The organism is Pseudomonas sp. FW305-20 (assembly GCF_058788075.1).
In genome coordinates, this window is the sequence record NZ_JBYTAJ010000013.1 from 1 (window position 1) to 57,671 (window position 57,671).

Genomic DNA, 57,671 nt, shown 5'->3' on the forward strand with positions numbered 1-57,671 from the left:
GACGTGCTGAGCGGCAGGGTAGGAATTGGGAGTCATGGGGGAAATCTCCTGGCAGGTGGGAGCGAGCCTGCTCGCGAAGACGGAAGTCGGCTCACCGCACATTTAAGGAATGAACCATGCTGCAACTGATCCTCGGCGGCGCCCGCTCCGGCAAAAGCCGCCTGGCTGAAAAACTCGCCTCCGACAGCGGTCTGGCAGTGACTTACATCGCCACCAGCCAACCCCTGGACGGTGAAATGAACGAGCGAGTGGCCCATCACCGCGCCCGTCGTCCAGCCGAATGGGCGTTGATCGAAGAACCTCTGCAACTCGCCCGCGTCCTGCGCGAAACCGCCAGCGCTGAACGTTGCCTGCTGGTGGATTGCCTGACGTTGTGGATGACCAACCTGCTGATGCTCGACGACGCTGAGCGTCTGTCGGCCGAACGTGAAGCGCTACTGGACTGCCTGGCATCGTTGCCGGGTGAAATCATTTTTGTCAGCAACGAGACCGGAATGGGTGTCGTGCCGCTGGGCGAATTGACTCGCCGCTATGTCGATGAAGCCGGTTGGCTGCATCAAGCCTTGGCCGAGCGCTGTCAGCGAGTCGTCCTGACCGTCGCCGGCCTGCCCCTGACTTTGAAAGGAACTGCGTTATGACTCAATCCTGGTGGCTGAACCCGTGCAAGCCGATCGATGCTCAAGCGGTCGAGCAGGCGCAGGCCCGTCAACAGCAGCTGACCAAACCGGCCGGCTCCCTCGGTCGGCTTGAGTCGGTGGCGGTGCAATTGGCCGGGCTGCAAGGGCAGGTCAAGCCGAGTCTGGATCAGTTGTGGATCGCGATTTTTGCCGGTGACCATGGCGTGGTCGCTGAAGGGGTGTCGGCATTTCCCCAGGAAGTCACCGGGCAGATGTTGCTCAACTTCGTCAGCGGCGGGGCGGCGATCAGCGTGTTGGCGCGGCAACTCGGGGCCTCCCTGGAAGTGGTCGACCTCGGCACGGTGACGCCGTCGTTGAATTCGCCGGGTGTGCGTCACGTGAACATCGGCCCCGGTACGGCGAATTTCGTCGAAGGTCCGGCAATGACGCCGGCTCAAGGCGAGCTCGCTTTGCAGGCCGGTCGCGACAGCGTGCAGCGCGCCATCGCGGCGGGTGCGCAGTTGTTTATCGGTGGCGAGATGGGCATCGGCAACACCACCGCGGCCAGCGCATTGGCCTGTGCCTTGCTCGATTGCCCGGTGGTGCATCTGGCCGGGCCGGGCACCGGTTTGAATGCGGCGGGTGTCAGCCATAAAGCGCAAGTGATCGAACGCGCTTTGGCGTTGCACAGCGCTCAACGTGGCGATGCGCTGCAAACCCTGTTCAACCTCGGCGGTTTTGAAATCGCGGCACTGGTCGGTGCGTATCTGGCGTGTGCCCAGGAAGGCGTCGCAGTGCTGGTCGACGGTTTCATTTGCAGCGTCGCGGCGTTGGTCGCGGTGCGCTTGAATCCTGAATGCCGTCAGTGGCTGTTGTTCGGTCATCGCGGTGCCGAGCCGGGTCATCGTCATGTGCTGGAAACCCTGAACGCCGAACCGCTGCTGGACCTCGGCCTGCGTCTGGGCGAGGGCAGTGGTGCGGCGTTGGCCGTGCCGTTGCTGCGTTTGGCGTGCGACCTTCACGGGCAGATGGCGACGTTCGCCGAGGCCGCCGTGGCGGACCGTCCGGCATGACCTTGCGCCTGGACCTGTTGCGCCACGGTGAAACCGAACTCGGTGGCGGTTTGCGCGGCAGCCTCGACGATGCGCTGACTGAAAAGGGCTGGGCGCAGATGCGCGCGGCGGTAATCGAGCAGGGGCCTTGGGATCGTTTGGTCAGCTCGCCACTGCAGCGGTGTGCGCGGTTCGCCGAAGAACTCGGCGCACAGTTGGGTTTGCCGGTGCAGTTGGATAAAGGCCTGCAGGAGCTGCACTTCGGCGCCTGGGAAGGGCAGAGCGCCGCCGCGCTGATGGAAACCGATGCCGAGGCGTTGGGATTGTTCTGGGCCGATCCTTACTCATTTACGCCGCCTCAGGGTGAACCGGTGGTGGATTTTTCGACGCGAGTGTTGGCAGCCGTTGAGCGCTTGCAGGCTACCTGCGCGGGCGAGCGGGTGTTGCTGATCAGTCACGGCGGGGTCATGCGCTTGTTGCTGGCTCAGGCCCGGGGATTGCCTCGTGAGCAGTTGCTCAACGTCGAAGTCGGGCATGGCGCGGTGTTTTCGCTGACGGTCGAATCCGGCCTGTTGTTAAAGGAAGCGCTCTGACCATGTTGCCGTTCTGGATCGCCCTGCAATTTTTGAGCAGTCTGCCGATTCGTCTGCCGGGCATGCCGGAACCACAGGAGTTGGGGCGGTCGTTGCTGTTTTATCCGCTGGTCGGCCTGCTGTTCGGCGCGATTTTGTGGGCGTTCAACTGGCTGCTGCTCGGCACCCCGTTGTTGCTTCACGCCGCGCTGTTGCTGACGGTTTGGGTCTTGCTCAGCGGTGCGTTGCACCTGGATGGCCTGGCCGACAGCGCCGATGCATGGCTCGGTGGGTTCGGTGATCGAGAGCGCACCTTGACGATCATGAAGGACCCGCGCAGCGGGCCGATTGCGGTGGTGACGCTGGTGCTGGTGTTGCTGCTCAAATTCGCCGCGTTGCTGGCATTGATCGAGCAGCAACACGCCGTTGTCCTGATCATTGTCCCGTTGATCGGGCGCAGCGCGATGTTGGGGTTGTTCCTGACCACGCCTTATGTGCGCGCTGGTGGCTTGGGGCAAGCGCTGGCCGATCATCTGCCGCGTTTGGCGGGTACGCAGGTGTTGGCGGTGAGTGCGTTGGCTTGCGTTTTGATTGCCGGTCTCAGCGGCGTGTTGGCAGTGGTGCTGGCGGCGTTGGTGTTTGTCTGGTTGCGGCAAGTGATGCTGCGCCGATTGGGCGGTACGACGGGCGATACCGCGGGGGCGTTGCTGGAAATCCTTGAGGTCGCGGTGCTGGTGGGGTTGGCGTTGACCTGATTGAGATGCGGTGGCTGTTTTGGCCTCATCGCGAGCAAGCTCGCTCCCACATTGGGATGCGGTCCCTGTGGGAGCGAGCTTGCTCGCGATGGCGATCTACCTTACAAAACTAATTTTGAAACTTGCTTTCATTTAACCGCGGGTATATACACGCACCATGCTCGAATCCCAATGTTTATGCATCAACCTGCGTCGCGCCGCCCGTGGCGTCAGCAGGCACTACGACGGCGCTCTCGATGGCTTCGGGATCAACGTCGCCCAGTATTCTCTGCTGTGTAATCTGCAGCGTCTGGATAAACCGAGTATTTCCACGTTGGCCGAGGCCATGGGGCTGGATCGCAGCACCTTGGGGCGCAATCTGCGGGTGCTGGAAGGCGAAGGCCTGCTGATGCTGGTCGAGGGCGAAGACATGCGTAACCGCATCGTCATGCTCACCGAGGCTGGTATTGAACGTCTGAAAGCGGCCTTGCCGGCGTGGGAAGCGGCGCAGCAGCGGTTGATCGACCGCTTGGGCGCCGAAAAACGAGAAACCTTGCTGCGACTGCTGGACGAACTGGCGTGAAGCCGGTTTTTCCGATCTTAAGCGGGTATATACCCGCTACCGGAGAACAAGAATGACATCGATGTGGCGTACGTGCGGTTGGGTTTTGTTGGGGAGTGCGCTGATTCTCGCGTTGTCCTTAGGGGTAAGACACGGCTTCGGGCTGTTTCTGGCGCCAATGAGTGCCGAATTCGGCTGGGGGCGTGAGACGTTTGCCTTCGCCATTGCCTTGCAGAACCTGATCTGGGGCCTGGCGCAGCCCTTCACCGGCGCGCTGGCCGACCGCTTCGGCGCCGCAAAAGTGGTGTTGGTCGGCGGTGTCCTGTATGCATTGGGCCTGGTGTTCATGGGCCTGTCGGATTCGGCCGTGACCTTGTCTCTGAGTGCCGGCCTGTTGATCGGCATCGGTCTGTCCGGTACCTCGTTCTCGGTGATCCTCGGCGTGGTCGGCCGCGCAGTGCCGCCAGAGAAACGCAGCATGGGCATGGGCATTGCCAGCGCTGCCGGCTCTTTCGGTCAATTCGCCATGTTGCCCGGCACACTGGGGTTGATCGGCTGGCTTGGCTGGTCCGCGGCATTGCTGGTGCTGGGTCTGCTGGTGGCGCTGATTGTGCCGCTGGTGAGCATGCTCAAGGACAAACCGCTGCCGGTGCTCGGTCATGAGCAAACACTGTCCGAAGCCTTGCACGAGGCCTGTTCCCATTCGGGATTCTGGCTGCTGGCGTTCGGCTTTTTTGTTTGCGGCTTCCAGGTGGTATTCATCGGCGTGCATTTGCCGGCGTATCTGGTGGATCAGCACCTCCCGGCGAGCGTCGGCACGACGGTGCTGGCGCTGATCGGGTTGTTCAATATTTTCGGGACCTACACGGCGGGCTGGCTCGGGGGCCGGATGTCCAAGCCACGTTTGCTGACTGGCCTGTATCTGCTGCGCGCAGTGGTGATCGGGTTGTTCCTGTGGGCGCCGGTCACGACGACCACTGCTTACCTGTTCGGCATGGCGATGGGCTTCCTGTGGTTGTCGACCGTGCCCTTGACCAACGGCACCGTCGCGACCTTGTTCGGCGTGCGAAATCTGTCCATGCTCGGTGGGATTGTTTTCCTGTTTCACCAGCTCGGATCGTTCCTCGGCGGCTGGTTGGGCGGGGTGGTGTACGACCGAACCGGGAGCTACGACTTGATCTGGCAAGTGGCGATTCTCTTGAGCCTGTTGGCCGCCGCCCTGAACTGGCCGGTGCGTGAGCAGCCGGTGGCGCGCCTGCAAACACAGATGAGTGCGATATGAACAGTCTCTGGCCGCGGATTGCTGTCCTCGCTGTCTGCGCCTTGCTGCTGGCCCTGTCGTGGTGGGGCTGGCATCAGGGCGGGCTGGCGTTGATGCAACTGGGCATGGGTGCTTGCTAGCAGGATGTGAGGGCGAGTAACTTCGGTCTTGACGATTCTCAAGGATGCACCGACATGTTGAAACGTTGGCTGGCAGTTCCCGCGTTACTGGTAGCGTTTGGTGGATTGGCCCAAGCGGCCGAATGCCCGGAGCTTTTGCAAGGTTCGTTGCCCAAGCTGCGCGCCAAGGAATCCATCGACCTGTGCCAGCGCTTCGCTGGCAAACCGCTGGTGGTGGTCAATACCGCGAGCTTCTGTGGTTTCGCCCCGCAGTTCAAAAGCCTTGAGGCGCTGAATCAGCGTTACAAGGATCAGGGGCTGGAAGTAATCGGTGTTCCGTCAAACGACTTCAAGCAAGAGTCCAAGGATGGCGAAGAGACTGCCAAGGTCTGCTACGTGAACTACGGCGTGACGTTCACCATGACGGAACCGCAGAAAGTCCGCGGCAATGACGCGACGCACTTGTTCAAGGTCATCGCCAGGCAGAGCGTCGCGCCGAAGTGGAACTTCTACAAGTACGTGGTCGATCGCCAGGGCAAGGTGATCGCCAGTTTCTCCAGCCTGACCAAGCCCGATGATCCCGAACTCATCGCGGCGGTGGAGAAGGCATTGGCCTCGCAACCCTGATCGGCGCCCATTAAAAAGCCCCGCCTCTGCACAAGAGAGCGGGGCTTTTTCAATTCAGGCGGCCAGAGATTCAGGCTCGCCGTGAATCATCAGAAGCGGTAGGTCGCGCCAACACCGAAACCGTTTGCATAGTTTTCATACTCTGCGCTGTAGTTCTGACGGCCGTTGCTGTTGTTGACCTTGACCGACTCTTCGCGCAGGTACGAATACGCTACGTCGATGGTCAGGTCGTCGGTTGGGCTCCAGCCAGCGCCCAGGCTGAAAATCTTGCGATCGCCGGTCGGGATGCGTGGGGAACGGTTTTCGTTATTGGTCGGCGACTGGTCAACCGACAGGCCGGTACGCAGCACCCACTGTTTGTTCAGCTGGTACGAAGCACCGATGGCGTGAGCCCAGGTGTCGTGCCAGTTCTGTTCTTCGGTGATGGTGCCAAAACCACGTGCGGCCAGGGCGGCAGGAACGCCTTCGTTATCGACGGAGATCTCTTTCAGGCGGCTCCAGCGAGTCCAGGTGCTGCCTGCGTAGAGGGTCCACTGGTCGTTCAACTGGTGAGTGACCGAGAAGTCCACCGACTCAGGCGTGGTGATGTCCAGCGAAGCGTCGAACTTCTGGTTCCCCAGTGGGCCGAGCACGGCATAGTTGACCTTGGTGTCACCTTCGAGCTTGTACTTCACCTTCGAGTGATAGGTCAGGCCGAGGCGAGTGCTTTCTAGGGCTTGAACCATGATGCCGATGTTGTAACCCAGCGCGGTGTCGTCACCCTCGATCTTGACGGTGCCGTCTGCGGCGCGAGGGTTCAGCGACAGGTTCGATTCCAGTGTACCGTCGATGCGGTTGATGGTCGGACCGAAACCGATCGACACCTTGTCGTTGAAGGCGTAGCTGACAGTTGGCTGGAGAGTCACGATGGTGACTTCGCTCTTGCTGCCGAAGTATTTGCCGGCGAAGCCGTTCTCGTAGTCGGTCACCAGGCCGAACGGAGCGTAGACGCCGAAACCGACTGCCCACTGGTCATCGATTGGCTTGACGTAGTAACCCATGGGCACGCCCATGAAAGGGACCATGTCACCTTTGTTGGTACCGCTATTCGGGCTGGAGCTCGCATCGCTGATATCAGCGTGCGCGTCGATGAATGCAACACCACCGGTTACTTGTTCGCGCTTGAGGCGAGACATGCCGGCAGGGTTGCCAAAAACTGTGGATGCGTCGTCGGCAGCTGAAGATCGCCCGGCAAAACCTGTCCCCATCCCGCTGATGCTTTGTTCGTTGAGGGCAAAACCACTGGCGAAGATTTGGGTGGATGCCATGGCAACGGCGAGGCTAATGGTGGTTTTGAGCATTACTTTTTTCATTATTAGAACTCCTGGTGATCACCGGGGCGAAAATTACCAACATTTTCGTCCCAGCGCCATAGGCTGTATCGCTTGATTTAGAGCGGTTTTGTAGGACAATCCGACCAAAATCGCAGCAGTTGAGCGATCTTGTGGAAACAGTCGATCAGCAGGCGACCTGATTCAGCGGTGAAACACAGGTTTGCCAAGCGCAGGTGAAGTCTCTCAGGCGTCCTTGAGGCTGGAAGGTCTGGCGCCAGATGCGCGCCATTCCCAGTAGGTCGTCTGCTTCGGGGAGGGGGGTGTTCTGTTCTTCTACCAGCAGCCAGGCGATGGCTGTGGCGTAACGCAGGTTGACGGTCAACTCGAGATGCGGGCCACTGAGGAACGCATGTTGGCTGGCCAGGCCGCGAACCAGGCTTGCGCGTTCGGGATCAAGTGCCAGGTAGTGGTCCCAAAGTGCCTGGTGGCGGGGTTCGGCGATTCGGTACAAGCCGTGTCCACGGCGGTCATGCAGGGCAGTTCCAAGGGCTGACTGGCTGGCGGCAACACCCAGCAGCAGGGATTCAGCAGTTGCGCTATGGCGCCCGAGATAAATCAAGGTCGGGCGGATCACATAACGGCACAGTTCGCTGGCAGCGATACCCATAAAACCCTCGAAACATGAAATGGTCGGCGATACCTGAAGGCCTTGGCAGCGGTGAATCGACTCAGGCTCGCCGGAAGCGGCTCAAGCCGCTTGAGTTGAAGTGTAGTGTCATATTCGCGCCGTAAAGGCCTGTTTTTAAAATATTTCCGGCCGCGAGTTATAACCGTTATATCGGTTTGTACTTAGGCGGCAGCGGCGAAAAGAGAAATATCAGGCAATAAAAAGCCCCGCTTTTTAAGCGAGGCTTTTGAGGTTTTCAGTCTTTCTGGCGTATCAGGCAACCAGTGCCTGACGGGTACGCTCGATCACGGCCTGCAGCGGCTCGGCGCTGGAGTATTGATCGGGGTACAGGCGTTCGCTGTGACGAGCGATGCCGTGTTCGTTGACCAGAGTGAAGCTGAAGCAGCCTTTGCGAGCAGCCATGATCAGGCAGTTCATTGGTGCAAAAGCGTTGGTTAGGGTGCGAATGGCATCCTGGGTGTGGATTTGAGTAGACATAGTCATTGGGTGTTCCTACAAGCGACACGGATAAGAACCGTGCAAAGTTAAAACGTTCCAGTGACGACGACCACCATTGGTCGAACGAAGAACCCGACTGGAACAAAGCAGCCAGTTTGAAGCGCTGATAAATTGGCGCGCTTGGGCTGGCAGGTAGGTACTTAGGAGGGCAGGCAACACATCAAGGGCAAAGGTTCTGGGCCCGGGGTGAAGATCCTGATCAATTTGCAGGTTGGTTCGGTCAGAGTAAGTGAGCTTCGCAACACCCTTTGCTTTCGATTCAAAGGCAGTGTTGACGCAAGGTTTACCTGGAAACCATCGAGGTGGTCGATCCCGCTTTGTCGGTAGAGGCTTCCGTTGGGAAGGCTGACCGGGGGGATTTGTTCGACCAGAATTGACTTTCAGCTTGGTACTAACGCCGCGGATACTAACGGATTGAATGACTGAAGGGAAGTGTGTTGGCAAAAAAGTTCTTTGAACGCCCCCATTCAACGTTCGGATTGGCGCTCGGACAAGGCTCATGAATCGCTGACGCGCCCTGTAATAGCACAAATTCCGACCATTGGTAGTCGCGGCTCATCGGCCCAGGACCAGTCTGGATCGTGGGTTTGCCAAGGTTTATCCCCAGCTGCAGGCAAAAAATGCGCCGAAAAAGCGCATCGATATAACTGCCTCGAAGGGACTTGTGCACATAAGTTGCGAAGAGTGTCACGCCGCTGTCATCTTCCCTTCAAACGCAGTGGGTGCCTGTAACCAAAATTTAAGTCAATGAAAAACATCGCTTTTTTTTACTGGTGAAAAAATCGTCAGTTTGACTGCGAGCCCCATTCCATAGGGCTTTGCGAGAGTTCAAGGGCGGTTGTCCACTGAGTTATCCACAGCTTCTGTGGATTGTCCCGAGCGCTTGCTCTAGGACGGGCGTGCCGGGTTTTTTTGGGCTTTACCTGTAAGAAAAAAAGAGTAGAGTGGCGCGCCTTCCGATCTGCCCCACAGTGCTTTATGAAGTTTCGCTCAGTATCAGTCTCTGCAACCTCCACACCCTCCGGCATCACCCCGCCTAAACGCTTTTCGATGCGTGTGGCCGAGTGGCTGCTGGACAGCCCGCGTCTGGGCGAAAACCCCAATGTCAAACACCTCGCCGGACGTTTGCTCAAGCAGCCAGCCCGTGAAGGGGTCGTGGCCGCGCAAAGCCGCCTCGGTCTGCTGATGTGCCGTGAATGCGGGAATGCCCGGGATCGTCGTATCGGCCAGGACCTTCTGCGTTCGGCCGCGCGGGCAGGGGATCGACGCGCCCAGCAGGAACTGGGGCTGATCGAAGACTGAGCTGTCCAAGACCTGACGCCTTGGTTAACCTTCAAGCTTTATTTCATTGGCAGGAGTGGCTATGGCTATGGACTTGACCAGCGCATTGCTCGGTCTGGCGGGCGCTGCGCTGCCGTTACTGGTACTGGCCTGGCAACTTCAGCGGCGAGCGAACGCCACGCAGTCAGAGGCTGCGCTGCTGGAAGAGCGTCTGGCCATGGCCCTACTGGCTCAGGATGGATTGAACGCCCAACTCGAAGCCTGTCGCGATGAAATCGGTGATCTGGGCCAGGCCAACGCCGCCAAACAGGCAGACCTGGCCGCCGTACGCCGTGAAGTCGAACTGCTGCAGATCGAACGTGACGACGCACGCGACGCCGCCCACGCCTGGAATCTGGAACGCGCCGGCAAAGAGGCTGAGTTGCGCCGTCTGGCCGCCCAGGCCGCTTCGCTCAACGCTGAGCTACGCGAGCAGCAGGAAAGCCATCAGCAGCGCCTCAATGACCTGCAGGGCTCACGAGACGAGCTGCGAGCGCAGTTCGCGGAGCTGGCCGGCAAGATCTTCGACGAACGCGAGCAGCGTTTTGCCGAAACCAGTCAACAACGCCTCGGTCAGTTGCTCGATCCGTTGAAGGAACGTATTCAGTCCTTCGAAAAACGCGTCGAAGAAAGTTATCAGGCAGAAGCCCGCGAACGTTTTTCCCTGGCCAAGGAACTGGAGCGGCTGCAACAACTGAACCTGCGCCTGAGCGACGAAGCCACCAACCTGACCCGCGCCTTGAAAGGGCAGAAAACCCAAGGTAACTGGGGTGAGCTGATTCTTGAGCGGGTGCTTGAACACGCGGGCCTGGAGAAGGGGCGCGAGTACCAGACCCAGGTCAACCTCAAGGGGCCGGACGGTGAGCGTTTCCAGCCGGACGTGATCATTTATCTGCCGGGCGACAAGCAGGTGGTGGTCGACTCCAAGGTCAGCCTCACGGCCTATCAGCAATACGTCGCGGCCGAAGACGATGCGATCGGCCAGATCGCCATCAAGCAGCACGTGCTGTCCTTGCGCACTCACGTCAAAGGGCTGGCCGGCAAGGATTACAAGCGTCTCGACGGTTTGCACAGCCTGGATTTCGTCCTGCTTTTCGTACCGATCGAAGCGGCGTTTTCCGCCGCGTTGCAGGCTGAACCGACACTGTTTCAGGAGGCCTTCGATCGCAACATCGTCATTGTCAGCCCGACCACTTTGCTGGCGACCCTACGGGTGATCGACAGCTTGTGGAAGCAGGAGCGCCAGAGCCAGAACGCTCGAGAAATCGCCGAGCGGGCCGGGTGGCTGTACGACAAGTTCGTGTTATTCATCCAGGATCTGGATGAAGTCGGCAATCGCTTACAGCAACTGGATAAAGCCTACAGCTCGGCGCGCAATAAGCTGACAGAAGGCCGCGGCAATCTGGTCAGTCGCGCCGAGCAACTCAAGTTGCTTGGCGCGCGGGCGAGCAAGAGCTTGCCGGCAGACTTGCTGGAGCGGGCGATGACCGACGTGGATGGGTTGGCCGAATTGCCGGAGTAGCCAAAAAGGCATCGCGAGCAGTGGCTTCACCACAAGACTCACACCTGCCGCGCTACAACGGCAAATGCCGACTCAACAACGCCCGCAACGCCGCCGGTTTCACCGGTTTAGCCAGGTAATCCAGCCCCGCCGCATGCACCTGGGCTACCGTCTCCGGTCGCCCATCGGCGCTGATCACAACCCCCGGCACAGGCTCACCCAATCGGGTGCGCAACCATGCCATCAGTTCGGTTCCGGTCTCGCCATCGTCCAGGTGGTAATCCACCAAGGCCAATTGCGGTCTCATCCCGTCGCTGAGCAGCGCCGCACATTCATCGCGGTTGCGCGCGGTCCAGACCTGACAACCCCAGCGCGTCAGCAAACTGTTCATGCCGATCAGGATGCTGTCTTCGTTGTCGATGCACAGTACCTGCGAGCCGCTCAGCAATTTGCCATTGAGCTCGGCGGTCTTGGTCGGCAGGGCGGCTTGAGCACGAGCCAACGGCACGCTGACGCTGAACACGCTGCCGCGCCCCGGCCAGGAGCGTACGCGCAAGGTATGACCGAGCACGCGGCACAACCCGTCGGCGATCGCCAGGCCCAGCCCGAGGCCTTTTTCAGCGCGCGTCTGGTGGCTGTCGAGGCGTTTGAATTCTTCGAAGATGACCTGCTGTTTATCCAGCGGAATGCCCGGGCCTCGGTCCCAGACTTCCAGGCACAGCTCGCCCTTGCGTCGGCGAACCCCCAGCAGCACTGGGCCTTTGGCGTAGCGGAAGGCATTGGTCAGGAAGTTCTGCAGGATTCGTCGCAGCAGTTTGATGTCGCTGTCGACGCGCAACTTGCTGCCCCTGACCCGGAATTTCAGCCCCTGGTCGTGGGCCAGCGCCTTGAACTCGGCACCGAGGACGTCGAACATCTCATTGAGCACGAACGGCTTCGGATCGGGGTTGATCTTGCCGTTTTCCAGGCGGGAAATGTCCAGCAAATCGCTGATCAAGTCCTCCGCCGAGCGTAGTGACGTGTCCAGATGATGGACCAGTTTTTGCGCCTCGCCGGAGAGACCGTCCTCCTGATGGGAAAGGGCGGCCGAGAACAGTCGCGCAGCGTTCAACGGTTGCATCAAGTCGTGGCTGACCGCCGCCAGGAATCGGGTTTTCGACTGGTTGGCCAACTCCGCGGTGCCTTTGGCTTCGGTCAGGGCGAGGTTGAGTTGCGACAGTTCGTGGGTCCGCTCGGTGACCCGTCGCTCCAGGCCCTCGTTGGCTTCGGTCAGCGCTTGTTCAGCCTCGCGGAACGCGGTGATGTCGGTGAAACTCATGACAAAACCGCCACCCGGCATCGGGTTGCCGATCAGCTCGATCACACGACCATTGGGGAAAAGTCTTTCAGAGGTGTGGGCGCGGCCCTGACGCATCCAGTGCAGGCGCCGGGCCACGTGCACTTCGGCTTCACCGGGACCGCATAGTCCGCGTTCGGCGTTGTAGCGAATGATGTCGGCAATCGGGCGGCCAAGCCTGATCAGTCCATCCGGGTAGTTGAACAGCTCCAGATAGCGCCGGTTCCAGGCCACCAGTTTCAGCGACTGGTCGACCACGCTGATGCCTTGGGTGATGTTCTCGATCGCGCCTTGCAGCAGCGCGCGGTTGAATTGCAGCACTTCCGAAGCTTCGTCGGCGATTCGCACGACGTCCTCGAGTTGCATTTCCCTACCTTCAATGGCGGCTTTTACCACCGCACGGGTCGAGGAAGCGCCGAGTACACCGGCCAGCAAGCGTTCAGTGTGGGCGATCCATTCCCCGTCGGCATTCTGGTTCGGGTTGAAGCCTTTGCCCTGGCGGTAGGCGAAGCGGATAAAACTCTGACGGGCGCGTTCTTCGCCGACGAAGCGTGCGGCCAGCTGCAACAAATCGTCGATCTGCACCGACAGCATCGAACGGGCGCTGGGGCGGGCGCTGATTTCCTGACCGATGAAGCGACCCGCCTGCCAATGTTCCGAAACCCTCGTTCGCGACAGCACCGACACCCAGGCGAACAGCGTGAAGTTGGCCGCCAGCGACAACACCACGCCTTGGGTCAGCGGGGTGAGCGGCAGGTTCAGCGGGTTGCTGTGCAACCAGGCCAGCCCCGGGAAGCTGCTCAAGGACAAACCAAGGCTGTGGGCCGCGATCGGCAGAATCAGGGTGTAGAACCAGAGGAATGTCCCGGCGGCGAGACCCGCGAATACACCGCGACGATTGGCCTGTTTCCAGTACAGGGCGCCGAGCATGGCCGGGGCCAGTTGGGTCACGGCGGCGAAGGCGATCTGGCCGATGGTCGCCAGACTCGCCGTCGAGCCGAGCAGGCGATAACTGACGTAGGCCAGCAGCAGAATCACCACAATGCTCACTCGGCGCACCGAGAGCATCCACTGGCGGAACACTTCGAACGGCCGCTCGGCGTTGTTGCGCCGCAGCAACCATGGCAACAGCATGTCGTTGGAGACCATGGTCGAAAGCGCCACGCTGGCGACAATCACCATGCCGGTCGCCGCCGAGGCGCCACCGATAAACGCCAGCATCGCCAGGGCAGGATGGGCTTGGGCGAGCGGCAGGCTGATGACAAACGAGTCCGGCAGCACCGAACTCGGCAGCAGCATCTGACCGGCGAGGGCGATGGGCACGACGAACAGCGCCGCAAGCGCCAGATAGGCTGGAAACACCCATTTGGCCAGGCGCAGATCCTGGGGGTCGATGTTTTCTACCACGGTCACATGGAACTGCCGGGGCAGGCAGATGATTGCCATCATCGCCACGCCGGTCTGTACCACCATCGATGGCCAGTTGATGGTTTCCTTCCAATACTCTTCGAGGCGCGGGGCGAGCATGGCCTGGTCGAACAGGTCCTCGAAACCGTCGTACAGGCCATAGGTCACGAACGCGCCGACCGCGAGAAAGGCGAACAGCTTGACCAGCGATTCGAACGCAATCGCCAGCACCATGCCGCGGTGGTGCTCCGTGGCGTCGAGGTTGCGGGTACCGAAGACGATGGTGAACAGCGCCAGTACCAGCGACACGATCAACGCCGTGTCCTGGGCGCGCGTACCCATGGCGTCGGCACCGGCGCCGATCAGCAGGTTCACCCCGAGCACGATGCCCTTGAGTTGCAGCGCGATGTAGGGCAACACGCCGACCAGGCAGATCAGCGCCACCACCACCGCCAGCGACTGGGATTTGCCATAACGCGCGGCGATGAAGTCGGCAATGGACGTGATGTTCTCCTGCTTGCTGATCATCACCATTTTTTGCAGGACCCACGGTGCGCACACCAGCAGCAGGATCGGCCCGAGGTAGATCGGCAGGAAAGACCAGAGTTGTTCGGCGGCCTGGCCCACGGCGCCAAAGAAGGTCCAGCTGGTGCAATAGACGGCCAGCGACAGGCTGTACACCCAGGCGCGCACTCGCGGCGGCAACGGTGTGCTGCGACGATCGCCGTAGAAGGCGATGGCGAACATGATGGCCATATAGGCCAGGGCGACGACGGCGATCAGCCCGCTGGACAGCGACATGGGAACTCCAGACAAAAGACACCCGGGACTCCCGCCCGGACAGACAGTCTCGCACGATGGCAGGGGTTAGTCAGTGTCGACCAAGGTCGCGGCGTGGCGGGGTGTCGCAGGCGGTGTGTCAGTGGGATCTTTGATGTTTGTGCAGGCCTCATCGCGAGCAGGCTCACTCCCACAATGGATCTATGTCGTTCACAAATTACACGTCCACTGAAGATCAACTGTAGGAGCAAGGCTTGCCCGCGATGGCGGCGTCCACTGAAGATCAACTGTGGGAGCGAGCCTGCTCGCGATGGCGGTATTACTGACTCAACGCAATCTCGATCAACCGATGCAACTCCTCAATCTCCAGCGGCGCCGCCGAGAACAGGATGCGAAACACCGTCGGCGCCGCCACCAGGTTGATCAGCCGATCGACGTTCGGCTTCGGCTGATCGGGGTAACGATCCAGGATCGTCTGCAACTGCCCGCCAATAATCGTCGCGCAAAGTGTCGGCGTGGTGCTGCATTGCACATCGCGCAACATATTGCGGCCGGGCTCGGAACTCATCTCGTCCAGATACTGCTCGGCCCAGGCGCGCACGTCGCCGCGCAGGCTGCCGGTATTGGCCGGTTCGCTCTCGGGACGCATGCGGGCGAGGGCGACATCCGCCAACAACACCGACAGATCGCCCCAGCGCCGATAGATGGTCGACGGCGTGACGCCGGCACGCGCGGCGATTTGCGGGACGGTCACGGTGGTGCGGTCCTGCTCTTCGAGGAGATCGCGCACTGCCGAGTGGACCGACTTCAGCACCCGGGCGCTTCTGCCGCCGGGGCGTAAACCTTCTTTTATAGCCATGCATCGGACCTTAACACAAAGAATTTGCTTTAAGCTCTGGCCAGTCGCACACTCCGCAAAAGCAAAAAGTTAGCTTTACGGAGCGTGCGCATGTCCAGTTCAACGTCTAATCGTTCAAGCCTGTGGTTCCTGGCGATCACCTTACTCAGTTTTCTGGCGGCGTCCACGGCGCCGACGCCGTTGTACCACCTGTACCAGGAACACCTGCAATTCTCGGCAGCGACCCTGACCCTGATTTTCGGCGTGTACGCGATCAGCTTGCTGGCGGCACTGCTCACGGTCGGTTCGCTCTCGGATTACCTGGGGCGCAAACCGGTGATCTTTACCGCTGTGATGCTGAACATGCTGGCGATGCTGCTGTTCATCAATGCAAACAGTGTCGCCTGGTTGATCAGCGCGCGAGTGCTTCAAGGCTTTGCAACGGGGATGGCCACCGCCGTATTGAGTGCGGCGCTGTTGGACACCGATCGCCAGCAGGGGCCGTTGGTCAACAGTGTCGCGCCGTTGCTGGGCATGGCGGTGGGCGCCATGGGCTGCGGCTTGTTGGCCGAGTTTGCACCGCTGCCGTTGCAGTTGACCTATTGGGTGCTGTTCGCGCTGTTTGTGATGCAGGCGCTGTACGTCTGGCGATTGCCGGAAAGCGTCAGCCGCCAACCGGGAGCCTGGGCTTCGCTGCGCCCGACACTGCATGTGCCGATCCAGGCGCGACGTGCGTTGTGGCTAGTGCTGCCGATCAATATCGCGGTGTGGGCGCTCGGTGGTTTTTACGCTTCCTTGGCGCCGTCTCTGGTGCGCACAGCGACGGGTTCGACCTCGAATCTGATTGGCGGTGCGACGGTGGCGGTGTTGACGGTGACCGGCGCTCTGATGATCTACACCCTGCGCGATCGGCCGGCCGACAAGGTTTTGCGCTTGGGCGGCAGCCTGCTGCCCGTTGGTGTCGCGCTGATCCTGATGGCGGTGCACAGCGCCAGCCTTACGCTGTTTTTCGTCGGGACGCTGGTGGCCGGATGCGGTTTCGGTGCCGGTTTCCTCGGTGCATTGCGCAGCGTCGTGCCGCTGGCCTTACCCCATGAACGGGCAGGGTTGATGTCGGCTTACTACGTGCTCAGTTATCTGGCGTTCTGCTTGCCGTCGTTGCTGGCCGGGAATTTGACCCGGACCTTCGGGCTGGTGGCCACGACCGATGGTTACGGCGCGGTGCTGATTATTCTTTCGGCCGGCGCTCTGCTCGCGTTGATGCGTCAGCAGTCGATGAAAGTCTGTGGCGTCGATGTTCGATGACCGTTAGCCTTGGCACCGCCCTGCCTTTCGACGGACCGACCCATGAAGATCATCCGCAGCAAATCCTTCACCGCTGACCGTGCCTGGGGTGCTTTGGATATCGCCAACATGAACGGCATCACCACGCGTTTGCACTGGACCGATCAGCCCTATAAATGGCACATCAATGATGGGCAGGAAGTGTTCGTGGTGCTGGATGGTGTTGTGCAGATGCGTTATCGCGAAGCAGGACAGGAGCAAGAAGTGATGTTGGGCGTAGGCGATATCTTCTATGCCGACGTCGGCACCGAACACGTTGCCCATCCGCAAGGTGTGGCAAGAATCCTGGTGATCGAGACTGAAGGCAGCGTCTGACGCTATATCTGCAAAACAGATAACAGTTAGAGATATTACCCGTTATATCGATATTCGATTCGGATCTACCATGGACTCCACCTCAACAGAGGACAGGAGTTCACCATGACATGCCCCAACATTGCCCCAGCCGGTTTCAAACCCTTCAGTCATTTGCAGCACCCGCGTGAGGTGATCCGCCAGTTCACGCCGAACTGGTTCGCCGCCACCATGGGCACTGGTGTGCTGGCGTTGGCGCTGGCGCAGCTGCCCGGCGCAAATGCCGGTTTGTACGCGATTGCCGAAGCCCTATGGCTGTTCAACATCGTGCTGTTCGTTTTGTTCACGGTCATGTATGCGGCGCGTTGGGCGCTGTTTTTCGATGAGGCGCAGCGGATTTTCGGCCACTCCACGGTCTCGATGTTTTTCGGCACCATCCCCATGGGCCTGGCGACCATCATTAATGGTTTCTTACTGTTTGGTCTGCCGCGTTGGGGTGAGGGCGTGATACATCTCGCCGAGGTGCTGTGGTGGCTGGATGTGGCGATGTCTGTGGCGTGCGGCGTGCTGATTCCCTACCTGATGTTCACCCGTCAGGAGCACAGCATTGACCAGATGACCGCCGTCTGGCTGTTGCCGGTGGTAGCGGCAGAAGTGGCGGCCGCCAGCGGTGGCCTGTTGGCGCCGCACCTGGCTGATGCCCATTCGCAACTGGTGGTGCTGGTGACCAGCTACGTGCTCTGGGCCTTTTCCCTACCGGTGGCGTTCAGCATTCTGACCATTCTATTGCTGCGGATGGCGCTGCATAAATTGCCCCACGAAAACATGGCCGCCTCCAGCTGGCTGGCGCTCGGTCCGATTGGCACCGGGGCGCTGGGCATGTTGCTGCTGGGCGCCGATGCGCCGGCGATCTTTGCGGCCAATGGTCTGCCGGGCATCGGTGAAATCGCCGAAGGGTTGGGATTGGTGGCCGGGATTACCTTGTGGGGCTTTGGCCTGTGGTGGATGCTGATCGCGGTGCTGATCACCCTGCGTTACCTGCGCGTCGGCATCCCTTTCAATCTCGGCTGGTGGGGTTTTACCTTCCCGCTGGGCGTCTATTCCCTGGCGACATTGAAACTGGCCAGTACCTTGAACCTGACGTTTTTCAGCGTTTTTGGCTGCGTGCTGGTGGTGTTGCTGGCGGTGATGTGGCTGATCGTCGCCAAACGGACAGTGCAGGGCGCCTGGCGGGGTGAGTTATTTGTCTCGCCGTGCATTGCAGGATTAAACAAATAACCTGCAAAGTTTAGGTAATGTGTGGCCTGGATCGTCGTTGGATATTCCAATAACTGCATCCACGCCACTCTCTACCCAACATCAGGGACACATGGAAGATGAGTCACCCCTCACAGTTCACCTTGCTTCGCACCCGGCGCTTCCTGCCGTTCTTCGTCACGCAGTCGCTCGGGGCGTTCAACGACAACATCTTCAAGCAGTCGCTGATTCTCGCCATTCTCTACAAGTTGACGATCGACGGTGACCGCTCGATCTGGGTCAACCTGTGTGCGCTGCTGTTCATCCTGCCGTTCTTCCTGTTCTCGGCACTGGCCGGGCAGTTCGGGGAAAAGTTCGCCAAGGACGCGCTGATTCGTCTGATCAAGCTCGGGGAAATCGCCATCATGGCGGTCGGCGCGGTCGGTTTCATGTTCGATCACCTGTGGCTGATGCTGGTGGCGCTGTTTGCCATGGGCACTCACTCAGCGCTGTTCGGGCCGGTGAAATATTCGATCCTGCCCCAAGCCTTGCGTGACGAAGAACTGGTGGGTGGCAACGGCCTGGTGGAAATGGGCACCTTCCTGGCGATCCTCGCCGGGACCATCGGCGCCGGGATCATGATGTCCTCCAGTCATTACGCGCCGATCGTCTCCACGGCGATCCTCGGTGTGGCGGTGCTCGGCTATCTGGCCAGTCGCAGCATTCCGAGGGCTGCGGCCGCCTCCCCGGAAATGCGCCTGAACTGGAACATTTTCAGCCAGTCCTGGGCCACGTTGAAGCTGGGCTTGGGGCAGACTCCGGCGGTGTCACGCTCGATTGTCGGCAACTCGTGGTTCTGGTTTGTCGGGGCGATTTATCTGACGCAGATCCCGGCCTATGCCAAGGAGTGGATGCACGGCGACGAAACCGTGGTGACGCTGATTCTTACGGTGTTCTCGGTCGGTATCGCACTCGGTTCGATGCTCTGCGAGAAATTGTCCGGGCGCAAAGTCGAAATCGGTCTGGTGCCGTTCGGCTCTTTCGGTCTGACTGTGTTTGGTTTGCTGCTGTGGTGGCATTCCGGTGGGATTCCAGACAGTGTTGCCGGCCATGGCTGGATCGAAGTCCTGGGTTTTGGCCATGCCTGGCTGGTGTTGATCGACATTCTCGGGCTTGGCGTGTTCGGCGGTTTCTACATCGTGCCGCTGTATGCGCTGATTCAGTCGCGGACTCCGGAGAACGAGCGGGCGCGGGTAATCGCCGCCAACAATATTCTCAACGCGCTGTTCATGGTGGTCTCGGCGATTGTCTCGATCGTCTTGCTGAGCATGGTCGAGCTGTCGATTCCGCAGCTGTTCCTGGTGGTGTCGCTGCTTAACATCGGCGTCAACGCCTACATCTTCAGCATCGTCCCCGAATTCAGCATGCGCTTCCTGATCTGGCTGCTCAGCCACTCCATGTACCGCGTGGAGCATCGCAATTTGCAGCTGATTCCCGATGAAGGCGCGGCATTGCTGGTGTGCAATCACGTGTCCTTCGTCGACGCCTTGCTGATTGGCGGCGCGGTGCGTCGGCCGATTCGCTTTGTGATGTATTACAAGATCTACAACCTGCCAGTGCTGAACTTCATCTTTCGCACGGCCGGGACCATTCCTATCGCGGGACGTCAGGAAGACATTCAGATCTACGAAAAAGCCTTCACGCGCATTGCTCAGTATCTGAAGGACGGCGAATTGGTGTGCATCTTCCCGGAGGGCAAATTGACCGCCGATGGCGAGATCAACGAGTTCAAGGGTGGGCTGACGCGGATTCTCGAAGAGACGCCGGTACCGGTGATTCCCCTGGCATTGCAGGGTTTGTGGGGGAGTTTTTTCAGTCGCGATCCGCAAAAGGGCATGTTTCGCCGGTTGTGGTCACGGGTGACCCTGGTGGCAGGGCCTGCGGTGTCGGTCGACGTGGCAGAGCCAGCCCGGTTGCAAGGGTTGGTGGGGGAATTGCGCGGCGCTATGCGCTGATTCCTTTCGTTGCGGGCCGCTAACCCAGCGTGCCCGCGCCGCGCATTCAACCCGCCATCGCCAAGCGGTTACGTCCTTCGCGCTTGGCCACATACAACGCACTGTCGGCCCGTCGCAACAGGCTTTCGGCGGACTCGCCGGGCAATAGCGTCGAGCAACCAAGGCTGACCGTCAGCTCGACCGCATGGCCGTCAGCCAGATATTTCTCGGCCTGCAACGCAAATCGCAGGCGCTCGCCGATCATGGCTGCCGCCTCACGGCTCGTGTTGGAAAGCAGGATCAAGAACTCTTCGCCACCAAAACGGAAGACCATGTCCACATTGCGCAACTGATTTTTGATCGAGGCTGCAACGGCCTTGAGCACGTCATCGCCAGCGCTGTGTCCGTGGTTATCGTTGATGAGTTTGAAGTGATCGATGTCCAGCATCAGCAGCGACAAGGGTTGCAGATGCCGACGCGACATCTCGGTTTCCCGTTTCAGGGTCTGATCCATGGCGATGCGGTTGCCGGTATTCGTGAGTGGATCGCGCAAGGCGCTTTGGGTGGCCGCGCGGTAGAGCAAGGCATTGCGCATCGGGTACAGCAATGCGGACAGCAGTGACTCGAGGTCGCCTTGTTCCTGCTCACTGAAACGCTGGTTGCGGCGGAAAACCAGTTCACCCAGATTCTCGCCTTCATGACTGAGGCTATAGCTGATCGAGTGATGGCCGCGCAGGCCGAACTCCAGGCGCAAGTCGCTGGACAGGTGCTCGTACGTCATGGCGTCAAGCGGTACAAGTCGCTGAATCTCACGGAAGAAGAGCCCGAGAATGCGTTGCGGCTCAAGACTGGTTTGCAGCTGCAGGCCCAGTTGCTGTCGCCTTTGTGCAAGGCTGACCGGCCTCTCGATGAGGGTAGGCTGCTGACCAAAGCCCAGGCGTTGCAATTTGGCGCTATCGAAGTCAATTGCGTTGGTCTGGGAAGGTGATTTCATATGGCGTGCGCCCCTAAGCAGTAAGGCTGTCTTACAGGCTGGGTGAGAGCGGCTTTGGGCTGCGCGTCATACTGGTCCATCAGTCCCGTAGGACATCTGGCCCAAGTTTAGTCCGCTTTGCCGACGATAAGTAATCTGTCGGCTCAGGCGTCCGCCCGCTTGCTTTCACACTGCGTGTCTAAGCAGATATAGAGCGAAAGTCGTGCCATTCAGTTCAGTCGGATAAAAAACGTTATAAATCAATGTGTTGAAACTATTGATGAGGAGGGGTGACGGGTTTTGTGACAGTTGCTTGACGTCTGATGGGAGGGTTGCGACGTGCTTTGAGTGCCACGGCGGGAAGCCGCCGCGGCACAAAAGCGACGCGCGGGCATTATTGAGCGTTGAACGCCTGGCCGTTGATGCCGGTGCTGTCCGGACCCATCAGGTAGAGGTAGACCGGCATGATCTCCTCGGGCGTCGGGTTGTTCAGCGGGTTTTCACCCGGGTAAGCCTGGGCACGCATGCTGGTGCGGGTGGCGCCCGGGTTGATGCTGTTGGAGCGCACCGGAGCCACGGTATCGACTTCGTCGGCGAGGGTTTGCATCAAGCCTTCGGTGGCAAACTTGGACACGCCGTAAGCGCCCCAATATGCACGACCCTTGCGGCCGACGCTGCTGGAGGTGAACACCACCGAGGCGTCCTGGGACAGCTTGAGCAGCGGCAGCAGGGTGCTGGTGAGCATGAACATGGCGTTGACGTTGACTTGCATGACACGCATGAAGTTTTCGCCGGACAGCTGCTCGATCGGCGTACGCGGGCCAATGATCGACGCGTTGTGCAGCAAACCGTCGAGGTGGCCGAATTCGGTCTCGATCATCGCTGCCAGCTCATCGTATTGATGGGGCAGGGCGGTTTCCAGGTTGAACGGGATAACGGCCGGCTGTGGGTGGCCGGCGGCTTCGATTTCGTCGTAGACCTGAGTCAGGTTGGCTTCGGTCTTGCCCAGCAACAGCACGGTGGCGCCGTGGGCGGCAAAGGTTTTTGCGGCGGCAGCGCCGATGCCACGGCCAGCGCCGGTGACCAGGATGACCCGGTCCTTGAGCAATTCTGGGCGGGCGGAATAATCAAACATGAAAAACCTCACAACAATTCAACAATAAGGCCGGCACTGAACCTGTGGCGAGGGAGCTTGCTCCCGTTCGGCTGCGAAGCAGTCGTAAAACCTGCAAATTCAGTGTGCCTGACAGATTGCAGTGGCAGATTAAAGGGCCGCTTCGCAGCCCAGCGGGAGCAAGCTCCCTCGCCACAAAAGCTTCTCTACTCAGCAGCTACAGAGGGCGCTATCCAAAACCTTGCGCAACTCCAGCGGATGATCGACCACCACATCCGCCCCCCAATGCCGCGGGTTATCGTCCGGATGAATGTAGCCATAGGTCACGGCGGCTGTCCTGGTGCCGGCGTCGCGACCGGATTCAATATCGCGCAAGTCATCACCCACAAACAACACGCTGGCCGGATCGAGGTCGAGCATCTTGCACGCCAGGATCAACGGTTCCGGGTCCGGTTTGCTGTTCTTCACATGGTCCGGGCAGATCAACAACGCCGAGCGCTCGGCCAGGCCAAGCTGCTGCATGATCGGCTCGGCGAAGCGCAGCGGCTTGTTGGTGACCACGCCCCAGATCAGGTTGGCCTTTTCGATGTCGGCCAGCAGTTCGCCCATGCCGTCGAAGAGTTTGCTGTGAACCGCGCAACCGGCGAGGTAACGCTCCAGGAACTCCAGGCGCAATTCCTCGAAACCCGGTGATTCCGGGTCCATGGAGAAGGTCACGGCGACCATCGCCTTGGCGCCGCCGGAGATCTCGTCGCGAATGTGTTTGTCGTTCATCGGCGGCAAGCCGCGGTCGGCACGCATCGCCTGACAGATCGCAATGAAGTCCGGCGCGGTGTCGAGCAGAGTGCCGTCCATGTCGAAAAGAACTGCTCTGATACGCATCGGCTTACTCCTCGCGCAGGGTCTGGATCATGTAGTTGACGTCCACGTCGGAGGCCAGTTTGTAGTGCTTGGTCAGCGGGTTGTACGTCAGGCCGATGATGTCCTTGACGGTCAGGCCGGCCATGCGGCTCCAGGCACCCAGCTCGGACGGGCGGATGAATTTCTTGAAATCGTGGGTGCCGCGCGGCAGCAGCTTCATGATGTATTCCGCGCCAACGATGGCGAACAGGTACGCCTTCGGATTGCGGTTGATGGTGGAGAAGAATACCTGGCCGCCAGGCTTGACCATGCGGAAGCAAGCGCGGATCACCGAGGACGGGTCCGGCACGTGCTCGAGCATTTCCAGGCAGGTGACCACGTCGAACTGCTCGGGCATTTCTTCAGCCAGGGCTTCGGCGGTGATCTGCCGGTACTCGACGCTCACGCCGGATTCCAGTTGGTGCAGTTGCGCGACCGCCAGCGGCGCTTCGCCCATGTCGATGCCCATCACGGTAGCGCCGCGCTGGGCCATGGCTTCGCTGAGAATGCCGCCGCCGCAACCGATGTCGAGGGCTTTCTTGCCGGCCAGGTTGACGCGTTCGTCAATCCAGTTGACCCGCAGCGGGTTGATGTCGTGCAGCGGTTTGAATTCGCTTTCGCGGTCCCACCAGCGATGGGCCAGGGCTTCGAATTTGGCGATTTCGGCGTAGTCGACGTTGCTCATGGTTAAGTCCTCTAAAACTTGAAAAATCCTGTTGCCCCGGTGATGAACCGGGGTGCTTACGATTCGGTATGGCCGCTGATGCGCTGGCCCCAGGCCTTGGCGGTGGCGCAGAGTTGTTCTTCATCCAGGCGAGTCAGGCGACGGTCGTCGAGCAATTGCTTGCCGGCGACCCAAAGGTGTCTCGCGCAGTCACGGCCGGTGGCATATATAAGCTGCGAAACCGGGTCGTAGACCGGTTGCTGCGCCAGGCCGGAGAGGTCGAACGCGACGATGTCTGCCGCTTTGCCGACTTCCAGCGATCCCGTTTCGGATTCAATGCCCAGCGCACGGGCGCCATTGAGCGTGGCCATGCGCAGGGCGCGATGGGCATCCAGCGCAGTGGCGGAGCCGGCGACGGCTTTGGCCAGCAAGGCGGCGGTGCGGGTTTCGCCGAGCAAGTCCAGGTCATTGTTGCTGGCCGAGCCATCGGTGCCGATCGCAACATTGACGCCAGCCTGCCACAAACGCTCCACCGGGCAGAACCCGCTAGCCAGCTTCAGGTTCGACTCCGGGCAATGAATCACGTTGGTGTTGCTTTCTACCAGCAACATCAGGTCTTCGTCGCTGATCTGAGTCATGTGGACGGCCTGGAAGCGCGGCCCCAACAAACCCAGGCGACCGAGGCGGGCCAACGGGCGCTCGCCGCGCTGCTCGACGGACTGTTGCACTTCAAAAGCTGTTTCATGCACGTGCATGTGGATCGAGGCATCCAGCTCCTCGGTGATCACCCGGATTTTCTCCAGGTTCTCGTCGCCCACGGTGTAGGGTGCATGGGGGCCGAAGGTGACTTTGATACGCTCGTGGTGCTTGAGATCGTTGAACAGTTCGACGCCCTGACGAATGGCTTCGTCCGCCGTGCTGGCGCCCGGGATCGGGAAGTCGAGGATCGGAATGGCGATTTGCGCGCGAATGCCGCTGTTATGGACGCGCTCGCTGGCAACCTTGGGGAAGAAATACATATCGGAGAAGCAGGTGATGCCACCTTTGATCTGTTCGGCAATCGCCAAATCAGTGCCATCGCGCACGAATGCCTCGTCGACCCACTTGGCTTCGGCCGGCCAGATGTGGTTTTCCAGCCAGTTCATCAGGGGCAGATCATCGGCCAGGCCGCGGAACAGTGTCATCGCCGCATGACCGTGGGCATTGATCAAGCCGGGGCAGAGCAACATGTCCGGCAGTTCACGGACTTCAGTTGCGTTAAGCTTCAGCGCAGCCGAACGTGGGCCAATGAATACGATGCGTCCGTCGCGGATGCCCAGGGCGTGCTCTTTGAGGACAACGCCAGCGGGTTCGACGGGTACCAGCCAGGTCGGCAGCAATAGCAAGTCGAGCGCAGCGGCAGTGTTCGGCATCGAGAATCGGTTCCAGAGCTTTTGTAAAGATGGCGAAGTATACCCGAGCGTCTTCGCAGGGGGATCGCTATAATCGACGGCTTTTGTTCATGTGTGCGGGGTGAGGGATGCGCGATCGACTGTTGGCTGCGGAGAAAGTAAAGGCCATCGATTGGCGTGATGGCGCCCTTTACCTGCTGGATCAGCGTGTTTTGCCGTTCGAGGAAACCTGGATTGCCTACACCAGTGCTGCTGGCGTGGCCGAGGCCATTCGTTCGATGGTGGTGCGCGGTGCGCCGGCGATTGGCATCAGCACCGCCTATGGCGTTGTGCTGGCGGCCCGCGCGCGGTTCGCCGAGGGCGGTGACTGGCAGGCGGCACTGGAAGAGGATTTCGCGCTGTTGGCCGATTCCCGTCCGACCGCGGTCAACCTGTTCTGGGCCCTGGGCCGCATGCGCGACCGGCTTGAGCGTCTGAAGGATCACGCCGATCCGCTGGCGGTGCTGGAAGCAGAGGCGATCGCCATTCATGAGAGTGATCGCGAAGCCAACCTGACCATGGCGCAACTGGGCGTGGACCTGATCCGCAAGCACCAGGGCAACGCCCAGGCGATCCTGACCCACTGCAATACTGGCGCATTGGCCACTGGCGGCTTTGGCACGGCGCTTGGCGTCATTCGTGGCGCGTTCATTGAGGGCATGGTCGAACGCGTCTATGCCAACGAAACCCGTCCGTGGCTGCAAGGTTCGCGATTGACCGCATGGGAGCTGTCCAACGAAGGCATCCCCGTCACACTCAATGCCGACTCCGCCGCTGCTCACATCATGAAGACCAAGGGCATTACCTGGGTGATCGTCGGCGCTGACCGGATCACCGCCAATGGCGACGTGGCCAACAAGATCGGCACCTATCAGCTGGCGGTGAACGCCATGCACCACGGCGTGCGCTTCATGGTGGTGGCGCCGAGTTCGACCATCGACATGAGCCTGGCCAGCGGCGATGACATTCCGATTGAAGAGCGCGATGGTCGCGAGTTGCTGGAAGTCGGCGGCAAACGGTTGGGGGCGGACGTGGATGCGTTCAACCCGGTGTTCGACGTGACGCCTGCGGATTTGATCGACGCGATCATCACCGAAAAAGGCATCGTCGAGCGCCCGGACACCGCGAAAATGGCGCAGTTGATGTGCCGCAAGCGTCTGCATTAAAGATATTTGGCGCCTGATAGGCCGCTATCGCGAGCAGGCTCGCTCCCACAGGGGATTTGTGACCGTCCCAGATCCAGTGTGGGAGCGAGCCTGCTCGCGATGGGGCCCAGATAGTCAACAAATATGCTTCATTCACCCCTGATATTTTCCTCTGAGCCTCTCTCGTCTCCTTTCAGCCTGCCACCAGTCAACTAACTACACTCCATGCGCATCAGGGGGATAGGTGCGTGGCGGCTCTTGTGATAACATCCGGCGGTTTCCAAGGTAGCCCGATGTGGCTGCCTTTACTGCGCAGATCCATGGCATAACTCGTTGATTTGTCGTAAGTCGGTGCATGGCACTCAGCCTGCAGCGGCGAGCTTCGTTCGTCCCATATGGATGTGACGAAGTTTCACCAGAAAAAGGAATCAGGCTTCTCATGGGCGAACTGGCCAAAGAAATCCTCCCGGTCAATATCGAAGACGAGCTGAAGCAGTCCTACCTCGACTACGCGATGAGCGTAATTGTCGGGCGGGCACTGCCGGATGCGCGCGATGGCTTGAAGCCCGTGCACCGGCGTGTGCTGTTCGCGATGAGCGAGCTGGGCAACGACTTCAACAAGCCGTACAAGAAATCTGCCCGTGTTGTCGGTGACGTGATCGGTAAGTATCACCCTCACGGTGATACCGCGGTGTACGACACCATCGTTCGGATGGCGCAGCCATTCTCGCTGCGTTACCTGCTGGTAGACGGTCAGGGCAACTTCGGTTCCGTGGACGGCGACAACGCCGCCGCCATGCGATACACCGAAGTGCGTATGACCAAGCTGGCGCACGAGCTGCTGGCTGACCTGCACAAAGAAACCGTGGACTGGGTGCCGAACTACGACGGCACCGAAATGATCCCTGCGGTCATGCCGACCCGTATTCCCAACCTGTTGGTCAACGGCTCCAGCGGTATCGCCGTGGGCATGGCGACCAACATCCCGCCGCACAACCTCGGTGAAGTCATCGACGGTTGCCTGGCACTCATCGACAACCCAGAGTTGACCATCGATGAGCTGATGCAATACATCCCCGGTCCGGACTTCCCGACCGCCGCGATCATCAACGGTCGCGCCGGCATCATCGAAGCCTACCGCACCGGTCGTGGCCGCATTTACATGCGCGCCCGCTCGATGATCGAAGACATCGACAAGGTCGGTGGTCGCCAGCAGATCGTCATCACCGAACTCCCTTACCAGCTGAACAAGGCCCGTCTGATCGAGAAGATCGCCGAGCTGGTAAAAGAGAAGAAGCTCGAAGGCATCACCGAACTGCGCGACGAGTCCGACAAGGACGGTATGCGCGTCGTGATCGAACTGCGTCGCGGCGAAGTGCCTGAGGTGATCCTCAACAACCTCTACGCCCAGACCCAGCTGCAAGCGGTGTTCGGTATCAACATCGTTGCGCTGATCGACGGTCGTCCGCGGATCCTGAACCTCAAGGACCTGCTGGAAGCCTTCGTTCGTCACCGTCGCGAAGTCGTTACCCGTCGTACCGTGTTCGAACTGCGCAAAGCCCGCGAACGTGGTCACATTCTGGAAGGTCAAGCGGTTGCCCTGTCGAACATCGACCCGGTCATCGCCCTGATCAAAGCCTCGCCAACGCCGTCGGAAGCCAAGGAAGCGCTGATCAAGACGGCGTGGGAATCTTCCGCCGTGGTCGCGATGGTCGAACGTGCCGGTGCCGATTCGTGCCGTCCAGAGACCCTGGACCCGCAATACGGTCTGCGCGAAGGCAAGTACTTCCTGTCGCCGGAACAGGCGCAAGCCATTCTGGAACTGCGTCTGCACCGCCTGACCGGTCTGGAACACGAGAAGCTGCTGGCCGAGTATCAAGAGATCCTCAACCAGATTGGCGAACTGATCCGCATCCTCAGCAGCGCCACGCGCCTGATGGAAGTGATCCGCGAAGAGCTGGAAGTGATCCGCGCCGAATACGGCGACGTGCGCCGCACCGAGATTCTCGATGCCCGTCTCGACCTGACCCTCGGTGACATGATCCCGGAAGAAGAGCGTGTCGTGACCATTTCCCACGGTGGCTACGCCAAGACCCAGCCATTGGCTGCGTACCAGGCTCAGCGTCGTGGCGGTAAAGGCAAATCGGCTACTGGCGTGAAGGATGAGGACTACATCGCTCACCTGCTGGTCGCCAACAGCCACACCACGCTGCTGCTGTTCTCCAGCAAAGGCAAAGTGTACTGGCTGAAAACCTACGAAATCCCGGAAGCCTCCCGCGCTGCCCGTGGTCGTCCGCTGGTCAACCTGCTGCCGCTGGACAGTGATGAATACATCACCACCATGCTGCCGGTCGACGAATACACCGAAGGTCACTTCATCTTCATGGCCACTGCCAAGGGCACCGTGAAGAAGACCCCGCTGGAATCCTTCAGCCGCCAACGCAGCGTCGGCCTGATCGCGCTGGAGCTGGATGAAGGCGATGTGCTGATTTCTGCTTCCATTACCGATGGCAGTCGCGAAGTCATGCTGTTCTCCGACGGTGGCAAGGTGACCCGCTTCAAGGAAACCGACGTTCGCGCCATGGGCCGTACCGCTCGCGGTGTTCGCGGCATGCGTCTGCCGGAAGGCCAGAAGCTGATTTCCATGCTGATCCCGGAAGAAGGCAGCCAGATCCTGACTGCTTCGGCCCGTGGTTTCGGCAAGCGCACGGCGATCACCGAGTTCCCTGAGTACAAACGTGGCGGTCAGGGCGTTATCGCCATGGTCAGCAACGACCGTAACGGCCGCCTGGTCGGTGCAGTCCAGGTGCTCGACGGCGAGGAAATCATGCTGATTTCCGACCAGGGCACCCTGGTGCGTACGCGTGTTGACGAAGTCTCCAGCCTGGGTCGTAACACCCAGGGCGTGACCCTCATCAAACTGGCCAGCGATGAAACGCTGGTAGGTCTGGAGCGGGTTCAGGAGCCGTCGGAAGTCGAAGGTGAAGAGCTCGAAGGTGAAGAGGGCGAAGAAGGTGCAGTGTTCGACGGCGAAGTCGTGATCGACGACGTTGTTGAAGACCAGCAACTCGACGCCGCAGCCGACGAAGAACCGCAGGAATAAGCGGACAAACAGGGGGCGGATGAGAATTCGCCCCCTTGTTGTTTGTCCGTAAAGAAATATCGACACCCATGGAGATCCGTGTGGGTGCCGGGCTTTTGTGGCGAGGGGGCTTGCCCCCGTTGGGGTGCGAAGCGCCCCTGAAACCAGTCGCCGTTATCTTGCATGAGAGCGTGGTGACCGGTTTGCGATTGCTTCGCAATCGAACGGGGGCAAGCCCCCTCGCCACAGGCAAGCCCGCTCCCACATTGGATCTGTGTCGACTGATGTGTTTGTACGATCCACCAAATCAGAGCGAGATTGGATGTGAGCAAGAGAGCCTATAACTTCTGTGCCGGTCCTGCGGCACTTCCCGAAGCTGTCCTGCAGCGCGCCCAGGGTGAACTCCTTGATTGGCACGGCAAGGGCCTGTCGGTCATGGAAATGAGCCATCGCAGCGATGAGTTCGTGTCCATCGCCACCAAGGCCGAGCAGGATCTGCGTGATCTGCTGAATATCCCCTCGAACTATAAAGTGCTGTTTCTGCAAGGTGGCGCCAGCCAGCAATTCGCTCAGATTCCTCTGAACCTGTTGCCGGAAAGCGGCACCGCCGACTATATCGACACCGGTATCTGGTCGCAGAAAGCCATCGAAGAAGCTTCGCGCTACGGAAACGTCAACGTTGCCGCTACCGCCAAGCCTTACGACTATTTCGCTATTCCCGGTCAGAACGAATGGAACCTGTCGAAAGACGCGGCCTACGTTCACTACGCACCGAACGAAACCATCGGCGGCCTGGAATTCAACTGGGTGCCGGAAACCGGTGACGTCCCGCTGGTGGCCGACATGTCTTCCGACATTCTCTCGCGCCCGATCGATGTTTCGCGCTTCGGCATGATCTACGCCGGCGCCCAGAAAAACATCGGCCCGAGCGGCATCGTCGTCAACATCGTTCGCGAAGACCTGCTGGGTCGCGCCCGTTCCATTTGCCCGACCATGCTCAACTACAAGGTCGCGGCCGACAACGGCTCGATGTACAACACCCCGCCGACCCTGGCCTGGTACTTGTCCGGCCTGGTGTTCGAGTGGCTGAAAGAGCAGGGTGGCGTTGAAGCCATCGGCAAGCTCAATGAAGTGAAACAGCGCACGCTGTACGACTTCATCGACGCCAGCGGCTTGTACAGCAACCCGATCAACAAGTCGGATCGCTCGTGGATGAACGTGCCGTTCCGCCTGGCGGACGACCGTCTCGACAAGCCATTCCTGGCCGGTGCCGAAGCGCGTGGCCTGTTGAACCTCAAGGGTCACCGTTCCGTGGGCGGCATGCGTGCCTCCATCTATAACGCCGTCGACATCGTTGCGGTCAACGCACTGATTTCGTACATGGCAGAGTTCGAGAAGGAACACGGTTAATGTCTGAGCAAGAACTCAAGGCACTGCGCCTGCGCATCGATGCCCTGGACGAGAAAGTCCTGGAGCTGATCAGTGAGCGCGCACGCTGCGCCCAGGAAGTTGCGCGAGTAAAGATGGCCTCACTGGCCGAAGGCGAAGTGCCGGTGTTCTATCGTCCTGAGCGTGAAGCTCAGGTGCTCAAGCGCGTGATGGAGCGTAACCAGGGGCCGCTGGGCAACGAAGAGATGGCGCGGCTGTTCCGCGAAATCATGTCCTCGTGCCTGGCCCTCGAACAGCCGCTGAAAGTGGCTTACCTCGGCCCTGAAGGCACCTTCACCCAGGCCGCAGCCATGAAGCACTTCGGCCACGCCGTGATCAGCAAGCCGATGGCGGCGATCGACGAAGTGTTCCGTGAAGTGGCCGCCGGTGCGGTGAACTTTGGCGTGGTCCCGGTGGAAAACTCCACCGAGGGCGCGGTCAACCACACCCTCGACAGCTTCCTCGAACACGACATGGTGATCTGTGGCGAAGTCGAGCTGCGGATTCACCACCACCTGTTGGTCGGTGAAAACACCAAGACCGACAGCATCAGCCGCATCTATTCCCACGCCCAGTCCCTGGCCCAGTGCCGCAAGTGGCTGGACGCCCATTACCCGAATGTCGAGCGCGTGGCGGTGTCCAGCAACGCCGAAGCGGCCAAGCGGGTCAAGGGTGAGTGGAATTCGGCGGCGATTGCCGGCGACATGGCCGCTGGTCTGTACGGGTTGACTCGTCTGGCTGAAAAAATCGAGGATCGTCCGGACAACTCCACGCGATTCCTGATCATTGGCAGCCAGGAAGTGCCGCCGACCGGCGACGACAAGACCTCGGTCATCGTCTCCATGAGCAACAAGCCCGGCGCGCTTCACGAGTTGCTGGTGCCGTTCCACGACAACGGCATCGACCTGACGCGGATCGAGACCCGTCCGTCGCGCAGCGGTAAATGGACCTACGTGTTCTTCATCGACTTCGTCGGCCACCACCGCGACCCACTGGTCAAAGGTGTGCTGGAAAAGATCAGTCAGGAAGCAGTGGCACTCAAAGTGCTGGGTTCCTACCCGAAAGCAGTTCTCTAAGGGCGGTAGCAAATGAGTGGTGACTTCCTCGCTCTGGCACAGCCGGGCGTGCAACAACTTTCGCCTTACGTTCCGGGCAAACCCGTGGACGAACTGGCGCGCGAGCTGGATATCGATCCGGCCAGCATCGTCAAACTGGCCAGCAACGAAAACCCGTTGGGCGCCAGTCCCAAGGCGCTGGCGGCAATTCGCGAAGAATTGGCCGAGCTGACCCGTTATCCGGACGGCAACGGTTTTGCGCTCAAGACCCTGCTGGCCGATCAGTGCCGCGTCGAGCTCAATCAGGTGACGCTGGGCAACGGTTCCAACGACATTCTGGAACTGGTCGCCCGTGCCTATCTGGCGCCCGGTCTGAACGCCGTGTTCAGCGAGCACGCGTTTGCGGTCTATCCAATCGTGACCCAAGCCGTTGGTGCCACGGCCAAAGTGATCCCGGCCAAAGACTGGGGCCACGATCTGCCGGCCATGCTGGCTGCGATCGATGCCGATACCCGCGTGGTGTTCATCGCCAACCCGAACAACCCGACCGGAACCTGGTTCGGCGCCGAAGCGCTGGACGAGTTTCTGCAGGACGTGCCGGAACACGTGCTGGTGGTGCTGGACGAGGCCTACATCGAATACGCCGAAGGCAGCGACTTGCCGGATGGCCTGGATTTCCTGGCGGCGTACCCGAACCTGCTGGTATCGCGCACATTCTCTAAGGCCTATGGCCTGGCGGCATTGCGGGTCGGCTATGGCTTGTCCACCGCTGTGGTCGCCGATGTGCTGAACCGAGTGCGTCAGCCGTTCAACGTCAACAGCCTGGCCCTGGCCGCTGCGTGCGCTGCGCTGCAAGACGCCGAATACCTGGATGAAAGCCGTCGCCTGAACGAATCCGGCATGCAACAACTGGAAGCAGGTTTCCGTGAGCTGGGGTTGAGCTGGATTCCGTCCAAGGGCAACTTCATCTGCGTCGATCTGGGCCGTGTTGCGGCTCCGGTCTTCCAGGGCTTGTTGCGCGAAGGCGTGATCGTGCGTCCGGTGGCCAATTACGGCATGCCGAACCACTTGCGCATCACCATCGGTCTGCCGGCGGAAAACAGCCGCTTCCTCGAAGCGCTGACCAAGGTTCTGGCTCGTGGTTGATGTCACTGCACTGCAATCTGCTGAACCTATGATCGGTCGCCTGGTGGTGGTCGGTCTCGGGCTGATCGGCGGTTCGTTTGCCAAGGGTTTGCGTGAAAGCGGCCTGTGCCGCGAAGTGGTCGGGGTCGATCTCGACCCACAGTCGCGCAAACTGGCGGTTGAGTTGGGTGTGGTGGATCGCTGCGAGGAAGACCTGGCCGCTGCCTGCCAGGGCGCCGACGTGATTCAGCTGGCCGTGCCGATCCTCGCCATGGAAAAAATGCTCGGCCAATTGGCCAGCATGGACCTGGGGCAAGCGATTCTGACCGACGTCGGCAGCGCCAAAGGCAATGTGGTGCGCGCGGCAACCGAGGCGTTTGGCGGCATGCCGACGCGTTTCGTGCCGGGTCACCCGATTGCCGGTTCCGAGCAGAGCGGGGTGGAAGCCTCTAACTCAGAGCTGTTCCGTCGCCATAAAGTGATTCTGACGCCGCTGGATCAAACCGATCCGGCAGCGCTGGCAGTGGTCGACCGGTTGTGGCGCGAATTGGGCGCCGATGTCGAGCACATGCAGGTCGAGCGTCATGACGAAGTGTTGGCGGCGACCAGCCATTTGCCACACTTGCTGGCGTTCGGTTTGGTCGATTCGTTGGCCAAGCGCAATGAAAACCTTGAGATCTTCCGTTACGCTGCGGGCGGTTTCCGTGATTTCACAAGAATCGCGGGTAGCGACCCGGTCATGTGGCACGACATCTTCCTCGCCAACCGCGAAGCTGTCCTGCGCACACTCGATACATTTCGCAGCGACCTCGACGCCTTGCGCGACGCGGTCGATGCAGGGGATGGGCACCAATTATTGGGCGTGTTCACTCGCGCCCGGGTTGCCCGCGAACATTTCAGTAAAATCCTTGCCCGCCGGGCTTATGTGGACGCTATGAATTCCAACGACCTGATTTTCCTGGCACAACCTGGTGGCCGCCTGACTGGGCGGATTCGAGTACCGGGCGACAAATCGATTTCCCACCGTTCGATCATGCTCGGCTCCCTGGCTGAAGGCGTCACCGAAGTGGAAGGTTTCCTCGAGGGCGAAGATGCCCTGGCAACCTTGCAAGCCTTCCGCGACATGGGCGTCGTGATCGAAGGTCCGCACCACGGTCGCGTGACCATTCACGGTGTCGGCCTGCATGGCTTGAAGCCTGCGCCAGGCCCGATCTATCTGGGCAACTCCGGCACGTCGATGCGTCTGCTGTCTGGCCTGTTGGCTGCGCAGAATTTCGACAGCACCCTGACCGGTGACGCTTCGCTGTCCAAGCGTCCGATGAATCGCGTGGCCAATCCGCTGCGTGAAATGGGCGCAGTGATCGAGACCGCTGCTGAAGGTCGTCCGCCGATGATCATTCGCGGCGGCAACAAACTCAAAGGCCTGACCTACACCATGCCGATGGCCAGCGCCCAGGTTAAATCCTGCCTGCTGCTGGCGGGTCTGTACGCCGAAGGCAAGACCACCGTCACCGAGCCGGCGCCAACCCGCGACCACACCGAGCGCATGCTGCGCGGCTTCGGCTACCCGGTCACCGTTAACGGTGCTACCGCTTCGGTCGAATCCGGCCACAAGCTGACCGCGACCCACATTGAAGTGCCGGGCGACATCTCGTCCTCCGCGTTCTTCCTGGTAGCGGCGTCGATCGCCGAAGGTTCGGAGCTGGTGCTTGAGCATGTCGGCATCAACCCGACCCGTACCGGTGTGATCGACATCCTGCGTCTGATGGGCGCTGATATCACTCTGGAAAATCAGCGTGAAGTCGGCGGCGAGCCGGTTGCGGATTTGCGCGTGCGTGCAGCTAAACTCAAAGGTATCGAGATTCCCGAAGCGCTGGTTCCACTGGCCATCGACGAATTCCCGGTGCTGTTCGTGGCTGCCGCCTGTGCCGAAGGGCGCACCATCCTGCGTGGCGCCGAAGAGCTGCGGGTCAAGGAGTCTGACCGGATTCAGGTCATGGCGGATGGCTTGCTGGCACTGGGCGTAAAATGTGAACCGACCCCGGACGGCATCATCATCGACGGCGGCCAGATCGGCGGCGGCGAAGTGCACGGGCACGGCGATCACCGGATCGCCATGGCCTTCAGCGTGGCTTCGCTGCGCGCCACTGCGCCGATCCGCATCCATGATTGCGCCAACGTCGCGACGTCGTTCCCGAACTTCCTCGCGCTGTGCGCGCAGGTCGGTATCCGTGTTGCACAAGAGGCTCAGTCGTGATTATCAAGCCACCGGTCATCACCATCGACGGGCCTAGCGGTTCGGGCAAAGGCACTATTGCCGGGATTCTGGCCAAGCGTCTGGGCTGGTGCCTGCTGGATTCCGGTGCGCTGTACCGTCTGCTGGCATTCGCCGCGCGTAATCATGGCGTCGATCTGACCAATGAAGAGTCGCTGAAGCTGCTGGCCGCTCATCTGGACGTGCAGTTCGTCGGTGCGACCGAAGGTCATCCGCAGCGGATCATTCTCGAAGGTGACGATGTCACTGATGATCTGCGCAACGAACAAGTTGGCGCCTGGGCTTCCCAGGTCGCTGCGCTGCCGGCGGTGCGTGATGCGCTGCTCCAGCGCCAGCGGGCGTTTCAGGAGGCTCCGGGCCTGGTGGCCGATGGTCGCGACATGGGCACGGTGGTTTTTCCCGATGCGCCGCTGAAGATATTCCTCACTGCCAGTGCCGAGGAGCGTGCGCGCCGTCGATACTTGCAGTTGAAGGGCAAAGTCGATGGTGTTAGTCTGTCGAGTCTGCTAGATGAGATACGTGTCCGCGATGAGCGTGACACCCAGCGAGCGGTAGCCCCGCTCAAACCGGCGGCTGACGCCATACAGCTGGATTCCACGGAATTATCCATCGATCAGGTGCTGGAACGCATCATGAGCGAGATCGCCATTCGCGATATCGCCGGGTGACCAAGAAGCGACTCAGGGGACCAGTCATAGTCCTGCGCCGTTTCTTCAAATGAACATAACCCACGTCGTCTGGGATGTGGAGATGGGCGTATCCTTCGCCCTTATTCAACAGGAATTAAAATGAGCGAAAGCTTTGCGGAACTCTTTGAAGAAAGCCTAAAAACCCTGAACCTTCAGGCAGGCTCCATCATCACCGGTGTTATCGTTGATATCGATTACCAGGCTCGCTGGGTAACCGTTCACGCTGGCCTGAAGTCTGAAGCACTCATCCCGCTTGAGCAGTTCTACAACGATGCTGGCGAACTGACTATCAACGTCGGTGACGAAGTTCACGTTGCTCTGGACTCGGTTGAAGACGGCTTTGGTGAAACCAAGCTGTCCCGTGAAAAAGCCAAGCGCGCTGAATGCTGGATTGTTCTGGAAGCAGCCTTCGCAGCCGAAGAAGTGGTCAAGGGCGTTATCAACGGTAAGGTTAAAGGCGGCTTCACTGTCGACGTTAACGGCATCCGTGCGTTCCTGCCAGGTTCTCTGGTTGACGTCCGTCCAGTGCGCGACACCACGCACCTGGAAGGCAAAGAGCTGGAATTCAAGGTCATCAAGCTTGACCAGAAACGCAACAACGTTGTCGTTTCCCGTCGTAGCGTCCTCGAAGCCGAGAACTCCGCCGAGCGTGAAGCTCTGCTGGAATCCCTGCAGGAAGGCCAACAAGTCAAAGGTATCGTCAAGAACCTCACCGATTACGGCGCATTCGTCGATCTGGGTGGCGTCGATGGCCTGCTGCACATTACCGACATGGCTTGGAAGCGTATCAAGCATCCTTCCGAAATCGTCAACGTTGGCGACGAGATCGATGTCAAGGTTCTGAAGTACGATCGCGAACGCAATCGTGTTTCCCTGGGCCTCAAGCAACTGGGCGAAGATCCATGGGTTGCTATCAAAGCCCGTTACCCAGAAAGCACTCGCGTTACCGCTCGTGTAACCAACCTGACCGACTACGGCTGCTTCGCTGAGCTGGAAGAAGGCGTTGAAGGCCTGGTACACGTTTCCGAAATGGACTGGACCAACAAGAACATCCACCCTTCGAAAGTCGTACAAGTCGGCGACGAAGTGGAAGTTATGGTTCTGGACATCGACGAAGAGCGTCGTCGTATCTCCCTCGGCATCAAGCAGTGCAAATCTAACCCGTGGGAAGATTTCTCTGGCCAGTTCAACAAGGGCGATAAAATCTCCGGCACCATCAAGTCGATCACCGATTTCGGTATCTTCATTGGTCTGGACGGCGGCATCGACGGTCTGGTTCACCTGTCCGACATCTCTTGGAACGAAGTGGGCGAAGAAGCCGTTCGCCGCTTCAAGAAAGGCGACGAACTGGACACCGTTATCCTGTCGGTTGACCCAGAGCGCGAGCGTATCTCCCTGGGTATCAAGCAGCTGGAAAGCGATCCGTTCTCCGAGTACGTTCAAGAGAACGACAAAGGCGCAATCGTTAAAGGCATCGTGAAAGAAGTTGACGCTAAAGGCGCCATCATCACTCTGGCCGACGATATCGAAGCGACTCTGAAAGCCTCCGAAATCAGCCGTGACCGCGTTGAAGACGCGCGCAACGTTCTGAAAGAAGGCCAGGAAGTAGAAGCCAAGATCATCAGCGTTGACCGCAAGAGCCGTGTAATCCAGCTCTCCATCAAGTCGAAAGACGATGCTGAAGAGAAAGAAGCCATCCAAAGCTTGAAAGACAAGCCTTCGGATAGCATCGCTGCTGGTCCTACCACTCTGGGCGACCTGTTGCGTGCACAAATGGAAAAACAGAACTAAGTTCTGTCAGACCATAGAAAAAGGGCGACTTCGGTCGCCCTTTTTTGTGGTCGGGATTTGCTGATCTTGATGGTCTCGCAATGTTGCGATTGATTGCCGTGAAACCAATCCTCCCCACAAGTTGTCTCTTTCTTTAAGCGGATCAATCGTTTATTTGCAGCTAGGCTTTAGCTTGAAGCGAACGACCGCCGGGTGACACGTCCGACCTAAGGAAGCGAATGAACAAGCTCATTGTCGTCATAGCAGTACTGACATTGGCGGGCTGTACCACTAGCGCCAAGACTCACGCGGTGCGTGGGGTCAGCGGTATCGAGATCGATTGTTCGGGGTTGGGGTCGGGATGGGAGAAGTGTCACAAGCGAGCGAACAAGGAGTGCAAGGCGGCAGGCTACAAAGTTGTGGCCAGGTCCGATGATGCCAAAGATGAGGATGAATACCTCTTTGGCTTCAATCCCGCGGGCTATCTGACGCGCACCATGCTGGTTATCTGCAGGTGAGTCCGGAACGGCGTGATCAGCGTTGCAGTGGTCTGAAATCGTGCATCTCTTTATGGGTAAAGATATGTCAAAACTCGGGCTGTTCAAATTCATCGGGGCGTGCTAAAACCTTTGAAGCGCTGATCTAGCTGCTTGAAAAAGAAGGGAAAAATATGACGAAGTCGGAGTTGATCGAACGAATTGTCACCCATCAAGGGCTGCTCTCATCCAAGGATGTGGAGCTGGCCATCAAGACCATGCTTGAACAAATGTCCCAATGTCTGGCCACCGGTGATCGCATCGAGATCCGTGGGTTTGGCAGCTTCTCCTTGCACTATCGCGCACCGCGCGTAGGGCGCAATCCAAAAACCGGTCAGTCCGTCAGCCTCGACGGCAAGTTCGTGCCGCATTTCAAGCCAGGCAAAGAATTGCGTGACCGTGTGAACGAGGATGAGGAGGAAGGTCTTTGACGGCGTCTGTTATACAAGGAACCGCTCATGCGTAACCTCAAGCGCGTACTGCTCGCCGTATTCGTCCTGTTACTGGTTTTGGCGATCCTGGCGTTCGTTCTCGAGAATCAGCAATCGGTTTCCTTGCTGTTCCTGGGTTGGGCGGGGCCGCAACTACCGGTATCGCTGGTCATGGTCATTGCGTTGCTGATCGGGATGGTGATCGGGCCGATTCTTGGCTGGTTTCTGGGGCGTACATCCAGAGCTTCCCGCAAGCGCCTTGTCTGATTACGACATAACGCGCAAGGCGCACTAAGCTTTCACCACAGCTTGTCTATATCCATTAGTAAAACCGTCATTAAGCTGTAAAATGCTGCGCTTGTCCGATAGTGGCATATTCCCATGTCGGTTCAGAATGACTCTGTCAGAAAACCTCTGCTGACTTGATGGCTTTGGAATTCATGGATTAGACAGCGCTCGGTTGGCGGCCTTGTCAGTAACTCAAGGGTATGGTTTCGCGTGAAAATTCTAGTTACCGGCGGCGCCGGGTTTATCGGTTCGGCAGTCATTCGACACATCATTTCCAGCACTACTGACTCTGTCGTTAACCTCGATAAGCTTACTTACGCCGGTAACCTTGAGTCATTGGCCGAAGTTAGCCACAACTCACGTTACGTGTTCGAGCGTGTCGACATCTGCGACCGCGATCAGGTTGACCGCGTCCTGCTTGAACATCAACCGGATGCGATCATGCATCTGGCCGCTGAGTCCCACGTCGATCGCTCGATCTCTGGCCCGTCTGAATTCATCCAGACCAACATCATCGGCACTTACACCCTGCTGGAAGCTGCACGCCACTATTGGGCTGCGCTGGATGATGCGCGTAAAGCCGACTTCCGCTTTCACCATATTTCGACTGACGAAGTTTACGGAGACCTCGAAGGTCCGGAAGATCTCTTCACCGAAACCACGCCGTATCAGCCAAGCTCGCCATACTCCGCCAGCAAGGCCAGTTCCGATCACCTGGTTCGCGCCTGGAGCCGTACGTATGGCTTGCCGACCCTGGTCACCAACTGCTCCAACAACTACGGCCCATGCCATTTTCCTGAGAAGTTGATCCCGCTGATCATTCTCAATGCATTGGAAGGCAAACCGCTGCCGGTCTACGGCAAAGGCGACCAGGTCCGCGACTGGCTCTACGTCGAAGACCACGCCCGCGCACTGTACAAAGTCGTGACCGAAGGCGTTATCGGCGAGACGTACAACATCGGTGGCCATAACGAAAAGCAAAACATCGAAGTGGTGCATACCCTGTGTGCGCTGCTCGACGAACTGCGTCCCGATTCCGCTCATCGTCCACATGCCAGCCTGATCACCTACGTTCAGGATCGCCCCGGCCATGATTTGCGCTACGCAATCGACGCCAGCAAAATCCAGCGTGAACTGGGTTGGACACCGGAAGAAACCTTTGAAACCGGTATCCGCAAAACAGTCGAGTGGTACCTCAACAACACTGAATGGGTCGCTCACGTGAAGAGCGGTAGCTATCAGCAGTGGATTGACCAGAACTACGCAGACCGCTCGAACAAGGCATGAAAATCCTCCTGCTGGGAAAAAACGGCCAGGTAGGCTGGGAACTGCAGCGCTCCCTCGCACCACTGGGTGAGTTAATCGCCCTGGATCGCCATTCGGTCGGTGGATTGTGTGGTGATCTGTCTGATCTCGACGCCTTGCGTGCAACGATCCGCCAGCTTAAACCCGACGTCATCGTCAATGCAGCGGCCTATACAGCTGTCGATAAAGCCGAGTCCGAGACTGGGTTAGCCAGCCGTGTAAACGGTCAGGCAAGCCAGGTCATGGCCGAAGAGGCCGCGATTCTGGGTGCCTGGCTGATCCACTACTCGACTGACTACGTCTTCAGCGGCCAAGGTTCTGCACCGTGGCAAGAGTCGGATGCAGTCGCCCCGGTGAATCACTACGGCGCCACTAAACTGGCCGGCGAACAGGCGATTACCGGGTCAGGCTGCAAGCATCTGATCTTCCGCACCAGTTGGGTCTATGGCGCTCGGGGCAACAACTTCGCCAAAACCATGCTCAGCCTGGCCAAGGCTCGCCAAACCTTGAGCGTCATCGCTGACCAGATCGGAGCCCCGACCGGGGCAGACCTGATTGCCGACGTGACCGCGTTGGCCATTCAGCAAGTTCTGCAACGTCCCGAGCTCTCGGGCCTGTATCACTTGGCGGCCAGTGGCGAAGTCTCCTGGCACGGCTATGCTAGCCATGTGATCAGCTTCGCTCGAGACAACGGCGAGCAGCTCGCCGTAACGGCGATCAATCCAATTGAAACGATTGCTTATCCAACACCTGCACGCCGTCCTCTGAATTCGCGTTTGAATACTCAGAAGCTGCGCGACAATTTTTCTCTACACTTACCGGAATGGCAAAGTGGCGTGACCCGAATGCTTAGGGAGATTCTGAATAAATGACCACGGCGAATCGTAAAGGCATCATTCTCGCGGGTGGTTCGGGTACACGCCTGCATCCATTGACCCTCGGCGTGTCCAAGCAGATGCTGCCGATCTACGACAAGCCGATGATCTTTTATCCGCTCTCGGTACTGATGCTCGCGGGAATGCGCGAAATCCTGATCATCTCCACACCGCAAGACCTGCCGTGCTTCCGCAGGTTACTGGGTGATGGAAGCCTGTATGGCCTCAAGCTGACCTACGCCGAACAACCAAGTCCGGATGGTTTGGCCCAAGCTTTCATCATTGCTGAAGAGTTCATCGGAAAGGACCCTTGCTGTCTGATCTTGGGTGACAACATCTTCTACGGACAGAGCTTCTCGGAAAACCTGCGTTCCGCGACCAATCAAGAGCAAGGCGCGACTGTATTCGGCTATCACGTATCTGATCCAGAGCGTTTCGGTGTCGTGGAATTCGACGCTACCGGTCGTGCGCTGAGCATCGAAGAAAAGCCGCTGAAGCCCAAGTCCAACTACGTGGTAACCGGCCTGTACTTCTACGACAACAAGGTCATCGAGATCGCCAAGAGCATCAAGCCGTCCGCACGCGGCGAGCTGGAAATCACCGATGTCAACCGTGCCTACCTTGAGGGGAATGAACTGAACGTCGAAATCCTTGGCCGCGGTTTCGCATGGTTGGACACGGGTACTCACGAGTCGCTGCTCGAGGCCAGTCACTTCGTACACACCATCGAAAAACGCCAAGGGTTCAAAGTTGCTTGCCTGGAAGAGATTGCTTACAACAATGGCTGGATCACCCCAGAGCAATTGGGCGCACAGGCAGAGCGTCTCAAGAAGACTGGCTATGGTCAGTACCTGGAGAGGTTGCTGGGTTAGTGTTTTTCACTGAGCTGTGAGCGTCCTCTTTTCGATTTGAAGTGTTAACCCAATGCAAGCAGGATTGGCATGCCAGTAAAATATCCACAGGTAGCAGTTTTGCTGGCTGCGTACAACGGAATGCGGTGGATCGAAGAGCAGATTACCTCGATCCTAAGTCAGTCAGCGGTAGATGTTACCGTCTATATAAGTGTTGATCCTTCGACAGACGGCACCGAAGCTTGGTGCACTAGCTTCTTCGCTGAACGCAGCGATGTGGTTTTGCTACCGGCTGCCGGTAATTTCGGTGGTGCATCACGCAATTTCTTCCGTCTCATCCGTGATGTCGATTTTGAGGGTTATGACTTCATCGCGTTTGCTGATCAGGATGATATTTGGCATTCAGACAAGCTCGAGCGGGCCACCCAGACTTTGCTGACAGGTGAATTTGATGCGTATTCAAGTAATGTAACGGCTTTTTGGCCGGACGGTAGGACACATTTGTTGGACAAGGCACAACCGCAAGTTGCCTGGGATTTTTTGTTTGAGGCTGCTGGCCCGGGTTGTACTTACGTGTTGAACAAGAGATTGGCGGACTCGCTGAAGGACTCCATGCTTGCCAACTGGCAGCGATTACAGGAAGTCAGTTTGCATGACTGGTACTGTTACGCCTTCGCCCGAAGTCACCAATACAAATGGTTCATCGACCCGGTTCCATCCATGCTGTATCGCCAGCATGATAGTAATCAAGTAGGGGCTAACACTGGATTGGCTCCTTTGATTGCCCGATATAAAATGATTCATGACGGCTGGTGGTTTACTCAGGTGCGATTGATTGCTTCATTGGTGGGCCAGAGCAGAGAACCTTTTGTTGAAGCATGGCTCGAGTTAGGGCGCAGGCAGTTATTGAAGCTTTCCTTGAGCGCCTGGATATGCCGGCGTCGATTCCGCGATAAAGTGTTCTTCTTTTTTATCTGTTGTACCACTGCAGTTGTTGGAAAGAGGAATAAATGAAAGGCCCACAAGTTTTGGTGACGGGGGCTAGCGGATTCGTTGGCGAAGCATTGGTTTTCAGGCTTTTACTCGATAAAAAATTCGTCCCGGTTGCCGCTGTGCGCGGTGTTACACGATTGCTTGGTTTGTGTCGGGTAGTCCCGTTCGACCTTACAGACACTACTGCATCACCGGCCCTGAATGATGTTCAAGTAGTAATCCATGCCGCGGCTCGAGTGCATGTGATGAACGAAACCTCAGCGGACGCTCTTTCGGAATTTCGCAAAGTCAATGTGGACGGAACCGTTAGACTCGCCAAAAAAGCGGCCGAATCGGGGGTGAAACGGTTTATTTTTATCAGTTCAATCAAGGTTAATGGCGAAAGCACCGTACCACAGAGTTCTTTTAAGGCTGACGATCCTCCAGCACCTGTAGATCCGTACGGAGTCTCGAAACAAGAAGCTGAAGATGCTTTGAAGCAGATTGGTCTGAGCACTGGAATGGAAGTTGTTATTATCAGGCCGCCACTTGTATATGGCCCGGGGGTGAAGGCCAATTTTTTAAGCATGATGAGTTGGCTGTATAGAAATATACCTTTACCGTTGGGTGCTATTAATAATCAACGCAGTCTGGTGGCGCTTGATAACCTTGTGGATCTCATCGTGACCTGTATCGATCATCCTGCTGCAGCGAATAATATCTTTTTGGTTAGTGATGGTGAGGATCTATCTACAACTTTGTTACTTCGGCGCATGGCTCGTGCCTTAGGCACGAAAGCATGGTTGCTCCCGATACCTTATTTTGTATTGAGTTTAAGTGCCTCACTCCTGGGTAAAAAAGCAGTTGCTCAACGTTTGTGCAGTTCGTTGCAGGTTGATATTAGCAAAACATGTGATGTTTTGAATTGGCGTCCCTCGGTAAGTGTGGATAAAGCTTTACGCAAAACCGCCGACCATTATCTGGATAAGTTGACGAAATGACTTTTTGGTTGTTGCTATCTGCTGTGTTCGCAAGTTCCTGGTTGCTGACCTATGTCTTGCGTCGGTATGCCTTGGCCAAGAGTTTAATCGACATACCAAACGAGCGCAGTTCCCATACCGTACCTACGCCTCGCGGAGGCGGGGTGGCTATTGTGGTGGCGTTTGCAGTGGCGCTGCCGGTGTTGGCTGCCGTGGGTCTGCTTGGTATGCCTTTGCTTATAGGGTTACTGGGCGCGGGAATTTTGGTCGCGCTTATAGGCTTCGCCGACGATCATGGCCATATTGCCGCTAGATGGCGGCTCTTGGGGCATTTCATTGCAGCTGGCTGGGCGCTGTACTGGCTTAATGGCCTCGCATCCATTTCATTTTTTGGTACCGCGATTGACTTGGGCTGGTTCGGCAATGTGCTTGCGCTGATTTACCTTGTCTGGATGCTGAATCTCTACAATTTTATGGACGGCATTGATGGCTTGGCCAGCGCGGAGGCCATATGCGTATGTCTGGGGGCATGCGCGTTGTATTGGCTGGGTGGTTACGCCAACCTTATATGGGTTCCGTTCGTTTTGGCTGGAGCGGTGGCCGGGTTCCTATGCTGGAATTTTCCTCCCGCGCGTATCTTTATGGGAGACGCGGGTAGTGGATTTCTAGGCTTCATTCTCGGCGGTTTAGCGCTCCATGCGGCTTGGACAGCGCCGGAGTTGCTCTGGAGTTGGTTGATTCTGCTCGGAGTTTTCATTGTTGATGCTACCTGGACGTTGCTGCGACGTTTGATGCGTGGAGACAAAGTTTCTCAGGCGCATCGCAGCCACGCCTATCAGTATGCATCCCGTCGTTTCAAGAGTCATCGAGCCGTAACGCTTGGGGTTGTCGTCATTAATCTTGTCTGGTTGGTACCAATTTCGATTTTTGTCGGGCTGGGATTGCTGAACGAAATACTCGGATTGTTAATTGCGTACACTCCGCTCGTGTTTTTAGCCTGTTTATTTAATGCGGGAGCGTTGGAGGAAAAGGCTGATTCTTGAGCGGTAGTAAGGCTCTCAATGTGGCACGCCACTCAATACCTGGTTCAATGCTTGCACCACATGCTCAGCCGGAAACGGCAGATAACTCTTCTCAGTTGCTCGAGGGAAATGATTTAGCTGCCCGATAAACGTGATGTCTTCACACAAAAAAACGTTGTGCCGATCAGCAGAAAATTCTACTCCTGACGAGTACTTTTTCAGGAAGGGATTGCCGTTAGGCCGCAGGACAGACGTAGTGCACTGACATCACCGTTTTTGTGGATGCTGTCATCGTTTTCGATTCTTCCAGCAGTGCTATTTTGACAGCATCAATCTGTCCTGATAGTTTCCCTGTTCTCTGCCCCGATCTCACTTTTATCGGAAATTCGTCCGCTTTGACACATCAAACTGGTTGGTCAGGTAGCCGCGAAGGCATCGCGGCGTCCGTACAAAGAATAAGAGCTCCGAAAGCTGATTTGATTGGTCTGACTCAATGAGACTGCAAAAGGAATGAACAAATTGTTCGTGTTGTCTGCAGTAAAAGCTGGAATTATGTCAGCCCTTTTTTCGCTTCTTTTCGTCATTATGCTACCGGTCTCTTTTTCTGAGGAGGAGGCGGCAACGGACCTGACGATCGTGGCCACGGGTGAGCACAATCCGGACGCAAAGTCGGCAGAGGTCTGGATACGCGCGACTGACTCCGAAAGATTAGAGGCAAAGATTGTTCGCAAGGATCCCGGTTGGGAGACTAAGTACAACTCGTTGGTCTCGTTTCGAAATCAACCCGCTGTCATGCAATCAGCATTAGCGCTTAAATCGGATAAATTCCTGAGATTTGCAACGAGTGAGTACTCTGGAATAGTCGAAGTCAAGTATGGACAGGTAGGGCATCGCATTGATTTGTATTCCCCAAATCAAGGCATGATTGAGGTCGATCTCAGAAAAATCGCACCAATGCAGTTAAGTCTGTGGGCAAACGCTATTTCTGCCGCCAAACCGTTTGGGATTGCATTCGTCGCATTTTTCATACTCCTGCTGGTTCTCGGGCGTCGAGCAGTATCACCAGCCAGTCGCGCTTCGTCGGGCAGTGCCTGGATGCATGCGTGGATTGTATTATCCAGCCTGACCGTATATGGCTTGGTTTTAGCTGCATATTGGCCAGGTCAAATGTCGCCGGACTCGATAAATCAATGGGGGCAGATAGTTTCGGGTCAGTACAACGATTCACATCCCATTCTTTCAACTCAACTGTATAAGTTAGCGTTCGATGTTTATCCGCAGCCGCAATCCGCAGTTATACTGCAAATATTGATATTTACCAGTGCTACATGGTTTTTCTTTAAAGAGTGCTTGGCATGGGGCGCTTCTCCACGAGTCATTGCTCTCGCGGCGTTGCTATTTCCTCTTTTTCCAGCAACCTTTCTTATTGTCACAACCTTATGGAAAGATGTTCCGTTTACCGCAGGTGTAATCCTTCTTAGCGCCTTGGCGGCGCGTGAAGTACGTCGCGGGATGACGCTGAGGCTTGACTCTCTATTTCTGATGGGGATGGCGGGTGTGCTTATTATTGCCATGCGTCATAACGGCATATTAATAAGTGTCATATTTTTTGCAGCTTTGCTTTTTTTCGCGAAGGCAGGTCAGACGCGCCTCCGGGTAGGTGTTACGTTGATTTCGCAGATCGCGATTTTTTTGATGATAAAGACCTTGCTTCTGACCGTATTGAATGTATCGCCTATTTTGCCACAGTATCGCGCCATCGTTGCGATGCATGTTTTGGGTTCAATGGAAACTGCAGGGGTGGAGTGGGAATCAGACGACAGGCAACTTCTCGAGAGATTGCTTCCAGCGCAAGAATGGCGTGAGAATTATAAATGCGAGTCGGTTGTGCCTTTATTCTGGCACCCAGAGCTTCGTAAGGAATGGAGTTTCTTAGGTGAACACACTTCCGAGCTGAATTCGTTGGCTTTAAAAGCAATATGGAATTACCCGTTGGTCTTTTTGAAGCACCAGACTTGCGTGACAGGGCTAATCTGGCGAATTGGTGGTCGCGACGACGAATGGCTCAGCATTTCGCCAGCTGAGATAACCAGCATGCCGGAGCAGCGGGAACTTGGGTTGCAATCGCATTCGCTTCTGCCTGCCTTGAAAAGCCGGATAGATGAGCTGAATCAGAATTTCGTTCAGCGAAGTACAGTGTATACCCGGCCTGCTTTGTACACACTTATCGGTTTGATTTCGATGTGTATCATTGCCATTAGATCGCAACCTGCGGTGTGGTTACTGTTTGCCCCTTTATTATGTAATTTGATGAGTTTGACTCTATTAATGGGAGCACAGGACTATCGATATCTTTGGCCTTCGGTGGTGATGTCGCTTCTCGTATTTTTTATGGCCTTGGGGCTTTCCTTTGGTCGGAACGGTACTGCTGAAAAGAATGAGTTATTAAATGCGCATGTATCATAATATTGCGGTCGTTATTCCCTGCTATAAGGTGCGGGGGCACGTGCTTGATGTGATAAGCAGTATTGGCGATGAGGTGTGCCGTATATATATTGTTGATGACTGTTGCCCTGAACAAACCGGCGCGTTTGTTGAGAAATTTTGCTCCGACTCTCGTGTCAGGGTGTTGCGGCATGAGATTAATCAGGGTGTAGGCGGTGCTGTCATGACCGGCTATGAGGCTGCGGTTGCCGATGGCATGGACATCATTGTCAAACTCGATGGTGATGGGCAAATGGACCCGGGATTGATCACCGATTTTGTTGAGCCTATATTGAATGGCGAGGCTGACTACACTAAAGGAAACCGTTTTTTTGATCTAGAGAAAGTTCAGGCAATGCCGAAAATGCGGTTGTTCGGGAATGCTGTATTGTCGTTCATGGCAAAACTGTCGTCTGGATATTGGAATCTCTTTGATCCCACGAATGGCTATACCGCCATCCATCGCGACGTAGTCCGCTACCTTCCAATGAAAAAAATCAGTCGAAGGTACTTCTTCGAGACGGACATGTTGTTCAGGTTAAACACCCTGCGCGCTGTGGTTGTCGATGTGCCGATGGAAGCAAAATATGGTGATGAGGTCAGTAATTTAAAAATTTCTGCGGTGGTCGGGGAATTCCTGATTAAGCATGTCAGAAACTTCTTCAAGCGGATTTTTTATAATTACTACCTCCGGGACATGTCCCTGGCATCTATAGAACTGCCCGTTGGCTGCTCGCTGCTGCTATTTGGGGTTGTGTTCGGAACTCATAGTTGGGTGCGGTCCGTCGATACGGGTTTGCAGTCTTCGCCTGGAACGGTGATGTTGTCAGCATTACCTTTTATTGTGGGTTTGCAATTAGTTCTTGCATTTCTGGGGCAGGATATTCGATCGGTTCCAGATAGGCCATTTCATCGTGACAAGAAGGTTGCGATGACTAAAAGTTTGGAGAAAGAAATTGCAGAATGAAGATAAAGAATGGCTTGACTACCGAGCACGCTTTGCTGATGTGTATGACGATAGCAACTATGGCAGTCCATTGCAGTCATTTGTAATGCGGGCTAGTCATAAGTTGACCGAAAGTCCATTTTGCGAGAGTGTGAAATTCAATCGGGTATTGGAAATTGGTGCGGGGACGGGAGAGCATCTTGCTTTCGTGCAGCATGATTTCGATGAGTATGTACTAACGGATATGGACGCCAGAACTCTGGAGGTGGCGTCTGGAAAGGCCTCAGCCCGCCATAAGGGACGTTTGACTTTCTCTGTGCAGCAGGGAAGTAGAATAGATGCTGAAGATAATAGCTACGACCGGCTTATTGCGACCCATGTTCTCGAACATATCTATTATCCCCATCTTGCGCTCAAGGAATGGCGTAGAGTCTTGAAGCCGGGTGGAACGTTGTCGATATTGATTCCGACAGATCCAGGCATAGCATGGCGACTTGGCAGGACACTGGGGCCACGCAAGAGTGCGATAGCACAGAATATTGCCTACGATTATGTAATGGCGAGAGAACATGTTAATCCGTGCAATAACTTGGTTGCATTAATGCGGCACTATTTTCCCAACGCACGCGAGTCATGGTGGCCATGCAAATTGGCCTCAATGGATTTAAATCTTTTCGTCGCGTTTCATGCCATTGTTGAGAAACCGGAAGTGCCATAGGGCTGACATGCTATATATTTGGGCGGTACTTTGCGTTATGGGCCTGGCGATTGGCCAGATTCTTTTCAAGGTCAGTGCAGCTGCGTTGGCAGCTAGCGGAACTTTTTTCACATTTCGTGCTTTGGCGGCGTTGTTCAGCGCAATGTTGCTTTATGCGATCACATCCGTAGCGTGGGTCTGGATCTTACAAAAGATCGAATTAGGCCGCGTCTATCCAGTGATGGCATTGGCGTTTGTTTTGGTGCCTATTGGCAGTCATATTGTGTTCGATGAGCGCTTTAGTACGCAGTATTTTGTTGGGATTTCTCTAATCATGTTAGGAATTGCCGTCGCGAGTCGATCGTAGGTAAACTCTTTATGAGCCCCATATTTAGGGCGGAGGATCTATTGCTATCTTGAGATCTTCGGTGTGCAGCCGCCACGGCGGCAATGCCTTGAAGTCCTCTACGCTTGAGGTTTTCGGTATATGCTCAAGTGCCTGGCGTAACCACGTAAAGAGTTCTTGGCGTTGGCTTTAACCATATCGACTAATCCACAAAGTTGAGCGCTGGTCATCAGCTTTTGGGCGTATCGCTGAACAACCAGTTTTTGCACTCGATCACAGAGGGCTTGATCATCCGTTCTCCCACATTGTTTTCGATCGGCAAATAACCGGCTTCGGTTAGCGCACCGCCATGCCGCGCACGTACCCACGTTCGACACCAAGCTACCCGCCCAAAGTATTATAGCCAGCGTATCATCGGTCATCAGGTAGCCGTGATAACCTTACCGGTTTTCACCCACATCTAGATCGGCTGGCTGGCCCGCTCTCGATCTGGATCTTTCATCACTCGTACACTCGTTTCTTCGCGGGGGATTACACGCCTTCCAGCTGGCCTCCCCGTCGAGGGATGTTTTCTATCCCGCTACGATACGCTTTCAGGATGGAGAACCTTTTCCACCTTGAGTCCTGTCGCGTACTTACTCCTTAGCGAGAAGAATGGCTTCTCAATAATTCCATAGGTCAGCATAGAAAAGATGATAATAGCTGGAACAGTTAAAAATGCTGTTTGCATTAGAATGTCGGCAACACTACCACGAGTCGCTCCGAGATCTACGAAGTGAGAATTTGTGAATGGGATAACAACGTAGTGCATACAGTACATGGAGAAGCTGAGTTGGCCTAGGCGTGCAAGGCTAACATCGAGTGCCTCGGGTATACGGATACGCGCGTGTGAGTAACTGACAATTAATATTGCCCACATCACAGCCTCTATAGACGGCCAAAATGCCATGAGCCAGGATTGATTCATGCCAATCAAACCCTTATAGCCACAGAAAATACTGATATTACTTGCCGATACGGCTATCGCCGCTACAAGCCACCTTGTAGAAATCTGTTTTGTTGAGATGTATTTTTTTGCAAGATAAGCTGCAGCCATTCCGATAAGAAACTGATCTATTCGCCCCAGAAGTGTCATGTATGCAACGTTTGTTACAGAACCTATTTTGAACCACATTAGATACTTGAAAAATATGGTTAATACGAGCATTCCAATAATGAAGCGGGAGCCTGATCTATCTAGAAACAATACCAGGAATGGGAAGATCAGATAGAATTGAAACTCGACGGCTATTGTCCATAGGTGTGCAAACATTGGAAGCTGTACGCCTTGCAATGCATTTATAAATGGAAAAAACATACTCAGTGCTTGAGTAAAAGAATATTCTGAGCTCCACCCGCAAAGCATTATCAATACGCAAAAAATATATAGAGGGTAAATTCTTATGACCCTGTTTTTTATAAAATCAAAATAATTCAACTCTTTTCCTGATGCGATCTTTGTCAGTAGGTAGCCACTAAGTACCATGAATAACCCGACCCCCATATGACCCTGCTCAACCAGGCCGAGTAAAGGGTTGTATGTGCTATGGCCGAGTCCAAAGTTGTCAGTAAAGCAGTGATAGAAAATCACCATGGAGGCGGCTATGAATCTAAGATGGTCAAGTCTAGGTTCATACCTTGTGTTTTTTGATTCTGCAGGTCTATCAATAATAATGGCTAGCGCTGAATCCCTTCGTAATACCGTAAGTATAGAAGTAAATGCGGCTATTAATATAACGATAAAAATTGATGGTGTTAGGGTTTTGTAAACAAGGCTTGATCCAGTGAGGAATTCGTAACCTGTCAGTTTCGTTGGTACTTCTGTAGGGCTATAAAGATCAATCGTTATTTTTGATGGTCCGTAAGTTATTTTTACTGATCCAGATCTGTTTTGCTTTATAAAAGTTATCCCTTGGCTATTCGATGGGATGGAAAGCTTAAGTGGTCCGTATGGTGGGATATATGATACAAGTCTATCGCCTCTCGACTCCCATCCGATTGGTATTTTCTCAATGAAAATTGGTTTTTCCATCCATACTTCTGCGCCAAGTGATAAGTCGTTTTTTTTGCCCGTGGCATTTATTTCTACATCAACCAGGATTCCGCTAAAGAATAGCGTTAGGAAGTAAGGCGCAAGAATTGAAGTAAACAAATATGCAATTGGCAGCGAAAGGAGGAGGGCCCATAAGCTTCTCTCTCCAAATGGAACATGTTTAGTCACGGTATTTGACCATTCCTTTACGGTTTTTATAAGCATACATAGTATCACCTGATCGTAAAGCAGTGCCTCTTTCTAGGGAGTCTCCCCAAGGACACCCACACCCATCACTGCGCAGCAGTTGCTGCGGATCCTCCCAGGGCGCCGGCAGTAGCCGGCACTTTTTACCTGAAGAAAAAGCAATGCGCACTTCGCAAAAGGGCGTGAGTCTGACCAAGTCCTTCAAGATTTTCCGTTGAGGCCTTACCAGGACTCAGCCAGGGTCTGGACGGTTGGATGCGGTACCACGCGTGAGCTACCCGAACAGTAGGCTGGCCACTCAATATCGATGGACCCCTACCTCCCGTCCCAAATGTACTGGCATCGGTTACGCCAAGACTTCCTCCCTAAGGAAGAACCTTCTGAGCACGATAACTATTGCATACGTTGCCGCGATTGCCACTACCGCCCTTACCCAAAGCGGCAGATCCAACCTGTTCAGCGGTGCCAACAAAAATGGATGAATGCAGTACAGACCGAGCGAGTTTCTGGACATGAACTGAACGATCGGGCCTGCTGGTCGAGAGACCTTCAAACAGAGAATCAGCGCAAAGATGACAAAGAGCATCGATGAGAGCCGCGTATAAGCCGGCAGATTATATCCTTGACCGGGAAAGAACGACGGATTAACCAGAAATCTCCATTCTAGAGTAGTGGATATTATAAAAAGTATGACTGAGGCCCATCCGAGGAATTTTAGTGCAGAGGGCGATTTAGTAAGCCTATAGACCAACGCAGCGGCGGCCGGATATGCTACGTAATTTAAAGGATTCCAGAAAGATCCAGTCCAGATAGTTCCTTGCACGATGGTCTGCCATTGAAAGTAGCAGACAGCCGTTGAGCCGAGCACAACCCAGAGTATTAGTATCGCTAAGTTGCAGTAAACCGCGAGAGCGGAAAGGGCGACGGAGATTAGAAGGCCAACAAAGAATGAGTATGTCTCAAGCGCGGTCACGGTTTGGTAGACCGGACGTTCATTCAACTTACCAATAGCCTGGATCAGCCCATCTGCTCCTCCATAAAAAAGATGATAGGCCACCGCCCAGAACACGATCAGTGTGCCGATTCTCACGATGCGACGGCCAAGATAGCGAATCGATGTGGCGGTTTCCGCGTACAGGTAGCACGAGGCAAGAATAAAGAAAGGAACTGCTTGTAGAAAGACGTTGAAATTGATTATGTCTGAGGCGCTTGGACTATATGGAGAATTTGTCACCGAATTGAAAATGGTCGAAGTTCCGGCAACGTGGAAGTGCCATAGCACGACGAAGATCGAGAAAATGGCGCGTGCATAGTCCAGGCCGTGAATTTTTTGTTTATCTGACATTAACTGTTCTCTATTCAACCGAGTCGTTCCGCTAAGAGTGGGAGCTTGGCAACTCCATTCCGGGGGAGGGCAGTGCTCACAGCAGAACGGGAGCACAAGTTTATCAGCCCGTAGCATTCATCCGATACTCAGCGCGCCATCGAGCAAATCCTATCCACGGTCCCCACTTACCCTAAGGTGAGTCAGCTTTTTCTGTGGCATTTCTGACGAGCAGTTCGAAGATAGTAGTGTTTCGTAGTCGGCCACTGTCTGCGCATGCGACAAGCGCTCGAGTAGGTGGCGGGTAGTCACACCTTGTTGGACGCAACCCAGCAATCTCATCCTTAGGGGCGAGATTGCCGGTTACTCCCTGTAGGCAAGCTTAATCACCTATCTTTTACGAGACTTCATCCGATAACGTTTGACCGCGTTGGCCACAGTGAAGAGAGCAATAAGCACGGCCTTGTGCACGAGACCAATTCCATTGAGATGCTTGATTCCAGAGGTCCATTGAACTCGACGGATGTAGTCCATCACCTGTCGACGTGCAGTGCTACTGAATGGGGAGAGAAAAATCGTAGATAGTGCCGGAGCCTGATTCTTCTGGAAGATATCACCGAAGCCAAAAACGTCGTGTTGAGGTGTATGGATGAATATTTTTGCCAGGTCAGCATCCGGATTGACACTGAGTTTTTTCCAGACATGCACAGCCGACGCACGCAGTTCCGAGGAGCTCACTACATAACGCTCCAGATACGGTCCCCATACTTGGGCAGCCAGTGCGACACCCTCCTGGAAGTGAACGGAAAATTCACTGTGGGAACTATTTTCCTCGGCTGATACGTTGCGATACGCGGTAACCTTCCCTTGCGACCTTACGTACTTCTCCGTGCTGCCCATGTTTGATGTGCACAGCATTTCAAGGACAGCAAACGCTTCAAACAGCTTGCCTGTATCAGCATCAACCCGTTCATCAGCACCGTAGGCGCGCTTTGAAACATTCGACGCTTGGGGATTTAGCATCTTTCGCAAGCCAAGATACATCCCGTGAAAGTGTGTATCAGGCTTAATCCGCGCAAGATTGTCCTGGATTGTCCCGCGCCAGCCAATATCAACCAGGCCGACTTTGTCCTTCTGTGAAATACCTTTTTCTGTAAGGTATTCATTCAATAGCTCACGTTGTTCCAGTATCTTTTTGTTTACGGCAGCCGTGAATGCCGGCGCCCGGATCAGCTTGCTTAATGACTCGTTTTCATCAGGGCGCTCAACAACATCCGAAGCCTCTAACCCAACCTCAGATAAAAGATCAGCAAAGTCCGCGCATTCCAGACCCAATGTGGAAAACAGCCCGGAAACCTTTTGCGAGCGGTTCAGGCGCCAAATACGATTGAACTCATCATTCGAAACTTCTTCCATTGAAGCGACGAACGTAGAAAGTCGACTGACCTCAAGCTCTGCATAGGCTGGCAATTGATGCCCAAAAAGGGTCTGATCTGGAAAGATAATTTCGTATATACGGCGGAAAAACTCGCCTTCTCGGGTAAGAAAGAAGACTCGATCCAGACGCTCAGCGACTGCTTGCTCGGCAATCCACAAGGCAAAGCCCAAGAACAGTGGAGCGGCCTCTATTCCGAAGCGAAACGCTGCCGCTTCAGTCTTTTGCCGGGCAGGTATTGACGGCTCCACTGCTAGGATACTGAGCTGTCGAAGATGCTGGAACAGCGCCTCACGCGAAGCAAACAGACTCTCTCGCTCTTTCCTGGCCGCGTGAGATTTGTCCGGCACGAATGATATGCCGGTAACACCCAGTTGCGCAGGGGACTCTACATCCGACCAAGGGTGATCGCCTACATGCACATGTTCGGGAGGAGTGATCCCGTAGACCTCGTGCACATGCTTAAACAGCGTTCCTGAACGTTTATTCAAGCCCACGTCACACGAGCTCACGCCATCCTCAAAGAGATGACTGAGGCCCTTCTGCTCGAGCAAGTGTTTGAGCATGTCAGAGGTCATGTAGAAATCAGAGAGGAATATCGTTCTTTCGGCAGAGTGCTGCTTGAGAAACTCTTCGATATCCGGATCCTGAAAAGTACGACGCACTTCTACTGAAAGCTCATAGTCGGCAAAGCGCTGGGGCAGACTCTCATCGAAGGAAGAGAGCAAAATGGTTTCCAGCCATTCCTTGAGCACATGAACGATTTCGTACTCTTCGTCCTTGTTTGCTTCTCGAGCTGTCTTCGCCAGACGGGCTTCTGTATCCACCCGTGCCTGATAGATATCCCAATAACCCGTGTACAGCGGTTTGAAGTATCCAGACAGCTCGAAAAATACATGAGCGGCAGTCGCCAGCTTGATGCATTCGGGGTGGCAATCTCTTCTAAGCAAGGTGTCCCAGACATCAACTGTCTTGATTTTGTAGATCATCGTACTTTTCGCCCACCAAAAATCACTTCAGCCACTGCTTCCAGCTGTTTGATCCGAAGCTTGAGCCATGCGGGAAGTTTGGCGGCAAGTTCACTGAGTTTATGACGGCGAACGACCCAACGATTTGCACTGAGGCGCTGCTTTTCTTGAACTGAGTACTCATTGAACGCCTTTACAGTCAACTCTGTAAAAACAGATTTTTCCATGGGCGGACCTTCCAGGCTCTTCTCTACCCATTCGCAGAAGAGAGTCGAAGAGTCATGCCAGGAAGGCCAAATGTCGGCCGTCTGGCGCGCTCCTTCCTGAAGCCGTGAAAGCTCAGTACGGTCGCATATGAGTTTTTTCAGGACACTGACGACGCCGTCAGTGTCACCCGTGGAGACTACGACCGCATTTTTTCCGTTAACGATATATTCGTCATGTCCGGAAACATCAAAGACTACGGCGGTGCCGCCACAGTGAAACAGCTCGAGCGGCGGACCAAACATTCCTTCAACCGTACTGAGCTTGATCAAAATATCGCAAGAGCGATAAATTTCGGCAGTCTTGACCATGGGGACCCGGGAAAACACCCGCGAGACTCCCGGAAGCCACTTGATGGGGGAGCCCGTCAGAACCCAGATGTCTTTCGCGCCGGCTTCTCTGGCTAATCGAACACCCAAGGCCGTATTTTTGAAGGAGACACCAAAATGTCCCTCCACGAGAATTCTGGGTTGCGCATCAGTAGGACGAGGAGCGCTTGTGACACCCGTTTGTGAGTACACATCCTTGCGTACACCGTTGCGTACCAGAGTGGTATCCCGATCGAAATCGTCTTTCAGGTAATGCTGGATCCACGTAGCTTCAGTTACGTATTCGATCGGGAAGTGGTAGGTAGCGTCAACCAAAGCGCGCAATGGCCCTTCCGATTCAGGATAAAACCTGGACTCGATCGACTGGACGAAATACGCATATCTTCTGGCGTCGAAGTTGCCAAGCTCAAAAGCGGTTTTCCACCATGTGGCGATGACCAGATCGAAAGACTCTTGCTTGGCCTCTTCTATGGGCAGACAACGAAGCTTCGGCGCTTCGTCATGCCAGGAAAGCGTCGACGCCGAAAAAGGCTCCTGAACTGCCAGTGTTACGTCATATCCATGATTACGCAGGTAGCTGGCATGTTGAATGATGACGTAAGTGCCACCGCTAATAGCCATCGAGCCTACGAGAAAGCAAATTCTTCTATCGTTCAATTTATGATTACTTCTGAAAATAGCGGATTAATCCATATAAGTTGGCTATTGGGCGGCCAACCCGCTCATCGAGCTTCTTCCATGGCCAGAACCCAAGCAGTCCTCGTCCGTTGCGCCTCAGGACGGTGAGCATGAACTTCAACCTATCAGAAAAGCTCGGGACCTTGTGCGCGCCGGTAAAGAAAGAGCGCTCAAACACACCGTAGTTTTCAACATGAAATACTGAAGAAAACCAGTCGATCTCGGACTGTGAAGGTTGGAAAACCAAGCGCGCGTGGCTGCGAGCGATCTGCTCAAGACCGAACGACTGCGCACCAGCTTGCAGAGTCATGGCGTCCAGCAACTGGTTGTAACGAGCGAAGATGTGACGCTGAACAGGGAACACCAGGGACTCCAGCATCTCTTGCTCATGGAACGTGTCATGGATGGCACTAGCCCGACCATTAGTGTCTATTTGGTAGCTGGCCGCTGAACCATGATCTGCTGCCAGGAGAATTTCGAACAGGGCGCGATTTTCATTAAAGACATGAAACCGCGACGTACGGCCTGCAATGGAGGAAAACAGAAGACCGTGCTTGGGGTTCGCAGAACCTGCCGCCCCTGGTGCTATAAGCCCGATGTAGTAGCCCGTAACTGATTTGACTGGCGATGCCGGTCCCTTGCACAACAGCGCGTAAAGGTTGTCCTGAATCGTGCCCTTCCAGCCGACGTCCACGACCACTAGGTTTTCGGGAACATCACCTTCCGAGAGGGCAGATAGATACTGCCAAAATGCCTTTCGACGACTCAGCCGTTGCTCGTCATATACCGCAATGAATCGTGGCAACGCCTTAAGTCGGGAGAAGAGGTCGCTTTCGGGGAAGTCCTCTTGCCTTTGATTAGACTGTTCAGTCGTCAGGCCCAACAAGGCTGACAGCTCTGGGCAGAACTCATCCAGCCC

The 57,671-nt window shown here is 56.6% G+C and carries 50 protein-coding genes and 1 pseudogene (1 of these 51 running past the window's edge); 35 read left to right on the forward strand and 16 right to left on the reverse strand.

What is annotated here, in order from left to right:
• Positions 1–116 precede the first annotated feature (116 nt).
• The 8 genes from cobU to AC3WP4_RS13350 all read left to right on the forward strand — a co-directional run bounded on the left by cobU (position 117) and on the right by AC3WP4_RS13350 (position 5,544).
• On the forward strand, positions 117–638 hold the full coding sequence (cobU, locus tag AC3WP4_RS13315) for a bifunctional adenosylcobinamide kinase/adenosylcobinamide-phosphate guanylyltransferase (protein ID WP_074874712.1): 522 nt from the start codon (positions 117–119) through the stop codon (positions 636–638).
• Positions 635–1,690 (forward strand): nicotinate-nucleotide--dimethylbenzimidazole phosphoribosyltransferase, encoded by a 1,056-nt coding sequence (gene cobT, locus AC3WP4_RS13320; RefSeq protein WP_074874714.1) that lies wholly within the window; start codon positions 635–637, stop codon positions 1,688–1,690. The genes cobU and cobT overlap by 4 nt, the downstream gene beginning before the upstream one ends.
• Positions 1,687–2,262, forward strand: coding sequence for an alpha-ribazole phosphatase family protein (gene cobC / locus AC3WP4_RS13325; protein WP_102614652.1), 576 nt, complete (start codon positions 1,687–1,689; stop codon positions 2,260–2,262). Before cobT ends, cobC begins: the two co-directional genes overlap by 4 nt.
• Before the next feature lie 2 nt (positions 2,263–2,264).
• A complete protein-coding gene (locus AC3WP4_RS13330) occupies positions 2,265–2,996 on the forward strand; it encodes an adenosylcobinamide-GDP ribazoletransferase (RefSeq protein WP_102614651.1) in 732 nt (243 codons plus the stop codon).
• 157 nt (positions 2,997–3,153) lie between these two features.
• Entirely contained in the window at positions 3,154–3,558 is a 405-nt protein-coding gene (locus AC3WP4_RS13335; RefSeq protein ID WP_074874719.1) for a MarR family winged helix-turn-helix transcriptional regulator, read from the forward strand.
• A 52-nt stretch (positions 3,559–3,610) separates the two neighbouring features.
• The gene (locus tag AC3WP4_RS13340; RefSeq protein WP_074874721.1) at positions 3,611–4,819 is read left to right on the forward strand and encodes an MFS transporter; all 1,209 of its coding nucleotides are present in this window, start codon (positions 3,611–3,613) and stop codon (positions 4,817–4,819) included.
• Positions 4,816–4,938, forward strand: a complete 123-nt coding sequence (locus tag AC3WP4_RS13345) for a hypothetical protein (protein WP_256581131.1) — start codon at positions 4,816–4,818, stop codon at positions 4,936–4,938. The genes AC3WP4_RS13340 and AC3WP4_RS13345 overlap by 4 nt, the downstream gene beginning before the upstream one ends.
• A gap of 54 nt (positions 4,939–4,992) precedes the next feature.
• Positions 4,993–5,544: a glutathione peroxidase gene (locus tag AC3WP4_RS13350; RefSeq protein ID WP_074874723.1), complete on the forward strand. Its 552-nt coding sequence runs from the start codon at positions 4,993–4,995 to the stop codon at positions 5,542–5,544.
• Positions 5,545–5,633: 89 nt separating this feature from the next.
• Here the strand turns inward: AC3WP4_RS13350 and AC3WP4_RS13355 are convergent, their stop codons facing one another.
• The 3 genes from AC3WP4_RS13355 to AC3WP4_RS13365 all read right to left on the reverse strand — a co-directional run bounded on the left by AC3WP4_RS13355 (position 5,634) and on the right by AC3WP4_RS13365 (position 8,022).
• Positions 5,634–6,896 carry an OmpP1/FadL family transporter gene (locus AC3WP4_RS13355; RefSeq protein ID WP_074874725.1) on the reverse strand — a complete coding sequence of 421 codons (1,263 nt, stop codon included), beginning with the start codon at positions 6,894–6,896 and terminating at the stop codon, positions 5,634–5,636.
• 145 nt (positions 6,897–7,041) lie between these two features.
• On the reverse strand, positions 7,042–7,524 hold the full coding sequence (locus AC3WP4_RS13360) for a hypothetical protein (protein WP_074874727.1): 483 nt from the start codon (positions 7,522–7,524) through the stop codon (positions 7,042–7,044).
• Positions 7,525–7,797: 273 nt separating this feature from the next.
• Positions 7,798–8,022: a hypothetical protein gene (locus AC3WP4_RS13365; protein ID WP_007898912.1), complete on the reverse strand. Its 225-nt coding sequence runs from the start codon at positions 8,020–8,022 to the stop codon at positions 7,798–7,800.
• Positions 8,023–9,021: 999 nt separating this feature from the next.
• On the opposite strand from AC3WP4_RS13365, the gene AC3WP4_RS13370 reads away from it, so the two are divergent.
• Both AC3WP4_RS13370 and AC3WP4_RS13375 read left to right on the forward strand, forming a co-directional pair.
• Entirely contained in the window at positions 9,022–9,345 is a 324-nt protein-coding gene (locus AC3WP4_RS13370) for an SEL1-like repeat protein (protein ID WP_074874731.1), read from the forward strand.
• A gap of 175 nt (positions 9,346–9,520) precedes the next feature.
• A complete protein-coding gene (locus AC3WP4_RS13375; RefSeq protein WP_162842870.1) occupies positions 9,521–10,885 on the forward strand; it encodes a DNA recombination protein RmuC in 1,365 nt (454 codons plus the stop codon).
• A gap of 52 nt (positions 10,886–10,937) precedes the next feature.
• On the opposite strand, the gene AC3WP4_RS13380 is transcribed toward AC3WP4_RS13375, so the two are convergent.
• Together AC3WP4_RS13380 and AC3WP4_RS13385 are read right to left on the reverse strand one after the other, a co-directional pair.
• Positions 10,938–14,408 carry a hybrid sensor histidine kinase/response regulator gene (locus tag AC3WP4_RS13380; protein WP_102614650.1) on the reverse strand — a complete coding sequence of 1,157 codons (3,471 nt, stop codon included), beginning with the start codon at positions 14,406–14,408 and terminating at the stop codon, positions 10,938–10,940.
• Between the two features lie 298 nt (positions 14,409–14,706).
• Positions 14,707–15,246, reverse strand: a complete 540-nt coding sequence (locus AC3WP4_RS13385) for a TetR/AcrR family transcriptional regulator (protein ID WP_102614649.1) — start codon at positions 15,244–15,246, stop codon at positions 14,707–14,709.
• A 90-nt stretch (positions 15,247–15,336) separates the two neighbouring features.
• Between AC3WP4_RS13385 and AC3WP4_RS13390 the strand changes: the two genes are divergently transcribed.
• From AC3WP4_RS13390 to AC3WP4_RS13405, 4 genes are all read left to right on the forward strand, one after another.
• Entirely contained in the window at positions 15,337–16,530 is a 1,194-nt protein-coding gene (locus tag AC3WP4_RS13390; protein WP_102614648.1) for an MFS transporter, read from the forward strand.
• Positions 16,531–16,572: 42 nt separating this feature from the next.
• A complete protein-coding gene (locus AC3WP4_RS13395) occupies positions 16,573–16,884 on the forward strand; it encodes a cupin domain-containing protein (protein ID WP_074874743.1) in 312 nt (103 codons plus the stop codon).
• A 105-nt stretch (positions 16,885–16,989) separates the two neighbouring features.
• The gene (locus AC3WP4_RS13400) at positions 16,990–18,141 is read left to right on the forward strand and encodes a TDT family transporter (RefSeq protein ID WP_102614647.1); all 1,152 of its coding nucleotides are present in this window, start codon (positions 16,990–16,992) and stop codon (positions 18,139–18,141) included.
• A 98-nt stretch (positions 18,142–18,239) separates the two neighbouring features.
• Entirely contained in the window at positions 18,240–20,114 is a 1,875-nt protein-coding gene (locus tag AC3WP4_RS13405; protein ID WP_102614646.1) for an MFS transporter, read from the forward strand.
• Positions 20,115–20,160: 46 nt separating this feature from the next.
• On the opposite strand, the gene AC3WP4_RS13410 is transcribed toward AC3WP4_RS13405, so the two are convergent.
• The 5 genes from AC3WP4_RS13410 to AC3WP4_RS13430 all read right to left on the reverse strand — a co-directional run bounded on the left by AC3WP4_RS13410 (position 20,161) and on the right by AC3WP4_RS13430 (position 25,156).
• Positions 20,161–21,087, reverse strand: a complete 927-nt coding sequence (locus AC3WP4_RS13410; protein ID WP_074874749.1) for a GGDEF domain-containing protein — start codon at positions 21,085–21,087, stop codon at positions 20,161–20,163.
• Between the two features lie 373 nt (positions 21,088–21,460).
• The gene (locus tag AC3WP4_RS13415; protein WP_074874751.1) at positions 21,461–22,201 is read right to left on the reverse strand and encodes a YciK family oxidoreductase; all 741 of its coding nucleotides are present in this window, start codon (positions 22,199–22,201) and stop codon (positions 21,461–21,463) included.
• A gap of 189 nt (positions 22,202–22,390) precedes the next feature.
• A complete protein-coding gene (mupP, locus tag AC3WP4_RS13420; RefSeq protein WP_074874753.1) occupies positions 22,391–23,062 on the reverse strand; it encodes an N-acetylmuramic acid 6-phosphate phosphatase MupP in 672 nt (223 codons plus the stop codon).
• Positions 23,063–23,066: 4 nt separating this feature from the next.
• Complete coding sequence (gene ubiG / locus AC3WP4_RS13425; RefSeq protein WP_074874755.1) at positions 23,067–23,765, reverse strand: bifunctional 2-polyprenyl-6-hydroxyphenol methylase/3-demethylubiquinol 3-O-methyltransferase UbiG; 699 nt, start codon at positions 23,763–23,765, stop codon at positions 23,067–23,069.
• A gap of 56 nt (positions 23,766–23,821) precedes the next feature.
• Complete coding sequence (locus tag AC3WP4_RS13430) at positions 23,822–25,156, reverse strand: TRZ/ATZ family hydrolase (RefSeq protein WP_102614645.1); 1,335 nt, start codon at positions 25,154–25,156, stop codon at positions 23,822–23,824.
• Between the two features lie 107 nt (positions 25,157–25,263).
• On the opposite strand from AC3WP4_RS13430, the gene mtnA reads away from it, so the two are divergent.
• The 21 genes from mtnA to AC3WP4_RS13535 all read left to right on the forward strand — a co-directional run bounded on the left by mtnA (position 25,264) and on the right by AC3WP4_RS13535 (position 49,497).
• The gene (gene mtnA / locus AC3WP4_RS13435) at positions 25,264–26,340 is read left to right on the forward strand and encodes an S-methyl-5-thioribose-1-phosphate isomerase (RefSeq protein ID WP_074874759.1); all 1,077 of its coding nucleotides are present in this window, start codon (positions 25,264–25,266) and stop codon (positions 26,338–26,340) included.
• A 418-nt stretch (positions 26,341–26,758) separates the two neighbouring features.
• Positions 26,759–29,422 carry a DNA gyrase subunit A gene (gyrA, locus tag AC3WP4_RS13440; RefSeq protein WP_076030247.1) on the forward strand — a complete coding sequence of 888 codons (2,664 nt, stop codon included), beginning with the start codon at positions 26,759–26,761 and terminating at the stop codon, positions 29,420–29,422.
• Positions 29,423–29,725: 303 nt separating this feature from the next.
• Positions 29,726–30,811, forward strand: a complete 1,086-nt coding sequence (gene serC / locus AC3WP4_RS13445) for a 3-phosphoserine/phosphohydroxythreonine transaminase (protein WP_076030248.1) — start codon at positions 29,726–29,728, stop codon at positions 30,809–30,811.
• On the forward strand, positions 30,811–31,905 hold the full coding sequence (pheA, locus tag AC3WP4_RS13450; RefSeq protein ID WP_074874765.1) for a prephenate dehydratase: 1,095 nt from the start codon (positions 30,811–30,813) through the stop codon (positions 31,903–31,905). The genes serC and pheA overlap by 1 nt, the downstream gene beginning before the upstream one ends.
• A gap of 12 nt (positions 31,906–31,917) precedes the next feature.
• On the forward strand, positions 31,918–33,030 hold the full coding sequence (gene hisC / locus AC3WP4_RS13455; RefSeq protein WP_102614644.1) for a histidinol-phosphate transaminase: 1,113 nt from the start codon (positions 31,918–31,920) through the stop codon (positions 33,028–33,030).
• 28 nt (positions 33,031–33,058) lie between these two features.
• On the forward strand, positions 33,059–35,266 hold the full coding sequence (locus tag AC3WP4_RS13460) for a bifunctional prephenate dehydrogenase/3-phosphoshikimate 1-carboxyvinyltransferase (protein ID WP_256581136.1): 2,208 nt from the start codon (positions 33,059–33,061) through the stop codon (positions 35,264–35,266).
• Positions 35,263–35,952 carry a (d)CMP kinase gene (gene cmk / locus AC3WP4_RS13465; protein WP_008148720.1) on the forward strand — a complete coding sequence of 230 codons (690 nt, stop codon included), beginning with the start codon at positions 35,263–35,265 and terminating at the stop codon, positions 35,950–35,952. Before AC3WP4_RS13460 ends, cmk begins: the two co-directional genes overlap by 4 nt.
• A 120-nt stretch (positions 35,953–36,072) precedes the next feature.
• The gene (gene rpsA, locus AC3WP4_RS13470; RefSeq protein ID WP_008148721.1) at positions 36,073–37,764 is read left to right on the forward strand and encodes a 30S ribosomal protein S1; all 1,692 of its coding nucleotides are present in this window, start codon (positions 36,073–36,075) and stop codon (positions 37,762–37,764) included.
• A gap of 218 nt (positions 37,765–37,982) precedes the next feature.
• Complete coding sequence (locus AC3WP4_RS13475; RefSeq protein WP_102614642.1) at positions 37,983–38,261, forward strand: hypothetical protein; 279 nt, start codon at positions 37,983–37,985, stop codon at positions 38,259–38,261.
• 152 nt (positions 38,262–38,413) lie between these two features.
• Positions 38,414–38,710 (forward strand): integration host factor subunit beta, encoded by a 297-nt coding sequence (ihfB, locus tag AC3WP4_RS13480; RefSeq protein ID WP_003369729.1) that lies wholly within the window; start codon positions 38,414–38,416, stop codon positions 38,708–38,710.
• A 27-nt stretch (positions 38,711–38,737) separates the two neighbouring features.
• Positions 38,738–38,977, forward strand: coding sequence for a LapA family protein (locus tag AC3WP4_RS13485; protein ID WP_052964115.1), 240 nt, complete (start codon positions 38,738–38,740; stop codon positions 38,975–38,977).
• A gap of 231 nt (positions 38,978–39,208) precedes the next feature.
• Entirely contained in the window at positions 39,209–40,285 is a 1,077-nt protein-coding gene (gene rfbB / locus AC3WP4_RS13490; RefSeq protein ID WP_102614641.1) for a dTDP-glucose 4,6-dehydratase, read from the forward strand.
• Positions 40,282–41,175 carry a dTDP-4-dehydrorhamnose reductase gene (gene rfbD, locus AC3WP4_RS13495; RefSeq protein ID WP_102614640.1) on the forward strand — a complete coding sequence of 298 codons (894 nt, stop codon included), beginning with the start codon at positions 40,282–40,284 and terminating at the stop codon, positions 41,173–41,175. Before rfbB ends, rfbD begins: the two co-directional genes overlap by 4 nt.
• The gene (gene rfbA, locus AC3WP4_RS13500; RefSeq protein WP_102614639.1) at positions 41,172–42,050 is read left to right on the forward strand and encodes a glucose-1-phosphate thymidylyltransferase RfbA; all 879 of its coding nucleotides are present in this window, start codon (positions 41,172–41,174) and stop codon (positions 42,048–42,050) included. The genes rfbD and rfbA overlap by 4 nt, the downstream gene beginning before the upstream one ends.
• A gap of 69 nt (positions 42,051–42,119) precedes the next feature.
• A complete protein-coding gene (locus AC3WP4_RS13505; RefSeq protein ID WP_102614638.1) occupies positions 42,120–43,043 on the forward strand; it encodes a glycosyltransferase in 924 nt (307 codons plus the stop codon).
• Entirely contained in the window at positions 43,040–44,002 is a 963-nt protein-coding gene (locus AC3WP4_RS13510) for a UDP-glucose 4-epimerase family protein (protein ID WP_102614637.1), read from the forward strand. Before AC3WP4_RS13505 ends, AC3WP4_RS13510 begins: the two co-directional genes overlap by 4 nt.
• Positions 43,999–45,024 carry an MraY family glycosyltransferase gene (locus AC3WP4_RS13515; protein WP_102614636.1) on the forward strand — a complete coding sequence of 342 codons (1,026 nt, stop codon included), beginning with the start codon at positions 43,999–44,001 and terminating at the stop codon, positions 45,022–45,024. Before AC3WP4_RS13510 ends, AC3WP4_RS13515 begins: the two co-directional genes overlap by 4 nt.
• 489 nt (positions 45,025–45,513) lie before the next feature.
• A complete protein-coding gene (locus AC3WP4_RS13520) occupies positions 45,514–47,469 on the forward strand; it encodes a hypothetical protein (RefSeq protein ID WP_102614635.1) in 1,956 nt (651 codons plus the stop codon).
• Complete coding sequence (locus tag AC3WP4_RS13525; RefSeq protein WP_102614634.1) at positions 47,453–48,454, forward strand: glycosyltransferase family 2 protein; 1,002 nt, start codon at positions 47,453–47,455, stop codon at positions 48,452–48,454. Before AC3WP4_RS13520 ends, AC3WP4_RS13525 begins: the two co-directional genes overlap by 17 nt.
• Entirely contained in the window at positions 48,444–49,151 is a 708-nt protein-coding gene (locus AC3WP4_RS13530; protein ID WP_102614633.1) for a class I SAM-dependent methyltransferase, read from the forward strand. The genes AC3WP4_RS13525 and AC3WP4_RS13530 overlap by 11 nt, the downstream gene beginning before the upstream one ends.
• Before the next feature lie 37 nt (positions 49,152–49,188).
• Positions 49,189–49,497, forward strand: coding sequence for a DMT family transporter (locus tag AC3WP4_RS13535; RefSeq protein ID WP_256581132.1), 309 nt, complete (start codon positions 49,189–49,191; stop codon positions 49,495–49,497).
• Between the two features lie 24 nt (positions 49,498–49,521).
• Here the strand turns inward: AC3WP4_RS13535 and AC3WP4_RS13540 are convergent.
• From AC3WP4_RS13540 to AC3WP4_RS13565, 6 genes and pseudogenes are all read right to left on the reverse strand, one after another.
• Positions 49,522–49,804, reverse strand: a pseudogene (locus AC3WP4_RS13540) (IS66 family transposase); the annotation flags it as partial.
• Positions 49,805–50,056: 252 nt separating this feature from the next.
• The gene (locus AC3WP4_RS13545; RefSeq protein ID WP_102614631.1) at positions 50,057–51,772 is read right to left on the reverse strand and encodes an acyltransferase family protein; all 1,716 of its coding nucleotides are present in this window, start codon (positions 51,770–51,772) and stop codon (positions 50,057–50,059) included.
• Between the two features lie 328 nt (positions 51,773–52,100).
• Positions 52,101–53,099, reverse strand: a complete 999-nt coding sequence (locus AC3WP4_RS13550; protein ID WP_158242622.1) for an acyltransferase family protein — start codon at positions 53,097–53,099, stop codon at positions 52,101–52,103.
• Between the two features lie 369 nt (positions 53,100–53,468).
• Positions 53,469–55,502, reverse strand: coding sequence for an HAD family hydrolase (locus AC3WP4_RS13555; RefSeq protein ID WP_102614629.1), 2,034 nt, complete (start codon positions 55,500–55,502; stop codon positions 53,469–53,471).
• Complete coding sequence (locus AC3WP4_RS13560) at positions 55,499–56,695, reverse strand: glycosyltransferase (RefSeq protein ID WP_102614628.1); 1,197 nt, start codon at positions 56,693–56,695, stop codon at positions 55,499–55,501. Before AC3WP4_RS13560 ends, AC3WP4_RS13555 begins: the two co-directional genes overlap by 4 nt.
• Before the next feature lie 43 nt (positions 56,696–56,738).
• Positions 56,739–57,671, reverse strand: the 3' portion of a protein-coding gene (locus AC3WP4_RS13565; protein ID WP_256581133.1) for a hypothetical protein. The gene runs 363 nt beyond the window's last position; 933 of the gene's 1,296 nt are visible here — the last part of the coding sequence; its start codon lies beyond the right edge, outside the window — the gene reads right to left on this strand; its stop codon occupies positions 56,739–56,741.

What these genes read in the sequence shown, in the direction of transcription:
- AC3WP4_RS13385 (WP_102614649.1), bottom strand. Translation starts at nt 15,246, where the DNA reads ATGGCTATAAAAGAAGGTTTACGCCCCGGCGGCAGAAGCGCCCGGGTG.
- AC3WP4_RS13335 (WP_074874719.1), top strand. Translation starts at nt 3,154, where the DNA reads ATGCTCGAATCCCAATGTTTATGCATCAACCTGCGTCGCGCCGCCCGT.
- AC3WP4_RS13525 (WP_102614634.1), top strand. Translation starts at nt 47,453, where the DNA reads ATGCGCATGTATCATAATATTGCGGTCGTTATTCCCTGCTATAAGGTG.
- AC3WP4_RS13355 (WP_074874725.1), bottom strand. Translation starts at nt 6,896, where the DNA reads ATGAAAAAAGTAATGCTCAAAACCACCATTAGCCTCGCCGTTGCCATG.
- AC3WP4_RS13515 (WP_102614636.1), top strand. Translation starts at nt 43,999, where the DNA reads ATGACTTTTTGGTTGTTGCTATCTGCTGTGTTCGCAAGTTCCTGGTTG.
- AC3WP4_RS13345 (WP_256581131.1), top strand. Translation starts at nt 4,816, where the DNA reads ATGAACAGTCTCTGGCCGCGGATTGCTGTCCTCGCTGTCTGCGCCTTG.
- rpsA (WP_008148721.1), top strand. Translation starts at nt 36,073, where the DNA reads ATGAGCGAAAGCTTTGCGGAACTCTTTGAAGAAAGCCTAAAAACCCTG.
- AC3WP4_RS13555 (WP_102614629.1), bottom strand. Translation starts at nt 55,502, where the DNA reads ATGATCTACAAAATCAAGACAGTTGATGTCTGGGACACCTTGCTTAGA.
- AC3WP4_RS13370 (WP_074874731.1), top strand. Translation starts at nt 9,022, where the DNA reads ATGAAGTTTCGCTCAGTATCAGTCTCTGCAACCTCCACACCCTCCGGC.
- AC3WP4_RS13415 (WP_074874751.1), bottom strand. Translation starts at nt 22,201, where the DNA reads ATGTTTGATTATTCCGCCCGCCCAGAATTGCTCAAGGACCGGGTCATC.
- mtnA (WP_074874759.1), top strand. Translation starts at nt 25,264, where the DNA reads ATGCGCGATCGACTGTTGGCTGCGGAGAAAGTAAAGGCCATCGATTGG.
- AC3WP4_RS13330 (WP_102614651.1), top strand. Translation starts at nt 2,265, where the DNA reads ATGTTGCCGTTCTGGATCGCCCTGCAATTTTTGAGCAGTCTGCCGATT.
- AC3WP4_RS13410 (WP_074874749.1), bottom strand. Translation starts at nt 21,087, where the DNA reads ATGAAATCACCTTCCCAGACCAACGCAATTGACTTCGATAGCGCCAAA.
- rfbD (WP_102614640.1), top strand. Translation starts at nt 40,282, where the DNA reads ATGAAAATCCTCCTGCTGGGAAAAAACGGCCAGGTAGGCTGGGAACTG.
- AC3WP4_RS13560 (WP_102614628.1), bottom strand. Translation starts at nt 56,695, where the DNA reads ATGGCTATTAGCGGTGGCACTTACGTCATCATTCAACATGCCAGCTAC.
- AC3WP4_RS13535 (WP_256581132.1), top strand. Translation starts at nt 49,189, where the DNA reads ATGGGCCTGGCGATTGGCCAGATTCTTTTCAAGGTCAGTGCAGCTGCG.
- AC3WP4_RS13475 (WP_102614642.1), top strand. Translation starts at nt 37,983, where the DNA reads ATGAACAAGCTCATTGTCGTCATAGCAGTACTGACATTGGCGGGCTGT.
- AC3WP4_RS13400 (WP_102614647.1), top strand. Translation starts at nt 16,990, where the DNA reads ATGACATGCCCCAACATTGCCCCAGCCGGTTTCAAACCCTTCAGTCAT.
- AC3WP4_RS13545 (WP_102614631.1), bottom strand. Translation starts at nt 51,772, where the DNA reads ATGCTTATAAAAACCGTAAAGGAATGGTCAAATACCGTGACTAAACAT.
- cobT (WP_074874714.1), top strand. Translation starts at nt 635, where the DNA reads ATGACTCAATCCTGGTGGCTGAACCCGTGCAAGCCGATCGATGCTCAA.
- AC3WP4_RS13510 (WP_102614637.1), top strand. Translation starts at nt 43,040, where the DNA reads ATGAAAGGCCCACAAGTTTTGGTGACGGGGGCTAGCGGATTCGTTGGC.
- AC3WP4_RS13485 (WP_052964115.1), top strand. Translation starts at nt 38,738, where the DNA reads ATGCGTAACCTCAAGCGCGTACTGCTCGCCGTATTCGTCCTGTTACTG.
- ubiG (WP_074874755.1), bottom strand. Translation starts at nt 23,765, where the DNA reads ATGAGCAACGTCGACTACGCCGAAATCGCCAAATTCGAAGCCCTGGCC.
- cobU (WP_074874712.1), top strand. Translation starts at nt 117, where the DNA reads ATGCTGCAACTGATCCTCGGCGGCGCCCGCTCCGGCAAAAGCCGCCTG.
- mupP (WP_074874753.1), bottom strand. Translation starts at nt 23,062, where the DNA reads ATGCGTATCAGAGCAGTTCTTTTCGACATGGACGGCACTCTGCTCGAC.
- ihfB (WP_003369729.1), top strand. Translation starts at nt 38,414, where the DNA reads ATGACGAAGTCGGAGTTGATCGAACGAATTGTCACCCATCAAGGGCTG.
- AC3WP4_RS13360 (WP_074874727.1), bottom strand. Translation starts at nt 7,524, where the DNA reads ATGGGTATCGCTGCCAGCGAACTGTGCCGTTATGTGATCCGCCCGACC.
- AC3WP4_RS13520 (WP_102614635.1), top strand. Translation starts at nt 45,514, where the DNA reads ATGAACAAATTGTTCGTGTTGTCTGCAGTAAAAGCTGGAATTATGTCA.
- AC3WP4_RS13550 (WP_158242622.1), bottom strand. Translation starts at nt 53,099, where the DNA reads ATGTCAGATAAACAAAAAATTCACGGCCTGGACTATGCACGCGCCATT.
- AC3WP4_RS13460 (WP_256581136.1), top strand. Translation starts at nt 33,059, where the DNA reads ATGATCGGTCGCCTGGTGGTGGTCGGTCTCGGGCTGATCGGCGGTTCG.
- AC3WP4_RS13395 (WP_074874743.1), top strand. Translation starts at nt 16,573, where the DNA reads ATGAAGATCATCCGCAGCAAATCCTTCACCGCTGACCGTGCCTGGGGT.
- pheA (WP_074874765.1), top strand. Translation starts at nt 30,811, where the DNA reads ATGTCTGAGCAAGAACTCAAGGCACTGCGCCTGCGCATCGATGCCCTG.
- AC3WP4_RS13365 (WP_007898912.1), bottom strand. Translation starts at nt 8,022, where the DNA reads ATGTCTACTCAAATCCACACCCAGGATGCCATTCGCACCCTAACCAAC.
- hisC (WP_102614644.1), top strand. Translation starts at nt 31,918, where the DNA reads ATGAGTGGTGACTTCCTCGCTCTGGCACAGCCGGGCGTGCAACAACTT.
- AC3WP4_RS13350 (WP_074874723.1), top strand. Translation starts at nt 4,993, where the DNA reads ATGTTGAAACGTTGGCTGGCAGTTCCCGCGTTACTGGTAGCGTTTGGT.
- AC3WP4_RS13505 (WP_102614638.1), top strand. Translation starts at nt 42,120, where the DNA reads ATGCCAGTAAAATATCCACAGGTAGCAGTTTTGCTGGCTGCGTACAAC.
- rfbA (WP_102614639.1), top strand. Translation starts at nt 41,172, where the DNA reads ATGACCACGGCGAATCGTAAAGGCATCATTCTCGCGGGTGGTTCGGGT.
- gyrA (WP_076030247.1), top strand. Translation starts at nt 26,759, where the DNA reads ATGGGCGAACTGGCCAAAGAAATCCTCCCGGTCAATATCGAAGACGAG.
- AC3WP4_RS13390 (WP_102614648.1), top strand. Translation starts at nt 15,337, where the DNA reads ATGTCCAGTTCAACGTCTAATCGTTCAAGCCTGTGGTTCCTGGCGATC.
- AC3WP4_RS13430 (WP_102614645.1), bottom strand. Translation starts at nt 25,156, where the DNA reads ATGCCGAACACTGCCGCTGCGCTCGACTTGCTATTGCTGCCGACCTGG.
- AC3WP4_RS13405 (WP_102614646.1), top strand. Translation starts at nt 18,240, where the DNA reads ATGAGTCACCCCTCACAGTTCACCTTGCTTCGCACCCGGCGCTTCCTG.
- AC3WP4_RS13340 (WP_074874721.1), top strand. Translation starts at nt 3,611, where the DNA reads ATGACATCGATGTGGCGTACGTGCGGTTGGGTTTTGTTGGGGAGTGCG.
- AC3WP4_RS13380 (WP_102614650.1), bottom strand. Translation starts at nt 14,408, where the DNA reads ATGTCGCTGTCCAGCGGGCTGATCGCCGTCGTCGCCCTGGCCTATATG.
- cobC (WP_102614652.1), top strand. Translation starts at nt 1,687, where the DNA reads ATGACCTTGCGCCTGGACCTGTTGCGCCACGGTGAAACCGAACTCGGT.